We start from the raw sequence: 55,888 nt of genomic DNA, 5'->3' as shown, positions 1-55,888 counted from the left end.
GCACGCCCTGGTCGCCCAACTCGTCGAGGCCAAGTTCGCGCAACTCTTCGCGATCTTCGATGCGATAGAGATCGACGTGCCACAGCGGCAGTTCTAGCGCTTCGTAAGGCTGGACGATGGCAAAGGTCGGGCTTGGCACCTCGCCTTCGTGGCCTAGCGCCGCGAGGAGGCCACGGACGAAAGTCGTCTTGCCAGCCGACAAGGGCCCCGACAGCGTCACGACATCGCCCTTGCGCAGCACGCCAGCCATGCGGGCGCCGGCTTTGATGGTGTCCAATTCCTCGGCCAGCTTCATTGGGGAGCGCGGGGGATCGACAGAGTAACGGAGGTGCCCTCGCCCGGCGCCGAGACCAACTCGACGCTGCCACCGTGCGCCTCGATAAACTGACGAGTGAGCGGCAAGCCGAGACCGAGCGCCGCATCGCCGCGCCCGCCCGCTCCCGACCGGTGAAACCGGACGAACACTTGGCTCTGCTCGTCCAGTTCGATCCCAGGGCCTTCATCCATAACGGTGATGGTCGCCATTTGGTCGTCACCCGCCGCCGTTAGCGAAACATGCCCGCCCTCGTCGGAATAGGCGACGGCGTTGCGAAGGAGATGCTCGACCGATTCACGCAAGCGCCGGGCGTCGCCGATGACACTGCCGGTCGTGTCGCTAATCGACAAATCGAGCGTCTGTTGTTTGGCGTCCGCGCGGTCGCGCAAGGCCTCGGCGGCGGCGCGGCACATGCCGGCGATGTCGACTCGCTCGCGCTCCAGCACGACACCCTTGGTGTCGCCTTGAGTCAAGTCGAGCACGTCGTTGATCAGCTTCGACAGTCGATCGACCGATTCCAAAATCGCGCCGACATAGTCGCTGGCCGCGGCGGGCAGTTTCCCAGCATAGCCAGCGGCGAGCATCTGCGCGAAGCCGCCGATCGAAGTCAGCGGCGTTCTCAGCTCGTAACTCATGCTGGCGACAAAGTCGGTCTTGACTCGGTCAGCCTCCTCCAGTGCGGTCGCCCGCTCGCGCAAGGCAGCCTCGATGCGACTGGAGTCGGTAACGTCGATCATCGTGAACAGTGCATTGCCATCTGGCAGCGGGACCGCGGCGAACTCGAAGTGGCGCCCGTCGGTGAGCGACACGCGCCCGGTGCCCGATTGCCGCCCGCTGGTGGTTGATCGGACCATCTCGCGGACTTGTGCGGCAGCAGTCGGATTGACCAGGCGCTTGGCCATCGCCGGGACGAGCTCGTCGACCCGGGGATGCTCAGCCAGCCAAACCTCGTCCAAATCCCACACTTCCGAGAAGCGACGGTTCCACAGATAGAGGCGCCCATCCGAGGCGAATACGCTAATGACTTCGAACAGATTGTCGAAGGTCGCTGCGCGCACGCGAAGCAACGTGTCGCGAGCCGAGGCGAGCCGGACCTGTTCGGTGCGATCCTCGAAAATGAGGCGCAAGCCACCGTCGGGCATCGGCTGGCCAAGGATGCGTAAATGATCGCCATTGGACAGGATCCAATCCTCCTCGATCGCTTCGTCGGGCGAGGTGAACCAGTCGCGCCGCTCATCCTTCCAGCTGGGGAAGTCGCGCACTTCGGGCAGCCGCCCCTGTTCGCGCATGCGGTCCAGGATGCGGTCGAATTCAGGCCGCTCGGCGAGCCACTCGGGCTCGAGTTGGGCCATGATCGCGAACGGCCGGTTGAAGAAGTCGAGGTGACGATCAGCATCGAACTGGACCGCGCCGGCGGTCATTCGGTCGGACAGTTCGCGCTGTGATTCCTGATGGCGTGCTAGCTCGACCCTGGCATTTTCCAGGTCCTGGATGTCAATCGCGAAGCCGGCCACCGCCCCGGTCGGCAATGGCACGTCGACCAAGCGCAGCATGCGCCGCTCCTGACCGATCGTTGCCGGCTGCACGCGCGAATAGGCCCGGCCGCTTTCGAGCGCCATTTCGGCCCCCGACCGGGCGCTTTGTTCGCCCGCACCGTCGATCAATTCGCTGCCCCGCTCGATCACTTCGGCCGCGTCACGGCCCTCGACCGCCGCGACGAACGCGGCGTTGACCAGGCCCAGGCTGAGGTCGGGGCCGCGGTACCACATCGGGAAGGGCGCGCTTTCGATCAGCTGTGACAATGCGTCGAGCGCGCCCTCCATCTGAGACAGGCGCTGCGACAGCTGAGCCCGTTCGGCCTCGGTTTCGCTAATGTCGAGCAGCCAGAGAAGGACCGTGCCTGGCGGCGCCGGTGGCGCAGCGAGCGCAGCGCGGGCTTCGATCATCCGCTCGCGCCCGGCGAGGCGTAACTGCCGGCGGAATGGGCGACCGCCGAGTCGGAGATCGACAAGCGCGGCAGCCAAGGCGTCGAGATCGTCGCGGGCGATTCCCTGGCCCTCGGCGGCCAGGTCGTCGAGCTGCCGTGACGGCGCCAGTAAGCCGAGATCTCGATGCAATTGCTCATCGATCTCAATCCGCCCATCGGCATAGGCAAACATGGGCCGCGTCGGCGCGGCATCGAGCAGTGCGCGCATGGTTTGCGCCGCGCCGAGAACGGCGTCAGCTCGGCGCAGCCGGCGGGCGGCCAGGATGGCCAGAGCGGCCGCGATCGCCAGCCATAGCGCGGCCATCACGATGATCGCCGCGGCCGCCCTCGCTCCGACTAACATCGCTACCTGACCCTGGTCTTCATGTCGGATCCATAAGGCGGGCAAGGCCGTCACGCAAAGGGCGAGCAGCCGCTGTGTCAAAGAAGTGACAGTTGGCGCAAAACACGAACGAAAAGGGGGTCAGATGGTTGAAACAATGGCGTAAATCGTCGAGCGTGACCACAGATTAACTCCACAGGGATGGTCATCACATGAACAAGTTCAAGTTGCTAGGCACGACCGTGCTGCACTCTGCGGCCTTTACCGGCGCCATCATGATCGCGTTGCCGGCTATGGCACAGCAAACGGCGGGCTCGCAGGACCCCCCAGCAACCTTGACCAGCGAGCAGGAAGTCGAATCGGGAGAAAATGCGGATTGCACTGCCAATCCCTCGGCTGCCGGCTGCCAGGCAATCGTTGTTACCGGCTCGCGCATTCGCCGCCCGAATTTGGATTCGGCCCTTCCGGTGACATCCATCAGCGGTGAAGAATTCTTCGAAACAGGCAACGTCTCGATCGGCGACACGCTCAACGACCTTCCGGCGCTTCGCTCGACCTTCAGCCAGTCGAACTCGACCCGCTTCCTTGGCACTGCTGGCCTCAACCTGCTCGATCTTCGCGGTCTGGGCACTGTTCGCACCCTGGTGTTGCAGAACGGCCGTCGCCACGTTGGCGGCGACGTGTTGAACAGCGGCGTCACGCCCGACGTCAACACCATCCCGACTGACCTGATCGAGCGGGTCGATGTTGTAACGGGCGGTAATTCGGCCGTTTACGGATCGGACGCCATCGCAGGCGTCGTCAACTTCATCCTTAAGGACGACTATGAAGGCGCCCAGCTGCGCGCCCAGGGCGGCGCCAGCAAATATGGCGATGCCGGATCCTATTTCATCAGCGGCCTGTGGGGCACCAACTTCGCAGACGGTCGCGGCAACGTCGCAGTCAACGCCGAATATGCCAGGCAGGAACAATATTTCGGTGCGGGCCGGCCGTTCCTCGCCCGCAACAATGGCTTCTTGGTCGTTGATACCGATCCGATCGACAAAAAGGATACGCCTGAGCTTGAGAATGCGGATGGGACCCCGGACCGGTTGTTCTTCCGCGATATTCGTTCAGCAAGCCTGACCAACACGGGCGTCGTTCGATTTGGCGGCACCACGGCCGCCAATAGCTGCGGCGCGGATCCCCTGGGCGGGCGCTATCCGTGTGTGTTCATCTTCCAGCCGAATGGCACACTGATTCCCGCAACCGGCGAGAGAACGGGCCTTACTCCCGGGAGTTTCGTTGGAGGAAACAGCGAGAATTTTCGTGGCGGCAGGCAGTTCCAGCTGGCGCCGCAGCTTGATCGCTACAACATAAACCTGCTCGCCCACTATGACGTTTCGGACGCGATCACGCCCTTCGTCGAGGCGAAATATTCGCGCACCGACAGCGTCGGCAGCGGCAGTTCCGGTCCCGCGTTCATTCAGGGGGGCACTCTGGGTGATCCGTTCCAGTTCAATGGTGGCCGCAACCGAGAGCAGATCCGTCTCGATAACCCGTTTCTGAGTCCGCAGGCTCGTACGCTAATCTGTGAGCAGCGGGCGCTAAGCAAACAGGGTTGCACCAATGCCACTCAGATCTCCATCCGCGAGAATTTGCTGGGCTTGGGTTCGCGCACTGAGGCAGCGAAGCGCGAGACTTTCCGCATCGTCGGCGGTGTCCGCGGCAACTTCTGGGACGACTGGAATTATGAGGTTTCGGCCAACTACGGACGGCTCAAGGAAGAGACGAAGATCCTCGGCAATCTCGATGTTCAACGGTTCCTGCTCGCCAACGACGCGGTCGACCAGGGAGTCGCCAGAGGTGGCGCCGCGAACGGCAACATCGTGTGCCGCTCGCAAGTCGATCCGAATGCGGCGTTCGGTTATAGCCCGTGGGTGTACGGCACCGATCCCAACGCCAATGCGCGCCTCGCTGCCGACATCGCAGCCTGCACGCCCGTCAATGTATTAGGCGGCAACTTCACCCAGGCCCAGCGTGATTATGTGCTGCGCAACACGATCGCGAGGGGCAAGACGTCCCAGCTCGACTTCCAGGGATTTGTCGGTGGCAACACCGGCAAATTCCTGAACCTGCCGGGCGGCCCGATCAGCTTCGTGGTTGGCGCCGAATATCGTGCTGAAAACGTTTTTTATGACCAGGATGATGATGTCTCGCTTGGCTACACTTTCTACAACGCAATTCCGACCTTTAAAGCGAAGAAGAGTAAGGTGAAGGAAGCGTTCGGCGAAATCCGAATTCCAATTCTGAAGGACACTCCGTTCTTCAACGAGCTGGAAATCAGCGGCGCCGCGCGCGTCTCGAACTACAACATTGGCAACACGGGAACGGTGTGGGCTTATAACGCCAGCGCCATCTGGGCTCCGGTCAAAGACGTAAGGTTCCGCGCTAACTATGGCCGGTCAGTTCGCGCTCCGAACCAGGTCGAACTATTCTCGCTGCCCGGCCAGAACTTCGCGCCGGCCTTCGGCGACCCCTGCTCCTCGATTAATATCGCAACGGGTTCGTCCAATCGTGCCACGAACTGTGCGGCCGCGGGACGACCGGGCGGGACTGACGCAACGACGAATCCAAGTCGGCCTGGGGTCCCCGCTCCCAATCCAACGGGGCCATTTGACTTCCGCTATGATTCATCGCTGGAACTGGTCAGTGGCGGCAATACGGAGCTGCAGGCGGAAAAGGCCGACAGCTACACGGTCGGGGTGGTAGTCACTCCGACGTTCGTGCCGGGCTTCTCGGTCTCGGTCGACTATTATAATATCAACGTGAAGAAGGTCATCACCTCGCCGACTCCGCAGGCGATCATCAATGCCTGCTACGATTTGTCAGATCTGAACAATCAGTTCTGCAGCCTGTTTCAGCGCGCTCCGGCGGGTGGTGCTAACAGCGGTGAACAGGCGTTCCGGATCATCGAGGGCAGCCTGTTCCAGCAGCCGCTCAACTTCGCGAACCTGGTCGCCAAAGGCATCGACTTCGAGGTGGCCTATCGCGGACAATTGGGGGATGTTGGCCGGCTGGACACGCGCCTGACCTACACTCACGTACTCGACCGCTCGAACTTCCTCGATCCGACCGACCCGAAGCGCAAAAATGTAATTGTCGGCAAGAAGGGCGGCGAGCTGGGCGATCCGCGGGACTCGTTCAACTGGAACACGTCCTTCAAGCGCGGTGTGATGACCTTCGGTTACCAGATGCGTTACCTCAGCGCGATGTACCTGAACACCTATGAGGACTTTAACAGTGTCCAGGGTCGTCCGCCGGAGAACGCCGATTATGCCGATCGACAGAAGTATCCGGCAGTGTCGTACCACGACGTACGCCTGAGCTTCGATGCCACCAAGGACTACAACTTCTACCTTGGCGTCGACAACGTGACCAACCGGCATCCACCGCTCGGCCTTACCGGCATCGGTGGCGGCAGTTCCATTTACGACAATCGCGGCCGCTTCTTCTACGCGGGTGCAGTCGCCAAATTCTAATTGGCGTTAACGTCAACACTATTGTGGGGCCGGGTAATTCCGGCCCCTTTTTTTGCAACTGCGCCCAGCAGCAGGTGGACAGCGTTGGTCCCGCGCTCCATTGATTCTGGATGACGAAAACCAAGCCCGGTACAGTCAGTTGCGCAGAAATCGAGCGCCTAGCACTTGGGTTTGAAAGCGAACAACGGCTGGAGGATGCGCGGGACGCGTTCGACGCCGGGCTGCGGCTGGACCCAAGTTCGCAGATCTTTGCCGAAGGCCGCGCCCGCGTCGCAATCCAACTAGGGGAAGAGGATGCAGCCGATCATTGCGCGCGCGCCCTCGCCTTTCATGAGGCCGATCCTGAATTGCAGATGCAAATGATTGAGACGGCAGCAGCCGCGCTCGGAATTGCGGTCATACCGCTGCTGGAAACCTACCTTGCTCGTCATCCCTACAACATCGTTGCACACGAGTTGCTGGCGGACCTTCGAGCGCAAGCGGGCGCGGGCGATAACTTCATCGACAGTTATCCGGCGGCCTTGTCCAAGGATCCTGCCAACAAGCCATTGCTGATGTCCTATTGGAACATTTTGTCCCAGTCGCGCCACTATCGTCAGGCAATCGAGTCGATGGATGCTCATCGATCCAAGTTTGGCGGTGACCGCGACTTCACTATGCTGGAAATTGCCATCGCCGCTCATTCCGGCCAAATCGATCTAGCGGGAAGCTTGCTGGAGAAACTAGACAGCCGGCCGGATGCGCAGCTCGCGCGGGGACTAAATCGGCTGCAAAGGGGCAGCCCCGACGAGGCTGCGATACTTTTGGAAAGTGTTGTCTCGGCGCAGCCTGACAACCTCGAGGCTTGGTCCCTTCTCGAACTTGCCTGGCGGATCACCGGCAATCCTCGTCACGACTGGCTCATCGGCCAGCCCCGGCTCTACGGCACGAGCGAATTGGAACTCAATGCCCCTCAACTAGCTGATATATCGGCGATGCTTCGAACCATGCATCGGTCAAGCTCGCAGCCGATCGGCCAGTCCGTTCGAGGAGGGACCCAAACATCCGGGCAGCTGTTCCTGCGCAACGAACCCGAAATAACCATGCTCACCGATGCATTAGCTGTCGCAATCCGGCAATTCGTTGGGGAGCTTCCCGAAGCTGATCCTCGTCACCCGCTTTTGAGGTACCGAAATATGGGAATGGCCTTCGGTCCGAGCTGGTCGGTGCGTTTCAGGGGCGGAGGCCATCATGCTGCTCACTTCCATCCCGGCGGCATTCTGAGCTCGGCATGCTACATCTGCCTGCCTGAGGCCATCGCTGACAACGAGGATCAACAAGGCTGGCTTGAAATTGGCCGGCCGCCGGTTGAGCTGGGCATCGATTTGCCACCGCTTGCCACCTTTCAGCCCAGGCCAGGCCGACTGGTGCTGTTCCCAAGCTTCCTATTCCATGGGACCCGACCCTTCACCGGCGGCGAGCGGTTGAGCGTGGCCTTTGATTTGGTTGCATTGCCAAAACACTGATCCGATTATCCCGAGCTAACTTTAGTTGCTGTTACCGATTAGCAACAATCTTTAGAAGAGGTTGCCCCCTGTGTGGCGCCAGATTCCAGGGGCCGGCGATGCTTAGATGTGACATTAATGTAACGGAAGAGACCAATCTGGCGCTGTCATCAAAACGCCGTTTGAAAAACGTCGCGGATTGCCGGAATGGCATCGCAATTCTTTCCTAACGCAAGGAACTTTCCGGAATGTCGAAAAATATGCTTTTGTGCGCGACTGCGCTCCGGACGTTTGCAGCTTGCGGGCTCGCATGCACCATCGCCAATCCGGCGCTTGCCCAACAGGCACCCGCGACCGAAACGGTCGAACCCGCGCCGCCGGTCGCCACGCCCGAAGTCCTGGCGAAATCGGACACGCCAGTGAAAACCGACGAAGCCATCGTCGTCACCGGCTCGCGCATCAAGCGGCCGAATCTCGAATCCACCGTTCCGATCATTTCGGTCACAGGGGAAGAGTTTTTCCAGCAGGGCCAAAACAACATCGGCGACTCGCTGAACGAGTTGCCGCAGCTGCGTTCCACCCGCCAGCAAAGCAACTCCAACCTTCAGGTAGGCACTACCGGCCTCAACCTGCTCGACCTTCGTGGTCTTGGCACTCAGCGCACCCTGGTTCTGGTCAACGGTCGCCGGCACGTCGCTTCGGATATCCTGGTCAATGCCGTATCGCCTGATATCAATACCATTCCGAACGACCTTATCGAGCGCGTCGACATCGTGACTGGTGGCAACTCGGCGGTTTACGGTTCCGATGCGATCGCCGGCGTGGTTAACTTCATCCTCAAGCGTGATTTCGACGGATTGCAGGTTCGCGGCAAAGCCGGCGTCTCGGAAGAAGGATTCGGCGGCAACCAGTATGTCTCGGCGATGTACGGGAAAAACTTCAGCGACGGCCGGGGCAATATCACGTTGCACGGCGAATTTGCGCACCAAGATCGCGTCTACGGGTCCGAGGTTCCCTTCATTCGCCGGAACGACGGGCTATTCGTCACCGACATTGACGGCGTTGCTTGTACGGGTACCTCCGCGACCGGCGCGCGTACTCCAGCCGGTTGCGATGTCAACGTCGTCAACGGCGGCGACGGCATTCCGGACCGGACTTTCTTCCGCGACATCCGCCAAGTCAACGTCAGCTACTTGGGCCTGGTCCCGATCGTCCAGCCGGCCGGTGCAGGCGCGCTGTGCGGTACTGGCATACCAAGTGGGACCGGCGCAACCTTGCCCTACAACTGCAATTTCATATTTCAGGCAGGTGGAATACCCGTTCCGGTAACAGGTGCCCGCTTTGGCCAGGGCATCATCGGCAGCATCGCTGGCGGCAATAGTACGACCGGACGCGAGGGACATCTGGTCACGCTGTTGCCGCTGCAGGAGCGGTACAACTTCAACCTGCTGGCGCACTATGAGGTCAGCGAAGCGCTTGAGCCATTTGTCGAAGCCAAGTTCGCTCGGACAATCACGGATGGCGGAAATGCTGGCCCGACCTCAGTTACGGGGAGCTTCGGCCAATTCGATTTCCGCGAACGCTTCCGCCTCGACAATCCTTTTCTCGGTGCCGGCGGTCGGACGACGCTCGCCAATGCTATCCTGACATCGGGCTTCAACACGGACGTGGCATCCCGCAACCCGCTTACGGCGGCGCAACGCGCGGATATCAATAGCGGTGTCTATCGCTTTGTTAATGCGCGGCAACTCATCGACATCGGTGAGCGCAAAGATAGATTCCGGCGGGACACCTATCGTGTCGTGGCCGGCATCCGCGGCGATTTCAATGACGATTGGAGCTACGAAGTTTCCGCAAACTACGGAAAGATGAAGGAAGATGGGACCAGCTCCGGCTACGTCGATAAGCAACGCTTCGCGCTTTCGCTCGATGCCGGACGCAACCCGGCTACGGGCCAGATCCAGTGCCGGTCGCAATTCGATCCCGCTTCCGCGATTCCCTTTCAGAACATTGCATCACCCGCAACGAATCCTGCTGCCCGGGCTGCTGAAATCGCAGCATATGCATCACGCCTCGCGAACGACATCGCGGCCTGCGTTCCCTATAATCCCTTCGGCCTCGCGGATAACAGCGCTGCCGCCAAATACTTCGTGTTTCACGCCCACAACCGCGCCGAACTCAGTCAGTTCGTTGCCTCGGCTTTCGTGGGCGGTGACTCGAGCCAGCTATTCGAGCTGCCTGGGGGCCCAGTCCGCTTCGTCGTTGGTGGCGAATACCGTACCGAGAAGGCCGAATATGTGAACGACCCTTTCATCATCGGGAACTTCACGAATGCGGTTAACGTCGGGCTGTTCAACCCTCCTAAATTTGAGGTCAAGGAAGCCTATGGTGAAATCCAGATTCCGGTCCTCAAGGACACGCCTTTCTTCGAAGAATTGACGCTGAGCGGCGCAGCACGCGTTGCGGATTACAAGGGAGCCACCGGTACCGTCTGGGCCTATAACGCCGGCGTCGACTGGTCGCCAATCCGCGGTCTCCGCTTCCGCGGCAATTATGGCCGTGCGGTTCGCGCTCCGAACTATTCGGAGACGGGGTTCCCGGTAGTTCCCAACTTCGCGCCGGGATTCCAGGATCCCTGCCGTGCCGCCAATATCGGGCAAGGCACGCAATACCGTGCGGCGAATTGCTTGGCGGACCTAGGAGCTGCACTCCTCAACAGTCCCAGTTTCGCGAATATCGCTGCCTTCTCGCTTCCAGTTTTGAGCGGAAGCAACCCGGACCTCGTGGCGGAAACCTCCGATTCCTACACGCTGGGCGCTGTTGCCCAGCCCCGCTTCATCCCTGGCCTGTCGCTAAGCGTGGATTATTATGCAATCACGGTGAATAAAGTGATTACTTCGGTCAGCGCGCAGAATATCGCCAACGGCTGCTACGACCTGCCGACCCTCGACAATCCCTTCTGCTCGCTATTCACGCGTTACCGTGGGGCAGGCGTAAGCGGGGCGGGCGAAATTCCGGGTCAGATCGCCAACAACACGCTCCTTCAGGCTCCGCTTAACTTTGCGAAAAGAGTCAGGAAGGGCATCGATTTCGAGGCCGCGTATCGCACCGGCTTAGGCAGCTTTGCCCGCCTCGACACGCATCTGCTTTACACGCACAATCTGAAGAACAGCAATTTTGAAAACCCTACGCTGCCCAAGTTCGAGAATCGCATTCTTGGCGAGCTGGGCGATCCCGAGGATGAGTTCCGGTGGGATTTGGCGTTGACCCATGGGCCGTTCACCGTTGGCTATCAGATGAGCTACATTGGACCGATGTGGACTGGTTTCTATGAGGACTTCAACAGCTTACAAGGTCGTCCGCCGCAGAATGAGGACTTCGCGGACATCAGGAAATATCCGGCAGTCTTCTATCACGACGTGCGGTTCGAGTGGGCCATGGGGCCTGGTGGAATTGGGCGAGCCATGAATTTCTTCGTTGGTGTTGATAACCTGCTCGATACCGATCCGCCGCTGGGTCTGCAGGGTAATGGCGAAAGGCTAGCGGGCGGCGGCAACGGGTCTCCGATATACAGGACCCGAGGCCGCAATTACTACGCCGGCTTCAAGGCACGTTTCTAAAAGCAATATAGCAAAATCGAATCTTTGGGCCGGGGCTAACCCCCCGGCCCTTTTTTTGTGGCGGCGTGGTCTTAGTGCTGCCAACAAAAGTGACATGACAAGCAACGCCATAGAGCGAGCGGAATCACTGTTCCGCGTCGGCCAGTATCAGGATGGTCTGGACCTGCTCGGCGTGGCCGCAAGGGCAAACGATCCCGATGCGCTCGCCTACCTCGCCAGCATGTCCCTCTCAGGAGACGTCGTGAATCGCGACCTGAAACTCTCCCGCGATCTGTTCCGACGAGCAGGCTTGGCAGGAAGCGTGGCCGGGGCGGCCGCGTATCGCGCCTTCGTTGCCAATGGCACGGGTGGTCCGCCCGACTGGACGGGCGCCGTAAAATTGCTCGAACAAGCGGCGGCGACCGATACGGCGGCGCGGCGCGAGCTGGACCTCATCGCCCGGATGCGCCTCATGGAAAGCGGCGACCCGATCCATCCATGCCCGGCTTTAACTGTATCCAAGTCGCCGGAGGTGCAGGCCTTCGAATCGCTGTTCACCGACGCCGAATGCAATTTCCTCATCGAATCCTCGATGCCGGCGTTCGAGCCTTCAACGGTGGTTGACCCGATCAGCGGCGCCCTTGTCCCGAACCCGGTCCGGACTTCCGATGCGACGGCCTATCCTTGGGTCGCTGAAAGCCCAGCAATTCATGCGCTCTGCCGGCGCCTCGCCGTCGCCAGCGGCACGAAAGTCAACCAGGGCGAGCCGATGCAAGTCCTGCGCTATCGCCCCGGCCAGGAGTATCGGGCGCATTTCGATGCGCTGACCGATACGGACAATCAGCGGATCCTCACCTTCCTTGTCTATTTGAACGACGATTACGAAGACGGGGAGACTGAATTCCTGGCGACGGGTTTGCGCGTGAAGGGACGCAAAGGCGACGCCCTGCTGTTCCGCAACGTCGACCGGCACGGGCAACCCGATCCCAATTCCGAGCACGCGGGACTTCCCGTCGCCAGAGGCGAAAAGTTTCTCGCCTCCCGGTGGATCCGCGAACGTCCATTTGGTCCCGCTAGAGATTAATAGCGATAATGATCGGGCTTGAACGGGCCTTGCTTCGGAACGCCGATATAGCCGGCCTGCTTGTCGGTCAGCGTGGTCAGCTTAACGCCCAATTTGTCGAGGTGGAGTGCGGCGACCTTCTCGTCGAGGTGCTTGGGCAGGACATAGACGTCGTTCTTATACTTGTCGCCGCCGGTCCATAGCTCGATCTGGGCGAGCGTCTGGTTGGTGAAGCTGGCCGACATCACGAAGCTGGGGTGGCCGGTGGCATTGCCGAGGTTGACCAGACGGCCCTTCGACAAGATGATCAGGCGCTTGCCGTCGGGGAAAGTAACCTCGTCGACCTGCGGCTTGATCTCGTCCCACTTCATGTTGCTGAGCGCGCCGATTTGGATCTCGCTGTCGAAGTGTCCGATGTTGCAGACGATCGCCATGTCCTTCATCTCGCGCATGTGATCGAGCGTGATGACGTCGGCGTTGCCGGTCGCGGTGACGAAAATGTCGGCGCGCTTGACCGCCTCTTCCATCGTCACCACCTCATAGCCCTCCATCGCCGCTTGCAGCGCGCAAATCGGGTCGACTTCGGTTACCAGCACACGCGCTCCGCCATTGCGTAAGCTGGCCGAACTACCTTTGCCAACATCGCCGAAGCCGGCGACGCAGGCGACCTTGCCGGCCAGCATCACGTCAGTGCCGCGGCGGATGGCATCGACCAGGCTTTCCTTGCAGCCGTAAAGGTTGTCGAATTTCGACTTGGTGACGCTGTCGTTGACGTTGATCGCCGGGAACGGGAGCTTGCCCTGCTTGGCGAGTTCATAGAGGCGGTGGACGCCGGTGGTGGTCTCTTCCGAAACGCCTTTGATGGCGGCGACCGTCCTGGTCAGATAGCCCGGACGCTCCTTGAGGAAACGCGTCAGCGTCGCGGCGAAGATTTCCTCTTCCTCATTGGTCGGGGTGAATAGGGTTTCGCCGGCCTCGACCCGGGCGCCCCAAAGCGCGAACATGGTCGCGTCCCCGCCGTCGTCGAGGATTAGGTTGCAGGTTTCGTCCTGCCCCCAGTCGAAGATGCGCGCCGCATAGTCCCAATATTCTTCGAGCGTCTCTCCCTTGACCGCGAACACCGGAACGCCCGACTTGGCGATGGCGGCGGCGGCATGGTCCTGGGTCGAGAAGATGTTGCACGACGCCCAGCGGACGTTGGCGCCAAGCGCGGTCAGCGTCTCGATCAGCACCGCGGTCTGGATAGTCATGTGTAACGAGCCGGTAATCCGCGCGCCCTTCAATGGCTGCGACGCGCCGAATTCGCTGCGCAGCGCCATCAAGCCAGGCATCTCGGTCTCGGCAATGTCGATTTCCTTGCGGCCGAAGGCAGCGAGGCTGATATCCTTGACGAGATAATCGCGGGTCATGGTGTCGGCAGTAGTGGCCACGGCAAAGCTCTCCAGAATGAAAATGAAGGGCAGCGCACGGCCGCCCGATCAGTCGCGCCGCCCCTAGCCCTGACAGTCTCCAAAAGCAATCGGCCGGCGTCCTGCGCGGAGGTCGGAGGCGTAAATTGGGGCCCGCATGTCACAATTGCCCGGCCTGTTTCGTCAAGTTTTCGAAACCCTTTTGAAAGGACGACCTGATGGAGCCCCGCAACAACCTATTTGCCTCTAACCCCGAGATGATGAAGCGGTTCGTGGAATTCTCGACCCAAGTCGGTGACAGCGGCCTCGAAAAAGGGTTGCTCGAGTTAGTCAAAATTCGGGCGTCGCAGATCAATGGGTGCGCCAACTGCCTCAACATGCACACCGCCGACGCGAGGAAGAAGGGGGAAACGGAACAACGGCTTCACCTGCTGACGGCATGGCATGAAGCGCCGGTCTTCAGCGAGCGGGAGCGCGCGGCGCTCGCATGGACCGACCATCTGACGCTGGTTGCCGATCGCCGAGCCCCTAACGCTATATACGCAGCGCTCGATGACCAGTTCAGCAAGGAGGAGCAAGTCAAGCTGACCATGATGATCGTCGTCATCAACGGATGGAACCGCCTTGCCGTGGGCTTCGAAATTTTTGACGCGAGCGTCGGATGGTAGGAGAAGCGCAACCGCCGCCTCAGTTCGAAACAATGAGACCGGATTTGATCCAGGTTGCCTATCGGATGCTCGGCTCGATCGCCGATGCGGAGGATGTGGTGCAAGATGCCTGGCTGCGTTGGTCGAGTACGGATCGAAGCGAAGTCGAGGCGCCCCAGGCGTTCCTTCGCCGAGTGGTCATTAGGCTTTGCCTCGACCAGCTGAAGTCGGCGCGCTCGCGGCGAGAGACTTACGTCGGTCCATGGCTGCCCGAGCCGACGGTTGAAGACGAAGAGGTCGAGGATGTCACCTTGCCGCTGATGCTCGCGCTGGAGCGGCTCTCTCCGCTAGAGCGCGCGGCATTCCTGCTTCATGATGTTTTCGGGGAAAGCTTCGACGATGTTGCAGCTTCCCTTGGCCGGGATGCGGCTGCGTGCCGCCAGCTCGCCAGCCGTGCCCGCCAAAATGTTCGCGCCGACCGGCCACGTTATCATGTCGATCGGAAACGCGGACTGGAAATCGCATCGGCTTTCTTCGCTGCCTCTCGAAAGGGCGACATCCAGCGTCTGGAAGCGATGCTGGCCCACGATGTCGGCCTTTATGCCGATGGCGGCGGAAAGCGATCAGCGGCGACGCAAGTGATCCGGGGAATCACGGCGGTGACAAAGCTGCACGCCGGTCTGGCAAAGCTGTTTCGACTTCATCCGTCGACCAGCGTCCGTTTTGCCTTCATCAACGGCCTCCCGGGTTTCGTTACCCGCGAAGCGGACGGAATGCTCCAGACGACGGCCCTACTGCTTGTCGACGATCGAATTGAGGCAATTTATGTGATGCGCAATCCGGACAAGTTGCGGCACCTTGAATACACAGTGCACTGATTAAAGCCGCACCGGTGGCGCTGTCGAACAGCGGGCGCCTTCGGCGGGGAAGCGTGTTCGAAGCAATTGGGGTGCCCCGCCTCTCTTGAGCCCCGCCGCCGCTGCTCGTAACATCCGTGCAAACCCACCCTTCCCGCGGCGACAGTGCACGCCTCCAGGAGTATTTCGATGTCGTTTACACGGGTCACGGTGAAGCCGGATACGCTTGACGACGAAAATCGCAAATTCGATCAGCGCCCTCTTGACCAGCCCTTGTTCCTGAACAGTGTCCCGAAGAGCGGCAGCCATTTGTTGCGCAACATCCTCCGAATGTTTGTGCCGGTCGAAAGCCAATACAAAGCGGAATTTATCCAACATCAAATTTTGCAGCATCACCTTGCCGCCTTCGACCAGAACCGAAAACTGCTGAGTTGGGGGCACCTGCTCTTCACCGACACTACCGTCAGGGCGCTAGCGGGAGTCCGCCAGGTCCTGCTGGTCCGCGACCCTTACGACTGGGTGATCGCCCGCGCGCGCTTCTTCATGAGCGATGAATTCAAAGGCCCGCTGGAATTTCCCCAGGATGGGTCGGTCGGCGCCGAAGCACTTCTGAACATGATGATCCTGGGCATCCACGGGAAGGAGCCGCCGCTCGCCGCGACGTTCACCTATAACGCCCTTGCCTGGCTTGGAACGGGAGTGCGGCTGATCCGCTATGAAGACCTTGTCGCCGCGTTGGGTGATTTGGACGGCAAGGCGGCCGAGTTATTCTTCACCAAATTATTCGAAGCCTGCGGGATCGAACGACCTCAAGACTGGCAGGCGCGGGTTCGGATCGGCTCCGATCGCAATCAAAGCGGCACCGCGAGGGAAAATCTCACGGGGGTCAAGCTGGACCTACCGGCGGAGCTGCCCGAGATGCAAAGGCGATTGCTAGATTTTGCCGCGCCCGGGCTGCGCGGCATGCTCGGTTACGAATAAACCGCCCGTTAGATCAAGCGGCGCCGGCAGCGCTGTCAAGCAGGCGCGGGTCGATACCTTCGGCGCGGAACGATGCTTCCCAGCGCTGCACGACCGGTGTTTCAAACAGGATCGTTGGAGAGCCCGATGCCGTGAGCCAGCCAGGTCTGGTCATTTCGTCGTCGAGTTGGCCCTCGCCCCATCCGGCATAACCCAATGCGACAAGATAGCGGCTCGGTCCGCGGCCTTCGGCAATGGCGTTCAGCACGTCGAGCGTGCCGGTCAACGCGCCAAGCCCGGTTACCGCGATCGTATCCTGCCCGCCCCAATCGTCGCTGTGAAGGACAAAGCCCCTGCCCGGCTCGACTGGCCCGCCATGCAGCACGGGTACGTCGGGCGCGTCGCCCGGATCGATATCGAGCTCGTGAAGCAGGCCGCGCAACCCGACGCCTGCGCGCAGGTGGCCGATGCCGATGCCAACCGCACCATGTTCGTCATGGACGCAGACCGCGATCACCGCGCGCTCAAAGCGCGGATCGCCGATGCCCGGCATAGCAAGCAGCAACTTGCCCGACTGAAAGCGAGGCTGTTCCATCGCTCGATGAATGCTTGGCGACGAGAAATGGCACAAGCCTTGAGACTGCGCTGCGCTGCACCTATGTCCCGGCCTGTCCATCAAACAGGAGATTCCTCATGCCTATCCAGGTCGGCGACCGCATCCCGGACGTTCATATGTCGCTAGCCACACCGGAGGGGCCGGTGCCGGTCAAAAGCGGCGATTATTTCGCGGGCAAGCGCGTTGCGCTTTTCGCGGTCCCGGGCGCTTACACTCCCACTTGCTCGGCACGGCACCTGCCGAGCTATGTCGAAAAGGCCAAGGAACTAAAGGGCAAGGGCATCGACGAGGTTGTCGGCACCAGCGTCAACGATGCCTTCGTGATGGGCGCATGGAACAAGGAACAGGGCAGCGAGGACATCACCATGCTGGCTGACGGCAACGGCGATTTCGCCAAGGCGGTCGGGCTGGAAATGGACGGCAGCAAGTTCGGCATGGGTCAGCGCAGCCAGCGCTATTCGATGATCGTCAACGACGGAGTCGTCGAGCAGCTGAATGTCGAGGCGCCCGGCGAATATCAGGCATCGAGCGCCGAAGCCCTACTCGGCCAGCTGTAACAAAAAGCACGCCGTCCGGCGGGTCGATTTGGCTCGCCGGGCGTTTGATATCTCGCACCATCCTGTGAGGAGTATCGCCATGGCCACTACCAAGAAACCTTCGACAACCAACCGTCGCAGCCGTTCGGCGCCGAAAGACCAGACGCTGCTCGCGCGTAGCGGACGGACGGTCAGGGATCGCCCCTACGCCAGCGCGGCAATCGCGACCGGCGCGGTCACCGCCGTCGCCGCGGCGGCCGCCGGCGCCTATTTTTTCTCGCGCAACAAAGGCTCGTTCAAGGACGCCGCCGCCAACCTGGCCGAGCGGGTCAAGGATGGACTGGCCGACGCGAAGTCGAAAGTGAAATCTACCGCCGAGCGCGCCTCGCGTAAGATCGACGGCATTGATGAAAAGTCGCAGACCGAGATCGCCGAGGAGGCTCTGACCCTCAAGGAAACCGGCGTCAAGACGACCAAACCCGCCGATCCCCTGATCGAAGATCAGCTCAAGGCCGGCGCGGTCTCTTATTAGATTGTACGAGCCCCTCTCCCGCGCGGGAGAGGGGCTTTTTCACCATCCGCACTGCTTGCCTGCGTTCTGCTGCTTGAGCCAAGCGTGGAGCGGCGCGAAATATTCGATCATTGGCTTACCCGAAATGTCTCGGTTGCCAGTAAACGCCTCGAGCGCGTCGGGCCACGGCTTGGACGCACCCATCGCCAACATCGCGTTCAAGCGTGCGCCGACCTGCTTGTTGCCGTAGAAGCTGCAGCGGTGAAGCGGGCCCTTCCATCCGGAGATGTCGCACGCCGCCTTGTAGAACTGAAACTGCAGCAGGCGCGCGAGGAAGTAGCGAGCATAGGGTGTGTTTCCCGGGATGTGGAACTTGGCCCCCGGATCGAAATCGCTTTCGCTGCGCGCCACCGGCGGCGTAATTCCCTGATACTGACGTTTGAGGTCAACCCAGGCCTGGTTGTAGTTGGCCGGGGTGATCGATCCGTCGAAAACGCCCCAGCGCCATTTGTCGACCAGCAGGCCGAACGGCAGGAAGGCGACCTTGTCCATCGCCTGACGTAACAGCAAACCAGTGTCCTTATCAGCCGAAGGCACCTTCGATTTGTCGAGCAGGCCGATCTGCGTCAGATATTCGGGCGTGATCGACAGCGCGATGAAGTCGCCGATCGCCTCGTGAAAGCCGTCGTTGGCGCCGTTCAGGTAGAGGTAGGGCTGCTGGTTGTAGGCGCGCTGGTAATAGTTGTGGCCGAGCTCGTGGTGAATGGTGACGAAGTCGTCGCCATTGACCTTGGTGCACATCTTGATGCGCAGATCATCCTTCTGGTCGACGTCCCAGGCCGAAGCGTGACAGATCACCTCTCGGTCGCGTGGGCGAGTGATCTGGCTCCGTTCCCAGAAGCTTGCCGGTAAAGGCGCGAGACCAAGCGACTTGTAAAAACCCTCGCCGGTGCGGACCATCTTCTCGGGCGTATATTTCGCCTTCACCAGCAGATCAGTGGTGTCGTAGCCGACATCGCCGGCGCCCTTGGGCGCGACGATGTCGTAGATGTTGCCCCATTCCTGCGCCCACATATTACCGAGTAGATCGGCGCGGATCGGACCTGACGCTGGCTGAACGGCATTGCCGTATTTCTGGTTGAGCTTGGTCCGGGTGTAGCAGTGGAGGTCGTCGTAGAGCGGCTTCACTTCAGACCACAGTCGGTCGTACATCGCCGAAAATTGCTGGGGCGTCATGTCATACTGGCTGCGCCACATCGAGCCGCTATCGCCATAGCCGAGATCCTTGGCGCCGGCGTTGGCGATCTCGACCATGCGGGTATAATCGGGGCGCATCGGGCGGCCAACATTCTCATGCCAGGTCTTCCACATTTCGGCCAGCTCGGCTGGGTTGCGGTTGGTGCCCATCATTGCCTCGACGTCGTCGCCGGTCAGCACCTTGCCGTGCAGCGACGCACGGCCCTTGCCGTAGTTCGACTGGAGTCGGGTGGCGATGGTGTTGAGTTCGGCCGCCGCGCCCGGCGTGCTCGGCGCCGCCAGCACCAAAGCACCGCGCAGGATGTTCAATTTGCGAGCCGTGTCAAAGTCGAGACCCTCGACCCGGGCATAACGGGCCGCATCGGACGCATATTTGACACCCTTTTCGGTGCCGATCGTGCCGAAATAGGCGGCGAGCGCGTCGGTATCGTCTGTCAGGTAGGTCGCGTTGACCCACTGGGCGCGGCCCGAAATGGTGCCAAAGTCATACAGATCCTTCTCGACCTCGGCGATGAAGGCGCGAGCGCCGTCGGGAGTCAGCGGGTAGGCCGCTGCGGCCGCGGCTGCTGCGGGAGCTTCGGCCGGAATTTCGGCGGCCATCTGGGCCGGCGGGGTAGCGGCACAGCCCGCCAGCGCAAGCGCGGCTAGCGACACGGAAGCGGCAAGGTATTTCAAGGCGTCAAACTCCTCGTCCTGGGTCAATTCATTGTTTTCGCGTGACGAAATCAGTGAAACGTCGCGCGGCTAAGGTCAAGGCGCGGCGAGCCATTCGGCAAGCCGTTCGGCGAATTCCGGCTTGGTGACGCTGCTCATGTGCGTGCCGGGCACGGAAACGTAGGTGGCGTCGGGAAGCGCGTCGGCCAACTTCGGCGCTGAGCCATTGTCGCGATCCTCGATCCCGCACAGCACCAGCGTCGGCATGGTGAAGGCGGCGAGCCATTCGGGCCGCGCGTCGGTGAACGTCGGTAGCAAGAGCGCTGCTGCGGCGCGGTCAACTTTCATGGTCCTCATGAACTGGATTGCCAGCCAGTGTTTGTCGCCGCGGCTTGTCGTGTCGAAATTGGCGATCGCATCGAGAAAGAAGTCCTTGCGGCGGAGCCAGCCGCTGAGGCCTTCGAGCCCCATCCCGGCCAGCACGGCGCGGCGCGGACGAAGCCCCTCGCCCACTCCCTGCACCGTGGTCCGAGCGCCAAGCGAGAAGCCGCCGAGATCATAATCGTCGAGCCCGAGATGGGCAGCCAGCTCCTTGAGGTCGCGGCCGAGGATGCCGTCGGGGTAGGCGGCCGGGTCATGGGGCTTACCGCTGAGGCCGTGCGCGCGAAGGTCCGGCATGATGACGCGAAAGCCGCGCGCCGCGACCGCGGCGGCGCCGCCGAACTTGATCCAGTTGGTAACCGCGTCGGAGAAGAGGCCGTGGACCAGCACCACCGGTCGGCCCTCGCCCAGCTCGCGCCAGACAAGCTCCACGCCGTCGGACGCGTTCCAGCGGTGGATCGGCAGCTCCGTCACGACGTCGAATGGTCCCAATGTTCGCACTGACGATGGCCGAATTCAGACGGAAAATGCCCCGCAAACTGAAAATACATGATCGCGGAATGCGGCATGGGCGACCTGTTGGCAAAGCAAGTCCTACATTGCAATGCTGGTCCCGATCAGCCGGGCAGCGACCCCGTGGCCGCAATCCATTTGTCGACCAGCTTCGGCTGCTCGTCGGTCCGTGTGCGGCGCAGGCCACTGGTGTCTATCCAGGCTTCATGGAGGCTCTCGGCGCCGAAGTGGCTGGTCGGCCTGAAGTGCGACGGATCGTCGAAGCTGGCGACGGTAAGATCGAGGTTCGTCCCCTCGAGGAACTGGAACCCGAACGATGTTCCGCACGCCGAGCAATAGGGTCGCCGGGCGATCGGCGAACTGTCGTACCAATCCGGCCCCGACAGCCAGCGCACCTTCGCCTGCGGTATATTCTTGAACGCGATCGACACGCTGCCGGTCGCGCGCTGGCACATCCGGCAATGGCAGAGATAGGCCTCGTCGCTGTCGACCTTCGCTTCGAAGCGCACCGCACCGCAGGCGCAACCGCCGCTCATGGGTTCCGCTTCGCTCATGGCATCGGCGTCTCGGGCGGCGGTCCGGACATATGTTCGTGGACGATCTTCCAGCTGCCGTCGGCCTGCTTCTGATAGACGTCGGTGTAGCGAGTACGCAGCATCTGGCGGGTTGGACCCACCGCGGCGGTGAACGACATCACGCCCGACGCGACGATCGTGTCGGCGTCGAGCACCTGCACATGGCGCGAGCCAACCGTTTGATCGGAGGGCTTCATCGTCACATAGCCCGCGGTCCACTTTGTCTGCATCGCGCGGTCATTGCTCGGGTCGAGCACCGAAGGATCGAAAACCACCGCTCCGTCGGCATAATGGCCCATGATCGCCTCGACGTTGCCGCCGGTGAAGCTGACCTCGGTGTCGGCGACAATTTTTTCCGCTTCGGCCTGGGCAGGCGGCGCCGGCGGTGCACCCGGCTTCGCACAGCCGGCCAGGGCGAGAACCGTTCCGCCTAGAATCAGCATGGTACGCATCATACTTCTCCCCATTGGTTGGGCTGAGAAGCTACACGCCAGGCGAACTTCCGCAAGTCGCGACGATGGTGTCGGCGCTACTCAAGCCCTGTCAATTTCCTGAATTCATCTTGCGGCGCGCCTTCATCGAACGCCGGAACGCCTTCGGGAAGCACCACCCACGGTTGCTTGGCGCTGGTCCAGATGTGCGCAACCGGGACAATTGCATGGCTGTCGTCGAGCGTGCCGGCGCGCAGCAAGGCGTAGCCGGGCAAACGCTCGTTGACATTGAACACCCGCGAGAAGCATTTTGCGCAAGCGCTGTGGGTGGAGGTCGCGCCGCTGGGTGTCTGATAGGTGAAGGTCGCCAAAGCGCCGCTGACCGTCAGCTCGCTTTCCCTAACCGGGGCTTGCTCGGTGAAGGCGCTGCTGGACCAGCTTTGGCACGCCCGGCAGTGGCAACAATAGACGCGGGGCAACTCCCCGCCCGCGAGGAGGTAACGCACAGCGCCACAGCGACATCCGCCCGAGATTGCCATCACGCGGCCTTCTGCAAATGACGGCGGCCGAGCAATTCGGCGATCTGGACCGCGTTCAGCGCCGCGCCCTTGCGGAGGTTATCGCTGACTACCCAGATCGACAGGCCGTTGTCGACCGTCGGATCCTCGCGCACCCGGCTGACAAAGGTGGCATATTCGCCGACGCACTCGACCGGGGTGACGTAGCCGCCGTCCTCGCGCTTATCGATCAGCATGACACCCGGCGCCTCGCGCAAGATCTCGCGCGCCTGGTCGGCCGAAATCTCATCCTCAAACTCGATGTTGATTGCCTCGCTATGGCCGACGAACACCGGCACGCGGACACAGGTCGCGCTGATCTTGATCGACGAATCGAGGATCTTCTTGGTCTCGACCACCAGCTTCCATTCCTCGCTGGTCGAGCCGTCGTCGTGGAAGTCGCCGCACTGCGGAATGACGTTGAATGCGATCTGCTTGGTGAATTTGCGCGGCTCGTTGCTATCGCCGACGAAGATGTTGCGGCTCTGCTCGAACAGCTCGTCCATCCCCGCCTTCCCCGAGCCCGACACCGACTGATAAGTGGCGACGACGACGCGCTTGATCCGCGCGGCGTCGTGCAACGGCTTCAACGCGACGACCATCTGCGCGGTTGAGCAATTGGGGTTGGCGACAATGTTTTTGGCGCGATAGCCGTCGATCGCCTCGGGATTCACTTCGGGGACGATCAGGGGGACATCGGGGTCCATGCGATAGAAGGAGCTATTGTCGATCACGGTGCAACCCGCCCCGGCGGCAATCGGTGCGTAGACCTTCGACACATCCGACCCGGCCGCGAACAGCGCAATGTCCCAACCGTCAAAGTCGAAATGCTCGATGTTCTGGACCTTCAACTCCTTGCCGCTGTCGCCGAAGTCGATCAGGTTGCCGGTCGAGCGCGAACTGGCCACCGCCGCCACTTCGTCGAGCGGAAATTGCCTCTCGGCGAGGATATTCAAAATCTCTCGTCCGACATTGCCGGTCGCGCCGACGACGGCCACCCGATAGCCCATGGTCATGTCCAACTTCCGCTGATGTAGTGTGGCTTGCACGTAGGCAGCAACATGGCAAAGTCAACGCCAGCGGAGCCGATCGGGGGAACATGATGGGGCAACAACAGAATATGGGACGGCTGCTGCTGGCGATTGGCCTGCTGATGCTGGCGTTCGCCGTCAAGGGCTGGCTGGTCGCGCCGCCGTCCGCTCCGGTCACCGTGAAGGCCGGGCAATTCGATACAGGGCGCGCGGTGGCGAGGCTGGAGCGCATTCTCGGCGACCAGCGCCCGCACCCGGTCGACACCTCCGCCAATGACGCGGTGCGCAACCGCCTGATCGGCGAGCTTCGCGCCATCGGGCTCCGCCCTGAAATACGCGAAGCGACCGACTGCCGCGCCAATCCTCGCGCCCGCGTCGTCAGCTGCAGCCATGTCCGCAACGTCGTCGCCTCGATCGGCCCCGCTGCCGGGCCACGACTGCTGCTCAATGCCCACTACGACAGCACGCCGGCTGGCCCAGGCGCCGCCGACGACGGAATAGGCGTCGCGACGCTGCTTGAAGTGGCTGGCCAGCTGCGTGCCAAGCCCCCTGTCCGGCCCGTGACCTTCCTGTTCAACGAGGGCGAAGAATATGGGCTCAACGGTGCCAGCGCCTTTGCCCGGCACGACCCGCTGGCGCCGTCGGTCGACTCGCTGATCAACATCGAATCGCGCGGGGTCAGCGGCGCCGCAACGATGTTCGAGACGAACGCGCCCAACGGTCCCGCGATCGCCGCCTACGCTCGCGCCACGCGCCGCCCCAACGCCAATTCGATTTCAACCGACATGGCGGCGCTGATCCCCAATACGACCGACGTGCAGGTGTTCAAGGAGAAGGGCTGGATGACGCTCAGCTACGCGATCATCGGCAACGAGACGCGCTATCACTCGCCCGGCGACACCGTCGCCACGCTTGATCGGGGGAGCGCGGCGCAGATGGGCAGCGAAGTGCTGGCAGCGACGCGAGCGATGGTTGAAGCGCCGCGTGCCGAGGGCGGTTCGCGAATGGTGTTCACCGATATCGCGGGACTTTTCTTGATCGCGCTTCCGCTGCTGTTCGCGGCCGCCTTGTTGGCCGCGCTGCTGCTGGTGACACTGTTCGTCGCAAGGCAGAGGAACGCGCTCGGTCGCCCTCTGCTTACCTGCGCCGCCGCATGGACCGGTGCGGTCGCGGCAGCGGCGCTTGCCGCCACTCTGTTTAACCTGATTCGCCCCGGTGCCTTCTGGCGAGCCGAGCCCCTGCCCGCCTACCTCGCGATTTACGCCGTCATCATTGTCGTCGAGACAATGATCCTCGCCCGGCTTGCCCTAACCGCCGATCTCGATCGCCGTCGGGCTGCCGCCTGGACCCTCACTCTCCTGCTCGGCGTATTGGCGAGCGTCATCTTGCCCGGAGCGACCATCTACTTTCTCGCCGCACCGGGGCTGGCCTTGGCGGCATTGCTCATCATGCCGCGCTCGGGCCGGGCGGGTGCCACGCTCATTGCCGCCGCAGCGCTAGTTCAGTTGCTGATGTTCGCGCAGTTGCTGGCGGAAATCGAAATGCTGCTGGTCGATGGGCCGCTATGGGCGGTCGCACCGCTCGCGGCGCTGGCGACGCTGCCGGTGCTGGTGGAAGTCGCCGGGCCCATCGATCGCCGGTTCGGCACGCTAATGGTCGGGGCAGCGGCGCTGGTGTGCGTTGGAGCGCTGAGCATACCCAGAACCACCCCAATTCGGCCGGGCGGACTGACGCTCGATTACCTACGAGACGATGTCGAAAAACGCGCCGACTGGTCGGTATCGAACGGCATGACGCCCCTGCCCGCTGGCTGGAGCCGGTTCGGCCCGTGGCGCAAGGCCGAGCTGCGCAATTCGACTAGCAAGCGCTGGCTGGCGAAGGCTCCTTTGCTGCCCTTGCCGACTCCGCGAGCCCAGGTGAGCTCGATCGTACCCGACGGAAACGGGCGGCGCATCACGCTCATCCTCCACCGCGGCGGATTCGACACGATGGGGTTGCGCTTCGCCAAGGGGGTGGCGGTAACCGCGATGGGCCTCGGCGGCGATGCGCAGGTCATTCCGACGGCAGCGGGCAAGGGCTTTAGCCTGCTGCGTTGCGCCGGGCGCGGCTGCGACGGCCTGTCGGTGGAGCTGCGCTTCGCCGACCGCAGGCCGGTCAAGGGAGAATTGATCGGCACCGCCTTCGCGCTTCCGCCGGAGAGCGCGCCCTTGGTCGCCGCACGCCCGGCGAGTCATATCCCGCACTATGCTCCGAACAGCAGCGTGCGCATCATTCCCTTCACGCTGTGAACCGGAATCGAAAAGGGCGGCCCGCCATCGCGAACCGCCCCTTCGTTCGACGATTGACGAGCGCCTAGGTGTCCGTCTTGCTGCTCTTGGGCGGACGCGGGTCGCGGCGCTCGGCGATGCGCGCCGATTTGCCGCGGCGGCCGCGGAGGTAATAGAGCTTGGCGCGGCGCACGGCGCCACGGCGAACGACCTCGATCGAGTCGATTATCGGAGAATAAAGTGGGAAGACGCGCTCGACGCCTTCGCCGAACGAAATCTTGCGGACAGTGAAGTTCGAATTCACGCCCTTGTTGGCCCGCGCGATGCACACGCCTTCGTACATCTGCACGCGGGCGCGTTCGCCTTCGACCACCTTGACGCCGACCTTGAGCGTGTCGCCGGGGCGGAATTCGGGAATTGGGCGGAGCTCGACGAGCGAGGCAATCTGCTCGGCTTCGAGCGTCTGGATCAGGTTCATTGTCTTATCGACCCTATGTATCGCGCTGCGCGCCAGAGGGCGGTGCCTCCCGAGCGCCCCCATGGCGCTCGATCAGGTCCGGCCGCCGTAGCCGTGTATCGTCGATCGCGCGCTGCTTTCGCCACGCCGCGATCTTCGCATGATCCCCCGATCGCAGCACTTCGGGGATCGTGCGTCCTTCCCATTCGACGGGCCGGGTATAATGCGGATATTCCAGGAGCCCTTCGTCGAAGCTCTCCTCCTCCCCGCTAGAGGCCGCGCCCATTACGCCGGGGAGCAGCCGAATGCAAGCGTCGAGCAGCACCATCGCGCCCAATTCGCCGCCCGAGAGGACATAGTCGCCAACGCTGACCGGCTCGATAGCGCGGCCCTCGAAGATGCGCTCGTCGAACCCCTCGAACCGCCCGCACAGGATGGTCGCCCCCTCACCCGCCGCGAGGTCGCGGACGCGCGCTTGGGTGAGCGGCGCCCCGCGCGGGGTCATGGCCAGCATCGGGCGGCCGTCAGCCACCGCATCGAGCGCGGCGGCGAGCACGTCAGCGCGCAAGACCATCCCCGCCCCGCCCCCGGCCGGCGTGTCGTCCACCGTGCGATGCTTGCCCACCGCATGATCACGGATGTTGCGCGCCTCGAGGGTCCAAACGTCGTCCTCAAGCGCCCTCCCGGCAAGACTCGTGCCAAGCGGCCCGGGAAACATCTCCGGATAGAGAGTAAGGATGGTGGCGCGGAAGGTCATGATCTGCGCAGATATTTGATCGCCAAGTGCCCAGCCATGAGCCCGAAAATCAATGCGACACAGATGGCCCATGCACCAATCATCATCAGTCCGGCGAAGGCCATCGCACCGGCATCGCAAACATCCTCCGGCGGGCAGTCATCAGAAAGGAAGAAGATCGTTCCCACGATTACCAGGACGAGCAAGAGGAATGGCAAAACAAAACCGCTGATTACCGCAATTCGACGCGCAGGCATTGCTGGTCGCCACCAATCGAGAAAGGCGGCGGTCATGCCTGCAATAAGAGCGGAGGCCGCCCCAAAGAGTAGGTTCTCGGTAAGGAGGTCGCCCCAAATCATCACTCGGAGTTAGCATTCTCACAAAGCCGTTGGAACTCGCATCGTGACCATGCGCTTCGACTTCCGATGGAAGACAAGACTCTCGACTGTTTGGTGATCGGCGGCGGCCCGGCGGGGCTGACGGCGGCGATTTATCTTTCGCGCTATCATCTCGACATTCTGGTCGTCGACGGGGGCAAGAGCCGCGCCGCATGGATTCCGACCAGTCACAACCACGCCGGCTTTCCCGAGGGGATCAACGGCAAGGAACTGCTCGACCGGATGAAGGACCAAGCGCAGCGCTACGGGACGCGGATCGAGGATGGGCAAGTAGCGAAGATCGAGCGCGACGCGGGTAGCGGCCTGTTCACCGCCGACTTTGGGTCGGGCCCGGTCGTCGCGCGCGCCGTCCTGCTGGCGACCGGGGTGACCAACCGCCGTCCGCCGATGGACATGGAGGTGCATGACGCGGCGATGGCCAAGGGACTGATCCGCTATTGCCCGATCTGCGACGGCTATGAAGTGACCGACAAGCGAATCGCCGTGATCGGCGCCGGGGAGCGCGGCAGGGCCGAAGCGATTTTCCTGCGGAGCTACACCGCCGAGCTAACCCTGATCGCGCCGGATGGGCCGCATGAGTTCGACGCGGACGAGCGGAAATTACTCGCGACGGACGGGATCGCGCTAATCGACGGACCGGTGGAGGCGATCGAGCCAGGCGAAGGCGACATCACGGTAATCACGGCGGGCACACGTCATAACTTCGACAGCATCTACCCTGCGCTCGGCAGCGACACCCATATCCACTTGGCCGAGATGCTTGGCGCGGATTTGAGCGGCGAGGCCTGTATTCGCGTCGACAGCCACCAGCGCACCAGCGTCCCCGGTCTTTACGCGGCGGGCGACGTGGTGCTCGGCCTCGACCAGATCAGCCATGCGATGGGCGAAGGCGGGGTCGCCTCGACCACCATCCGCAACGATCTCGCAAAGAACGAGCCGCTTCTGCGTTAGGCCAGGAAGCCTGGATCGAGGACAATCCGGTCGTGTTCGAGCCGGGCAATCGGGTCGCGGAACGGGATCAGCGAACGTTTTTGGCCTTCGCGCTCCAATTCGATTAGATCGCCGGCGCCAAAATTCTCTATCGCGGCAACCGTGCCGAGCCGGGTCCCTGCTTCATCGACGCACGGCAGCCCGATCAGGTCGGCGTGATAATATTCGCCCTCTTCGAGAGGCGGCAGCTCGGCTCGGTCTACCTCAACTAGCTTGCCGCGCAGCGCCTCGGCCTCAGAGCGGTCGGCGATGCCGTCAAAGCGGGCGATGACCGCCTTGCCGTTGGCGCGAACGTCGCGAAGGGTCATCGGCTGCCCGTCGACGAATACGCATTTGTGGCGGGCGAGACTGCCGGCGCTTTGCGCGAATAGCTTGAGCCGCACCTCGCCCTGGATGCCATGCGCCCCGGCGACCGCGGCCAGCGCGACACGCCGTTCGGAGGCCCTCCCCCTCGATGGGGGAGGGTTGGGTGGGGGTGAGGGTGGAGATGGATGCGGCATATTTGAAGACATCACCCCGCCCCAACCCCTCCCCATCGAGGGGAGGGGCTTCTGATCATCCTTACTTGGCCTTCGCGGCTTCATCGCCCTCAGCGGGAGCGGCTTCACCCTCGGCTGGAGAAGCTTCGCCCTCGGCAGGGGCCTGGGCGCTTTCCCCGGTCACGCCGCCGGCTTCGTCGCCGGCGTCGCTGTTCGGGGTCGCTTCATTGGTTTCGGCCGGAGCCGCGACTTCCTCGGCGGCCGGAGTTTCCTCGGCGGTGGCTTCAGCGGCCGGAGCCTCTTCTGCGACAGCTTCATCGGCGACCGCTTCCTCGACTGGAGCCTCTTCGGCGGCGGCTTCTTCAGCAGGCGCTTCGGCCTCGGTGGTCACTTCCTCAGCGGGAGCGTCTTCAACCGGCGCGGCTTCTTCAACTACCGGGGCCGGGGCGGCGGCAGCGGCGGCTTCCTCGGCGGCGGCGGCCTTGCCTGCGCGCTCTTCGACGCGTTCCTTAGCCTTTTCGCCCGGCTCGGCTTTATTCGGGTTGTTGCGCGCGGCGCGCTCGCGGATGCCGGCGGCATCGAGGAAGCGGGCGACGCGGTCCGACGGCTGGGCGCCGACGCTCAGCCAATGCGAAATGCGCTCGGCGTCGAGCTTGACCCGGTCGGGGCTGTCCTTGGCGAGCAGCGGGTTATAGATGCCGACCTTCTCGATGAAGCGGCCGTCGCGCGCATTGCGGCTGTCGGCGACGACGAGGCGATAATAGGGGCGCTTCTTGGAGCCACCACGGGCCAGACGAATTGCAACTGCCATTTGATATTCCTTTCAGTGAGTTCGGTTATTTCTTTGAGAATTTGTTGAAACCGGGGGGAAGGTTGAACGGTGCCGCGCCGCCGGGAAGTCCGGGGATCTGCGGCAGCTGGTTGCCGGGCATCTGGCCGGGGGACAGGTCCTGCAGCGCCTTTTCCATGCCGCCCCCGCCGAACATTGAGGCGAGCTTGCCAAAGCCGCCCAATTTCTTGAGGCGCTTCATCGCATTGGCCATTTCCTGGTGCATCTTGAGCAGCTTGTTGACCTCTTGAACGGTGGTTCCGCTGCCCTTGGCGAGACGGATCTTGCGCTTGGCATTGATGATCTCGGGTCGCGCGCGTTCCTTTGCTGTCATTGACGACATCATTGCTTCCAGCCGCACCAGCGCCTTGTCATCGACATTGGCGGCGCCCTTCATGCCCTTCATGCCGGGCAGCATGTTGGCCAGGGCGCCAAGCCCGCCCATGCGCTGCATCTGGCTGATCTGGAGGCGCAAATCGTCGAGATCGAACTTGCCCTTGGCCATTTTCGCAGCGAGCTTCTCGGCGTCCTCGATCTTGACCGTTTCGGCCGCGCGCTCGACCAGACCGACGACGTCGCCCATGCCGAGAATGCGGCCGGCGACACGGCTTGGGTGGAAAGCCTCGAGCGCGTCGAGTCCCTCGCCGGTGCCGGCGAATTTGATCGGCTTGCCGGTCACCGCACGCATGCTGAGCGCCGCGCCGCCGCGCGCATCGCCGTCCAGTCGGGTCAGGATCACGCCCGACAATTCGACCTCTCCGGCAAAGCCCTTGGCGACGTTGACTGCGTCCTGGCCGGTCAGGCTGTCGACCACCAGCAGCGTCTCGACCGGACGCGAGGCGGCGGCGACAGCCTTCATCTCGGACATCAGCGCTTCGTCGACGTGGAGCCGTCCCGCTGTGTCGAGCATCAGCACGTCATAGCCCTGAAGCTTTGCCGCCTGGAGCGCGCGCTCGGCGATCTGAACCGGCGTCTGGCCGGCGACGACCGGCAGCGTATCGACCCCGGCCTGACGACCGAGCACCGCCAGCTGTTCCTGCGCGGCCGGGCGAGCAACATCGAGCGAGGCCATCAGCACGCGCTTGCGCTCGCGCTCGTGGAGCCGCTTGGCTAGCTTGGCGGTGGTCGTCGTCTTGCCCGAGCCCTGCAGCCCGACCATCATCACCACGGCCGGCGGATTGACGTCGAGGTGGAGTCCAGCCGCCTCGCTGCCGAGCATCTCGACCAGCGCATCGTTGACGATCTTGACGACCATCTGGCCCGGCGTGACCGAACGAATGACTTCGGCCCCCACCGCGCGCTCGGTGATCTGGTCAACGAAATCGCGCGCCACCGGCAGCGCGACGTCGGCCTCAAGCAGCGCGCCCCGCACCTCGCGCATCGCCGAGCGCACGTCTTCCTCCGACAAGGCGCCGCGGCCGCGGAGCTTGTCGAACACGCCGGCAAGGCGATCGCTCAGGCTGTCGAACATTCACTCACTCCACAGTCGGGAGGCAAAAACGCATGACACGCCGGCGGGCGAAACCTCGCCGGCCAACGCGCACCCGTGGATGCTTCATCGATGTCATATCCGTTAAGACAGCTGCGCGCCTACGCCCCGACGACTGTTCGGTCAAGTTTAGCGGCGGGAGCCAGAAATGGTTCGCGCAGAGGCGCAGAGGACTGGGTCCAGCCCTGACCTCTCTGCGTCTCCGCGTCTCTGCGCAAATCCCTAAAAAGCAGCGCCTTCGGCGAGAGCGGCCTCTTCGGCTTCGGTTGAACGGCGGCCCAGCGCGGCATTTCGTCCCGGAAAGCGGCCGAACTTGGCAATCTGATCGCGATGGAGAAGGGCAAATTTGAGGTTGGCCTCCCCAAAGCGTTGGAACTCGGCCACGCATTTTTCCTGATCGTCGAGCCATTCGCTGTGCATCAGCGGCATCATCAGAAACTGGCGCCATGGTGGCGGTGCGGCATCGACCCAGCCGCGTTCCAGCGCATCTTTGCTCAATTCGAGGGCCAATGGATCGCCTTCAAAGGCGCGCGCCGTTCCGCGAAACATGTTGCGCGAGAATTGGTCGAGAAGGAGGATCGCCGCCAGCAGCGTCGCTGGCGTTTCGCGCCACCCGGCCGCCTCCTCCGCCAGCACCCGCTTTCGCACGGCTCCAAACCGTTCGGCGATATGCCGGTCCAGGTCCGGTGATTTCCGCCAATGCTGGCCCTCGGTCAGTTCTTCGAACCAGAAATGAAGGACAGCGGGCGCGGCCTCGGCGGGGGACAGGTGGACAGTCATGGCCCGCCTCCCTAAGTCCCCCGGCGTGACGCGGCAATTCCACAAAATGCACGGCCTCGGGAACGATTTCGTCATTCTCGACGGGCGCGTTGAGCCGATTGCGATGACCGAAGCGCTGGCCAAGGCGCTGAGCGACCGACAGACCGGGATTGGCTGCGACCAGCTGATCCTGCTCGGGCCGAGCGATCGGGCGGCGATGAGGATGGACATCTGGAACGCTGACGGATCGCCGGCGGAAGCCTGCGGTAACGCATCGCGCTGCGTTATCACGCTGACCGGCGCGGCCAGCATCGAGACCGCTGGCGGTATTTTGCAGGGGTCGGCCGAAGGTGAGGAGATTGAGGTCGCGATCGGCGAGCCGCGGTTTGAGTGGAACGCGATCCCCCTCGCCTATCCGATGGACACCGCCGCGCTGCCGATGGCGTGGGAGGAGCTGTCGCGGCCGATGGCGCTCAATGTAGGCAATTCTCACCTGGTTTTCTTCGTCGATGCGGTCGACGAGGAGCGGGTGCGGGCGATTGGGCCGGCGATCGAGCAAGACCCGGCTTTTCCCGACCGGATCAACGTCAACGTCGCTAGCACCGGCGCGGACGGCATCACGCTTCGCACCTGGGAGCGCGGTGCGGGGCTGACGCTGGCCTGCGGGACCGGGGCCTGTGCAACCGGTGTCGCCGCAATCGTCCAGAGGAAAGCGACCTCGCCGGTCAAGGTCCTAATGAAGGGCGGCGGGTTGACCATCGCCTGGGCGCCGGGCGAGCCGATCCGCATGCGCGGGCCGGCGACCCATGTATTTACCGGCGAGATCGACCTTGAGGCGCTGGGCTGATGGGGGTGGACACGATCACGCTCGGCTGCCGGCTCAACTTCGCCGAAAGCGAGGCAATGCGCGGGCTGGCCGAAGACGGGACAATCATCGTCAACTCATGCGCCGTCACCAATGAAGCGGTTCGCCAGACGCGGCAGGCGATCCGCCGCGCGCATCGCGAGCGGCCCGATGTGCGGATCGTTGTGACCGGATGCGCGGCGCAGCTCGATCCGGCAAGTTTCGCGGCGATGCCCGAGGTGGCGCGCGTCGTGGGGAACGCTGAAAAATACGATCGACGGGCCTTCGCTATAGGCGGACAGAGCAAAATTCATGTCTCTGACGTCATGGCGGCGCCGGTCCCGCCGGTCGCCGCCGGCTTCCTCTCGCGCGTGCGCAGCTTCGTGGCCGTTCAGACCGGGTGCGATCATCGCTGCACCTTCTGCTCGATCTGGCAGGCGCGCGGACCGAGCCGGTCGCTGCCCTATGAGGCGGTGCGCGATGCGATCGCCCTTGAGCTCGATGCAGGTGCGAAGGAAATTGTGCTCACGGGCGTCGACATCACCGCTTACGAAGGGTCGCTCGGCTTGCTCTGCCAGCGCCTGCTAGACGCCCTGCCCTCGCTTCAGCGGCTGCGCCTATCCTCGCTCGACAGCATCGAGGTCGACGAAGCGCTGTTCGAGCTGGTCACGGGCGAGCCGCGCTTGCTTCCCCATTTCCACTTGTCGCTTCAGGCTGGTGATGACCTGATCCTCAAGCGAATGAAGCGCCGCCATAGCCGCGCGCAGGCCGTCGCACTGGTCGAACGGCTGAAGGGACTGCGCGGCGACGTCAGCATCGGCGCCGACCTGATCGCCGGCTTTCCGACCGAGAGTGAGCAGGCCGCACTGGGCAGCCTGGCCCTGCTCGACGATTGCGACGTGGTCGCGGCGCATATCTTTCCCTTTTCGCCTCGCCCGGACACACCGGCCGCCCGAATGCCGCAGCTTGAACGCGAGATCGTCAAGGCCCGAGCCGCCCGGCTGCGCGAGGCGGCGGCGGCGCGACGCATGCGCTGGCTCGGCAACCAAGTCGGCACTCGCCAGATGGTGTTGGTCGAAAACAAAGAGAAAGGTCATAGCGACCTGTTCGCTCCGGTTTACATCGTCGGTTCGCGGCGCGGCGATGTCGGCAGCGCACGCATCACCGGCCGCGATGGCGATCAATTGGTCGGGACATTCGAATGAGTTGGCTCGACCGCCTGACCGGCGGATTTAAGAAGACCGCCGACCGACTGGGCGAGAATCTGGCCGGACTTGCGCCCAAGGCCGCGCTCGACACGGCGACGCTCGACGACATCGAGGAAGCATTGATCGCCTCCGACCTCGGCCCGGGCGCGTCGAAACGGATCCGCGAGGCAATCGCCGCGCGCCGGTTCGAGCAGCTCGACGAGCGCGGATTACGCTCCATCCTTGCCGACGAGATCGAGAAAATCCTCGCTCCTGTCGCCAAGCCCCTGGATGTATGGGGTTTTCCCCGCCCGCACGTCATCCTGGTGATCGGGGTCAACGGGTCGGGCAAGACCACGACCATCGGCAAATTGGGCCATTTGCTGCAAGAGCAGGATTATGGCGTGCTACTGGCGGCGGGCGACACGTTTCGCGCCGCGGCGATCGAGCAGCTCCAGATCTGGGGCGACCGGATTGGCGCGGGCGTCATCGCCGGAAAGGAAGGCGGCGATAGCGCCGGCATCGTATTCGACGGGGTCAAGCAAGCCACCGCCACAGGCATCGACGCGTTGATCGTCGACACCGCCGGTCGGCTGCAGAACAAGCAGCATCTGATGGATGAATTGACCAAGGTCCGCCGCGTGCTAGGGCGTTTGAACCCCGAGGCACCGCACGACGTTCTGCTCGTCCTCGACGCCACCACTGGGCAGAACGCCCTCAACCAGATCGAAGTATTCAAGGAGAGCGCCGGGGTGACCGGACTGATCATGACCAAATTGGACGGCACCGCGCGCGGTGGAATATTAGTCGCGGCGGCCGAGAAATTCGGGCTGCCAATCCACGCGATCGGCGTCGGCGAAGGAGTCGACGACTTGCGGCCGTTCGATCCGCGCGCGGTGGCCCGGGCCATCGCCGGCCTTCCGGCATGAGCGCGGTGCCACAGAAGGCAGAGCCGGCGGGCATGGCGCGGCTGGCGGTCGATGTCGGTCCGCTGCTGGTATTTTTCCTCGTCAATTTCCTCGCGCCCGTGCCCGGACCGCTCAAGATATTCGTCGCCACCGGTGCATTCATGGCAGCGATGATGGCGGCGCTCGTTTTTTCTGCGATCCGCTGCCGCAGCATCTCGCCGTTGCTGCTGTTCTCGGGCGTAATGGTGGTTGTCCTGGGCGGCCTCACGATCTGGCTGCACAATGAAACCTTCATCAAAATCAAGCCGACGATTTACTATGCCATCGTCTCGGGCTTGCTGGCGTTCGGCCTCGCGACCGGGCGACCGCTGCTCAAAACGGTGCTCGGCAGCGCCTACCCCGGCCTCGACGAGCAGGGGTGGCGCAAGCTGACCCGCAACTGGTCCATCTTCTTCGCGGTCATGGCGCTGGTTAACGAGGCGGTGTGGCGCAACACCACCACCGATTTCTGGATCGGCTTCAAGCTATGGGGGGCAATCCCCGCAACTCTGCTGTTCGCGCTCGCCAACGTGCCGATGCTTCTGCGCTATGGGCTGACCGCCGAGGAAAATCCAAAACCTGCCGAACCGGGGCCGATCGAATGAACGATGCCATCCTTTCCATCCGCGGTCTCAAAAAGGCTTACGCCAGCGGCACCGAAGCGTTGAAGTCGGTGGATCTCGATATCGAACGCGGCGAGATTTTCGCGTTGCTCGGGCCCAACGGCGCCGGCAAGACGACGCTGATCAACATCGTTTGCGGGATCGTCACGCCCTCCGGCGGGACCGTGCTAGTCGACGGCAAGGATCATCTGACCGACTACCGCCATGCCCGCGCCCGCATTGGCTTGGTGCCGCAGGAGCTGACGACCGATGCGTTCGAAAGCGTTTTGTCCACCGTCAGCTTCAGTCGCGGCCTGTTCGGAAAAGCTCGCGATCCGGCCAAGGTCGAGGATCTTTTGAAACGACTGTCGTTATGGGACAAGCGCAAGGCCAAGATGATGGAGTTGTCGGGCGGCATGAAGCGCCGGGTGATGATCGCCAAAGCGCTCAGCCACGAGCCCGACATCCTCTTTCTCGACGAACCGAGTGCCGGCGTCGACGTCGAGCTGCGCCGCGACATGTGGAAAATGGTTCGCAAACTGCGCTCGGACGGAACGACAATCATTCTGACGACCCATTATATCGAGGAAGCCGAAGAGATGGCCGACCGGGTCGGGGTGATCAGCAAGGGCGAGCTGATCGCCGCCGAGGACAAGAAGGTGTTGATGCGAAAGCTCGGCTGCAAGACGCTGAAACTGACGCTAGCCGAAGCGATGACGACAATCCCACCCGAGCTGGGCGAGTGGAACCTCGCGCTTGAGGATGACGGTCATGTGCTGTGCTACGCGTTCGATGCCAATGCCGAAAGGACGGGGGTGCCGTCGCTGCTCAGGCGGGTGAGCGACCTCGGCATCAGCTTCAAGGATTTGTCGACCGAGCAATCGAGCCTCGAAGATATTTTCGTCGGATTGGTTCATGGGGAGCGCAATTGATGCGGAATGGCGGCTTCAATGGCCACGGCGTGCTCGCCATTTATCGGTTCGAAATGGCGCGTGCTCTGCGCACTCTATGGCAGAGTCTCGTCACCCCGGTAATAACTACCGCACTCTATTTCGTCGTGTTCGGCGCTGCGATCGGTGGCCGCATGACCGACATGCAGGGCATCAGCTTCGGTGCCTTCATCGTCCCCGGACTGACTTTGTTGTCGGTATTCATGCAGTCGATCTTCAACGCCAGTTTTGGCATTTATTTTCCAAAGTTTACCGGCACTATCTACGAACTTCTCTCAGCTCCGATTTCAAGCCTTGAAGTGGTGTTAGCCTATGTCGGCTCGGCGGCGACCAAATCGATGGTGCTAGCGCTGGTGACGCTTGCCACCGCGACCTTATTCGTTGACGTGCGGATCGAACATCCGGCGCTGATGATCCTGTTCCTGCTGCTGATCACCACCGCCTTTTGCCTGATGGGCTTCGTGATCGGTATCTGGGCCAAGAATTTCGAGCAGCTACAGATCATCCCGATGCTGATTGTGACCCCGCTCACCTTCCTGGGCGGGGCCTTTTATTCGGTCAGCGCGCTGGCCGAGCCATGGCGAACCGTCACCCTGTTCAACCCGGTGGTCTATCTGGTCAGCGGCTTCCGCTGGACTTTTTTCGGCACTGCCGACGTCCCGGTCCTGGCCAGCGTGACGGTGATGCTGGCGATCATCGCCGCCTGCCTCACCGCCATCATCTGGGTGTTTAAGACCGGTTACCGGCTCAAGCAATGATATCCGCCTTGGCGTTTTGCGACTGGTCGGCGCGCTCGATGCCCTTGCCATCGAGATTTTGGCCAACAAAGTCCCAGTTGATGAGGTTCTCAAGGACACTCTTGACGAACTTGGGCCGCTCGTTGCGATAATCGATGTAATAAGCATGTTCCCACACGTCGATCGTCAGTAGCGGCGTCAGGCCGTGAACCGCCGGCGTGTCGGCATCGTGGAGCGACGTTACCTCTAGCTTATTCCCATTCAGCACCAGCCAACCCCAACCGCTGCCGAAATGTTCGGCGCTTGCCTTGGCCAGCTGGTCTAGCAACGCCTGCTCCCCGCCGAAATCGTCGTTGATCAGCTCGCGCAGTTTGCCCGACGGACGGGTCGAGCCTTCGGGGGCGAGGCATTGCCAGAAGAAGCTGTGGTTCCAGATCTGCGCGGCGTTGTTGAACAATTTCTTGTCCCTCTTCTCCTTTCCGTCCTTGATCACTTCGATCAGCGAGGCTTGCTCAAGCCCTTTCTCGGCAAGCATGGAGTTGACCTTGTCGACATAGGCCTTGTGGTGCTTACCATGGTGAAAATCGAGCGTTTCCGCGGACATGTGCGGAGCCAAAGCCTCCTTAGCGAAGGGCAGGTCGGGAAGAGTGAAGGGCATGGCGTGCTCCTGGAGGCAGACGATTGACAACTCTTCATCAACGAGTGGGCCGACAACCGGCTCCGCCACCCACCGCAAACGCTTGCCCGATCACCGTATGCGGGCGTAACGAGGCGACCATAAGGGCGGATGCGACCGCCCATGAGGGGGAATGATGGGCAAGATATTCGAAAACCTGCACCTGGTGCTGCTGATCGGCGTCGCCGCCGCGATCGGGCTGATGATGGGCTTCCATGCCGAGACGCTGAGTGCCGAGGCTGTGCTGCGCTGGCTGCACGTGTTTTTCGGCATCACCTGGATTGGTCTGCTCTATTATTTCAACTTCGTGCAGATCCCGACCATGCCGGCGATTCCGGCCGAGCTCAAACCAGGCGTGTCGAAATATATCGCGCCGAAAGCGCTGTTCTTTTTCCGCTGGGGCGCGGCCTTCACCGTGCTGACCGGCGCGCTGCTCGCCTACGTCAACGGCTACATCGTCGAAGCGCTCACGCTCCAGCCGCAGGTCCGTCTGATCGGGATCGGCATGTGGCTGGCGCTGATCATGGCGGTCAACGTGTGGGCCATCATCTGGCCAAACCAGCAGAAAGTACTTGGCCTGGTGGAAGCCGACGACGCTGCCAAGGCGAAGGCAGGCCGGGTGGCCATGCTCGCCAGCCGCACCAACACGCTGCTGTCGATCCCGATGCTCTACGCTATGACCACCTATCAGACGCTCGGCAGCTAAACCGAAATCCTTCGATCGGTCCGCCGGCTAACGCTGGCGGACCTGAAAGCGCCTGAGCTCGACAACGGGCTCGTTCCATGAGGGGTCAAGCGCCCGAGCGTGCTGAAGGTCATGATAGGCGGCGGGGATGTTGCCGCTGTCCTCGTACGCTACCGCACGCACAAAATAGGCCAAGGCGGGTCGTCGAGTCTTGAGTTCGATGGCCTTGGCGACCAACGGCAGCGCGGCGGCGCTGTTGCCGTAGCGGACATTGAGAATTGCTTTGTTGAGCCAGGCATCCGGCTCCATTGGATTGAGGGCGAGCGCCGCATCGAAATCGGCCGTCGCTGGCGGCAGGTCGCCGCGGCGGAGCTTGACGATGCCGCGATTGACAAAAGTCGCTACGCGATCTTCCCGGGTTAGCACTTCTTCGGTTAATGCCTTGTCGCAGACGTCAAGCGCCTGGCGAGTGCGATATTGGGCATCCGCAGCTTCGAAGCAGGATTTGGCATAGCCGCCACCAATGGTCTGAACCGCAGCGTGCGCCGGCGAAACAAGGACTCCTGAAACCAACAGGGCAGCTATTGCGAGATTGCGCATAAAGATCTCCCGACTCGTTCGATCGACGACATCCACCGCCATCTTACCACGAAGTGAACAACCTTGCACTAGGTCGGAGCGGTGACGGCCAACTGATGACGCTTCATCGCGTGGCGAAGCTGGTCGTAGGTGAGGCCAAGCGCGATGGCGGTCGAGCGCTGGTTGAAGCGATGCCGCGCCAGAGCGTTTTCAAGCAGCGCTTTTTCATAATCGGCCACCGCGCCGCGGAGGTCGGTCGTGGCAACCAACGGGAACGGAAGGGCTGGCTCGACCGTCGGCGAGGGCACCTCGCCCGTTCGCGCCGCGACTTCCACGGCGCCGGCCGAGTCATGATTCAAGACCCACGGCGAGGCGAACGGATCGAACTGGAGTGCCTGGATCGGTCGTTCGGGGTTTTCGTGGCGATAGACCGCACGTTCGACAACATTGCGCAATTCGCGCACATTGCCAGGCCAGGAATAGCGCTCGAGCTCGGCCAGCGCCTGGGGTGAGAAACCGGGCCAGTTGGTCCACTCGAGCTCGACCCCCATACGCCGCCCGAAATGTTCGACCAGCAGCGCAATGTCGCCCTTGCGGGCGCGCATCGGCGGCAAGGTGATGACTTCGAACGACAGCCGATCGAGCAGGTCGGCGCGGAACCGTCCCTGATCGACCAGACCCGGGAGATGCTCGTTGGTCGCGGCGACGATGCGGACGTCGACCTCGATCGGCCGGGAGGCGCCGATGCGGGTGATCTCGCCATATTCGACCGCGCGCAGGAGCCGGTCCTGCGCCGGCGAGGAAAGCGTCGCCAGTTCGTCGAGAAACAGCGTACCGCCATCCGCCTCCTCGAATCGGCCATGGCGGGTCTTGGCGGCGCCGGTGAAACTGCCCGCCTCATGGCCGAACAGCTCGGCCTCGATCAGGTTTTCAGGCAAGGCGGCGCAATTCATCGTCACCAGCGGCCCCGCCCAGCGCCCCGACAAGTGGTGCAGCCGTTCGGCGATCAGTTCCTTACCGGTGCCGCGCTCGCCGATGACCAGCACCGGCCGGTTCAAGGGCGCGGCGCGGCTCGCCCGCTCGACCGCGTCGAGAAACGCCAGGCTTTGACCGACGAACTGATTGGTCCTTTCCATCCCCAACATGTGGTGGCAAATCCCACCAACTGGCAAGATATATCGGAGTGGCGTTGATCGAAAATCGGCAATATTTTTGAATTTGCGGGACTAACCGGGTTTTGGCACGAACTCTGCAAAGGTTATCGCAACAGGACTATCAAGCTGGAGTGCTCGATGGGTATTTTTTCCCGAACACGGGATATTTTCGCGGCCAATATGACCGAGCTGCTCGACCGCGCCGAAGATCCGGCGCGGATGATCCGCATGATCATCCTCGAAATGGAGGAAACGCTGGTCGAGGTTCGCGCCTCGGCCGCGCGGTCGATCGCCGACAGCAAGGAAATGCGCCGCGCGCTGGCACGGCTCGACGAATTGCAGGCAAGCTGGACCGAAAAGGCCGAACTCGCCCTGTCGAAGGATCGCGAGGACTTGGCCAAGGCCGCCCTGATCGAGCGGCAGAAGGCGACCGACATGGCCGAGGGCCTGCGCGCCGAACTCGGCGGAATCGAGGACACGCTCAAGAGCTATGAAGCCGATATCGCCAAGTTGCAGGCCAAGCTGCGCGAGGCGCGTGCCCGTCAGAACGCAATCGCGACGCGGATCGAAAGCGCGGTGACCCGCGCCCGGACCAGCGAACTGCTTCACGGCAGCCGCACCGATGACGCCTTCTCGCGGTTCGAAGTCCTGGAGCGGCGCGCCGACTTCGCCGAGGGCCGCGCCGATGCGCTCGGCATGACCGGCCCGAAAACCCTGGAAGAAGAAATCGCCGACCTTCGCTCTACCGAGAAGGTGGATGCGGAGCTCGAGGCCATGAAGGCCGCAATGAAGCCAAAGGGGGCGTAAGTGGAAGAGGTGCTGATACCGACGATCGCCATCGTCACGCTGTTCATCGGCCTGCCCTGGCTGGTGTTTCATTACATTACCCGTTGGAAGACCGCCGCACGCCTGACGGGAAGCGACGAAAAACTGCTCGACGAGCTTTATGACGCAGCGCGACGGCTCGACGACCGCTTGTGCTCGATCGAACGGATCATGACCGCCGAAAATCCCGATTGGCGCCAGCAGTGCCTGCCGGACGCGACGAGCCGCCAGCGGCTGCTCAGCGACACGGAGTAACGATCGTGTCCCAGCCTCCCAGCCGCACAAAATTCTACCTGGACAAGCGCCACAAGAAGTTCCTCGGCGTCTGCTCGGGCATCGCCAACTATACCGGGCTCGATGTCTCGCTGGTCCGCATCGGCTTTGTCGCCGCGGTCGTGATCGGTGGCGGTGCCTTGCTGCCGGTCTATTTCATCGCCGCGTGGATAGCGGATGACGAGCCCCGCGAGATCGCCAGCGACAGCAAGGACGAGCGCCGGTTCTGGCAGGGCGTTCGCGCGTCGCCAGGCCAAAGCGCGCGCGACATCCGCGGCCGGATGCGCGACATCGATCGGCGCCTGGCCGACATCGAACATTATGTGACGACCGAAAATCGCAGCCTGGCCCATGAAATCGACAGCCTGCGCTAAACCTAGGGGCTATCCGTGACCGCCAACGAGGACATTCGCTGATGGACGATATTGCCAGCTGGATTTGGGTGCTGATCCCCCTCGCCGCGATCAGCATCGCGCCGTTCAAAATGTGGCTGCGGATCAAGGAACGGCAGATCGATGCTCAAACGACGCTTGCGGCCGAGAAAAGCGCTCAATATGCGTCGCACGTCGAGCGGCTCGAACAGCGCGTGCGCGTGCTGGAGCAGCTCGCCACCGACCGCGGCGTCGAAACCGCCGCGCAGATCGAAGCGCTGCGCACGACCGCCAAGCTTACCGATGGAGACAAGGTCCAGTGAATCCTTTTGAAATGGTCGCGGTCATCGTCGTCGCGGTAATGGTGGCAAGCGTGCTGCGAGCGAGATATGGTTATCGCCGCCGGCGAGGCCAGGACGGGGGCGAGGTCGCGCCGGCCGAGCGCGCGGAAACGCTTCGTCTCAAGGAAGAGGTCAAGCAATTAAAGGAGCGCCTCCACGTCCTGGAACGCATCGCGGTCGACAAGGAAAACAGCGTCGCCCGCCAGATCGAGGAATTGCGCGACCGCTAGATGACTTGCGTGGGGCGGCGCGCTAGGCGCTGGGAACAATGACCGCCCTTCCCTCTCTCGCCGATCTCGCCGACGACTATGAATATCTCGACAGCGAGGATCGCTATCGTCTGCTGATCGAGCTCGGCCGCAAGCTCGAGCCGATGCCCGAGGCGCTCAAGACCGAGGCGACCAAGGTGCGTGGCTGCTCGGCGTCGGTGTGGGTTTATCCGACCCAGCTGCCCGACGGTCGGCTGCATTTCCTGGCCGACAGCAATGCCGCCATCACCAAGGGCGTGGTCGCACTGATCCTCGCCACCGTCCAGGACAGGCCCGCGGCCGAGGTCGCCCAAGCCGACATCGCCGAGCTGCTGTCCCCGTTCGACCTGAAGCGGGAGCTGTCGTCGAACCGCACCCAGGGTATCCCGAACATGATCGCGCTGGTGCGCGAGACCGCCGCGCGACTGGCCAACGGATGACCGATGTTCCGCCCGAACTCGATCCAGCTGTCCTCCGGGGGAAATTCGACCCCGAACTGTTTTTCGAGCTGGCCCGCAAGGTCGGCCATGGGCGAGCGCTGGGGATTCAATTCCGCGCCGCGGGCGCCCATTGGATCGAGCTGGCTCTGCCGTGGCGCGAACAATTGGTCGGCGTTCCCGATAGCGGCATCCTCGCGTCGGGCGCGATCGTCAGCTTGGTCGATACGGCGGGCGGCGCATCGATCTGGATGGCGCTCGGCCATTTCCAACCGATCGCCACGATCGATCTGCGCCTCGACTATCTACGTCCGGCGGTGGAGGGCGAAACGGTGATCGCCCGATGTGAGTGCTATCGGCTGACCCGTTCGATTGGCTTCGTGCGGGGTATGGCCCATGGCGGCGATGAGGCACGGCCGATTGCCCAGGCGACCGGCACTTTCATGCTCAACCCTTAGACCTTTGCGGCGAGGTTGCGCTCGTCCGCGCGGCGCAGAACGTCATAAGCGGCCTGGACCTGCTGAAAGCGCTTGGCCGCTTCCTTGTCACCCTGGTTGACGTCGGGGTGAAATTCCTTGGCCAGTCGGCGATAGGCCGCCTTGGCCGCGGTAAAATCAGAGTCGACATCCAACTCAAGCGCATCAAGCGCGCGCATCTCGTCGCGACTGCGGCTGCCGTCGCCGGGGCCGGCCCATTGGTAATGCGCGCTCTTGCGATAGGCCGAAGCATCGCTTTCCTCGTCGGCCGCGCGCTTCGCCGCTTCTTCGGGGGTGAGCCCGGCGAAATAATTCCACCCCTTGTTATATTCCCCGGCGTGCGCCTCGCAGAACATCCAGCGATCGGGCTTGTTGGGCGCCTTGGGCGCGGGGCGGTCGCCCGGCTGGTCGCAGCCTTCGCGGTCGCACAGTCGCACGCGCACCGCCTCGCGGCCCTTCGCTCCGTAAGGGCGCCAGCGGGGAAAGCCCCAGTCATCGGATCGTTTTTGCTTAGCCATTGCTGCTTTCTAACTCATCCTGCCGTCATTGCGAGGCGCGAAGCGCCGTGGCAATCCATCGTTTCCCGTCTGGATTGCTTCGCTTCGCTCGCAATGACAAAAATTTGCCAGGGGACCTGTAAGCCGGGTTCTGTCCAGCGCCCTAAAGCACCTGGGCGACCATTCCTCTAGGACGAAGGTTGCCCTTCGCCTCAAGCAACCAACCCGGGCGGCGGGCCGGAACAGGCCCATATACCACCCCTATTCGGTCTTGCACCCGGTGGGGTTTGCCGTGCCGCCGCTGTTGCCAGCGACGCGGTGCGCTCTTGCCGCACCGTTTCGCCCTTACCCGCCCGAGAGCAGGCGGTATGCTTTCTGTGGCACTTTCCCTGAAGCCTTGGCCCGAAGGCCGCGACCCCGCCGGGCGTTACCCGGCACCGTCGTTCCGTGGAGCCCGGACTTTCCTCGCCCTGCTTGCGCAAGCCGCGGTCGCCCGGTCCCCTGGCAGGGGCGATATAGACCAGGAACAAGCAACACAAAAGGGCGTCGTTATTGCGGCCTTGGCAGCAAGAGGGCGAGCAATTTTGCCCGGCATTCGCCGTCGACAATGCCGTCGATCATGTCGGGGCGGAAGCGGCGCTGAAAGGCGAGAGTCGCCTTGAACGTATCGGTAACGTCATAGCCGAAGCGTTCGAGCGCGAGGAAGAAGCCGGCGTCGGTCCAGAACGGATCCATCAAATCCCGCGCGGGGCTGGGCAAGGCCAGGCGGCGCTTGGCCAGCTCCCACCACGGAAACAGCTCGCCGGGGTCTTCCTTGCGCGCCGGGGCCACATCGCTGTGACCGACGATATTGCCGCGGCCGATGCCGTGGCGCGCTTTGATGTCGGCGATCAGCGGGATGACCGACGCCATCTGCTCGTCGGGGAACGCGCGATAGCCGAACTCGTGGCCGGGATTGACGACCTCGATCCCGACGCTGGCCGAATTGACGTCCGTAATTCCGCGCCAATAGCTTTTCCCGGCATGCCAGGCGCGCCGCTCCTCATCGACCAGTTGGATGATCTCACCGTCTTCCTTGACGCAATAATGCGCCGATACTTTTGCCTCGGGCGAGGTCAGCCGGTCGAGAGCGCCCTCGGCATCGGGCATGCCGGTATAATGGAGGACGATCATCGAAACCGGCAGCGCGCGCTCATCGAAATTGGGCGAAGGGCGGGGCGTCACGTCCATCGCGGCATGGCGCACGCAACATGGGTTCGGGTCAAGCCCTTACCGCGGCCCGCCGTTCGATGATCGGATCGGCCAGGCGATAAAGGCCACGCGCCGCGGTGTCGGATTCGAATCGCCGCGTCTGACCAATGACGGTTTCGCCGGCGCCGAGCATCAGCCAGCCGTCGCTCGCCATGCCGCCGGCGATCCGGTCGAACACCAGCGCGCGGCGCTCGGTGTTCAGGTAGAGGAGGACGTTGCGGCACAGGACAATGTCGTATTGGCCGGGGTGCGGCGCGGGCTCGAGCAGGTTGTGGACCTGAAAGCGAAGCTGGCGACGGAGCGGCTCGACCGCGCGCCAGCCGCCCTCACATTCCTCGAACCATCTGATCATCTGAGTGATGCCGAGCCCGCGCTGGACCTCGAACTGTGTGTAGACGCCGTCGCGGGCGCGGCGGACCGCGCTTTCGCTGACGTCGGAGCCGACGATGTCGATCGTCCAACCTGCCCAGCGCGCCGCATCCTCGGCGAACAGCATGGCCAGCGAATAAGCCTCTTGCCCGGTCGAGCATCCCGCCGACCAGATGCGCAGGCGCTTGGTCGACTGGCGCAGCTGCGCCAATTTGGGGAGCGCGGCCCGGGCAAGAAGGTCGAACGGCGAGCGGTCGCGAAAGAAATAGGTCTCGTTGTTGAGCAACGCTTCGACAACCTGGGTAGCAAGGCTCGGCTCGGCGCCCATGACGAGGACGGTGATCAGCTCGTCGAGCGACGGGATGCCCCGCTCGCGCAGCAACGCGCCAAGCGCCGTCTCGATGCGCCAGCGGCGGCTCATCGTCAGCTGCTGTCCGGTTCGGGCTTCGAGCAGGCCGGCGAGAATCCGGCTGCTGTGGTCGCTTACTTGCACAGGCCCTCCAGCGCGCGGCCGGCCACGCGGCGGGCAATCTTGTCGGGCGGCAGGATGGCGCAGGCGAGCGCCGCTTCGGCCACCGCTCGCGGCATGCCCCATACGGCCGAGCTACGCTCGTCCTGGGCGATGATCGCGCCACCCGCCTCGACCAGCCGGCGCGCACCCTCCAGCCCATCGCGGCCCATGCCGGTCAGGATCACGCCGAGCGCCCCGGCGCCGAGCACCGCCCCGGCCGAGGCGAGCATCGGATCGACCGATGGCAGACAGCCGCTCGCCGAACGGGTTTTGAGCAGCCGGGCGACAAGGTGACCGCCGATCTCGTCGACAAGCAAATGTGCCTCTCCAGGCGCGACGACGATGCGGTCGGGAAGCAGCGCCATGCCGTCCTCGGCGACCAGCGCCTCGCGCCGCGCGGCGGTCGATAATTGGCGGGCGAAGACGGTCATGAAGGGCGGAGGCAGATGCTGGGTGACCAGGATCGGCACGCCGATGCGATCGGGCAAGGCCGCGAAGAACACGCCAAGCGCATGGATGCCGCCGGTCGAGGCGCCAATCGCGAGCAGCTTTAGCGGGACGTCAACCGGAGGCCGAAGCACGCCGGCCGTGGGCGCCGGCTGCGGCGCCGGCACTGCGCCGCCGCGATCCGCGTAGCCAAGCGCGCGCAATTTGGCGAGCAACACTTCGGAAAACCGCCCGTTGAAGCGGCCGGTGCCGGGCTTGGGCAAAGTGTCGGCGGCCCCGAGCGCGAGCGCGGCGACGGTCTCCTCGGCGCCTTCCTCGGCAAGACTGGAGACGATCAGGACCTTGGCCCCTTTGGCCGCACGGAGAATCCGGGGGATCGATTTGAGACCGCCGACGCCGGGCATTTCAAGGTCGAGCAGAACGATGTCGACCATGACCTGGCGGAGCGCCTCGATGGCGTCCTCGGCGGTGCCGGCGACGGCGGCGATCTCGAACCCGCGGTCGCTGTCGATCATCCGGCTGAGCACCGCCCGGGCGACCATCGAATCGTCGACGATCATCAGCTTGATCGGTCGCGCCGCGGGCTTGGCCCCGGCGCTGTGACCGGGCCGCGACGAGGCGAGAGCGCCAGTCATAGGAGCGGCCTCAGGCGACGCCGACGAGTTGCAGCTTGATATGCAGCGTTTCGCGGTCGAACGGCTTCATGACATATTCGTCGGCCCCGGCCTCGAGCGCCGCGCGGATATGCGCCATGTCGTTCTCGGTGGTGCAGAAGACGACCTTGGGCTGGTCGTCGTGGCCGCGCTGGCGCAGCAATTTCAAAAACTCCATCCCGCTCATCACCGGCATGTTCCAGTCGAGCAGCACGACGTCGGGCATCTTGGCTTCGCAGCGATCGAGCGCCTCGCGCCCGTCCCCGGCTTCCTCGACCTGGAATTCCAGCGTCTCGAGGATATGCCGCGCGACTTTGCGGATCACTTTGCTGTCATCGACGATTAGGCAGGTTTTCATGCGAGTTTTCCATCTGGTTCGCGAGGATCAATAAGCAAGAAGGGTAACGAACCCCTTAAGCCGCGCGCAGTTCGACGCCGGGACCGGCGACCAGCCCAGCGATGTCGACCAGCAGCAGCGGGCCCTGTTCGGTTTCGACGATGCCCTTCGACACCCGTTCCCACCCGGCCCCCATCGACGCGCGCAACTGGGTCGGTTCGGACAGGGTCTCGACGACGTCTTCGACGGCATCGACGGTCAATGCGTAATGGTGCCCGTCGAGTTCGACCACCGCCGCCTCGTGGATTTCACCCTCGATCCGTTCGGTCGTTCCAAACTCGAGCGAACGCTTGCAGTCGATCACCGTCAGCACTCGGCTACGCAATGCCGACAGGCCGGCGACATGGTGCGGGGCGCGCGGCACCGGGATCAGCGCTTCGAGCTCGACCACGCTTTCGACCGCCGCCGCCGGAAAGGCGACCCGGCTTCCGGCGATCGACACGACCAACAGCAACTCGTTCATCATGCCCTCCCCGCGCCCGCGCTCTTGAGCGCCAGCAGCAGGCCGGCGCGGTCGTAGCGATAAATGGATTCATCTCCGTCGGCGCTGTCGGGGTTGCTCGACAGGCGCAGCACGCGCCCGCCCTGGCCTGCCTCAACGGATTTACCGTCCGACACGATCGTCAGGTCGGCGGCCAGCTCGTCGCTTTCGCCAATGACCAGATAGCCCGCCGCCTCGACGATCGGGCGCAGCATGTTCTGCATCCACGCGTCGCCCTCAGGGAGCCGGCAGACCAGCTTCGCCTGGGCCGGGGCGACTGCTCCGAGATATTCGGCGAACAGCCAGTGGGTGTCGATAAGCTCCGCCGGCTCGCCGCCGATCAGGGTCACGCCGCTGATCACACCCGGACATTCGGCCGGAATGATCGCGCGATCGATGGTCATCAGGTCGATCACCTCGCGGAAGGCATAGCCGATCTCGTAATGACCGTCGTTGAGGCGGAACACACGGACCTTGCCCTCGAATTTTTCGACCCGATCGACCCCGGCAAGCGGCAGGATCGCCTCCCCCAGCTGAACCCTCAGCCGCCCCGCGCCTTCGCCGATCGCGCTGGCCCCGACCTCCTCGATCCGATCGACGACGCCAAGGCGCAATGCGCGCCGCGCGCCGTCCAGGCCGCGGAAGAGCAGCACCGGAACCTCGTTGTTCTTAACCGTTGCCGACCCTTCGGCGACGCGTGCGCCGCGCTCTATGCTTTCAAGATGAATACCGCCGACCTGGGCCAGACCCGCCGGGTCGAACAGCAGGATCGGGCTGCCGTCGTCGGCCAGCGTCGTGCCGGCGTAAAGACCGGTCGCCATCACCGCGGGCGCGGCCGGTTTGACCACCAGCTCCTCATGGTCGTGAATGCGATCGACCGCGAGCGCATAAATATCGCCGCCCGCCGGACGGAGAACCACCAGCGTGCGCTGCTCGTCAGCCAGTTCGCTTGGCAGGCCAAGGATGTCGGCCAGCGCAATTTCGGGGACGCGGCGGCCGCGAATGGTGGCGATCCCGGCTCCGCCAATTTTCTCAAGCGTGACGCTGTTGCCGTTGGCGCGAACGATCTCCTCGATCGCCGAGCGAGGAATCGCGAAATGCTGGTCGCCGATCGAAACGGTCAGGGCGGGAATGATGGTCAGCGTCAGCGGGACGCGCAACGTCATGCGGGTGCCCTTGCCCGGCGCCGAATCAACCTCGACGACGCCGCCGATTCGCTCGACGTTCGAGCGGACGACGTCCATCCCGACCCCGCGGCCCGAGATCGACGTGACCTCGTTCGCGGTCGACAGGCCGGCCTCGAAGATCAGCGCGAGCTGTTCGGTCTTGCCGAGTTTGGCCGCTTCGTCCTTGTCGAGGCCGTTATCGATCGCCTTTTGCAGCAATTTCTTGCCATCGATGCCCCTTCCGTCGTCGACGATGTCGATCAAAATCTGGTTGCCCGACTGGCGCGCCGAGACCGACACGAGGCCGATTTCGCGCTTGCCGGCCGCGCGCCGCTCGGCGGGGACTTCGATGCCGTGATCGACCGCATTGCGAATGATATGTGTCAACGGATCGCGGATCATCTCGATCATTTCGCGATCGAGTTCGACATCGCCGCCGTCGATATCAACCAGCACTTGCTTGCCAAGCTCGCCCGAAAGGTCGCGAACCATGCGCGGCAGGGCGACGAACAGGTTTTCGATCCGCTGCATGCGGGTCCGGGTGATGGCGTCGCGCATCTCGGCGATGATGCCGGACAAACGCTCGAACGCCCCGTCAACCGCCACGTCCCCCGGCGCTTCGCGCAGCCGGCGCGACAGTTCGTTGCGCGCCAGCACCATGTCCGACACGCCCGACATCACCCGGTCGAGCAGCTCGACTGACAAACGGATGGTGCGCGGCGCCGCGGGAGCCCCCTTGGCTGTTCCTTCGGCCGTGTTGGCAGGCGCGGCGGCGATCGGTCCTTCGGCGCCCGGTTCGAGCGCCTGGATCAGGGGCGCGTCGTCGCTGCCGGGCATCTCTTCGCCGGCATCGATCGCCGCGATCATCTCGCCGATCCGGTCGATCACCGCGAGTACCGCGCTGACCAGTGCATAATCGGGCGAGCGCCGGCCCGAGCGGCAGTCGGCCAGCGCATCCTCGGCGGCATGGCTCAGCGCCTCGAGCCGCGGAAATTCGAAAAAGCCGCAATTGCCTTTGACGGTGTGGACGAAGCGAAAAATATTGTCGAGCCGGGCGCGGTCGCCGGGGCTGGCTTCCCAGGCGACGATTTCACCGCCCAGTGCTTCGAGCATTTCCCGGCACTCGGCCACGAAGTCGGCAATCAGGTCGTCCATCGGCGGCGAGGCCCCATGCAATAAGTTGCTTGGTCCCTCTATGCCGCCAAGGTGTTAATGCCGCGTTAGTCCTGTCCATGCGCCTTCGGCAGCGTCACGCCGATCAGCAGCACTTCATCGGCCGGATCGCTGAGCTGAATTGTGCCGCCAGCCTCGGCCGCCAAGCTGTGCGCCAGCCAAGCTCCGGCGGCGCGCGGCTCGACCTCGCCGTCAGCATGGCCCTTGGCGATCGTCTCGCGCAGCTTGGGATCGAGCAGGATGCGAGGGCCTTCGGCGCGGATCACCATCTCGAGCGCGCCGCCGCGCTGTTCGACCCCAACGTCGAGCCGCCCGCCGCGGACCAGCGCATCGCCGGCGATCATGCCGAGATTGAGCAGTAGCTTGATCGCGCCCTTCGACAGCCTGTCATCGGCGACGATCCAGCCAAGCTCGATCCTTTTGTCGGCCCCGTACAAGCCTTCGAGCGCGCCCTTCGCCTCGCGCGTGTCGATCTCCTCGCCGAATCCGCCACCCGCGCCGAACGCGAGCCGAAAGAATTTGAGCTTGTTGGCGCTGGCCTTGGCGCTTTCCGCGAGTAGCTCGAGGCAACGCTCGCGCATGTCCGGATCCTGCTCGTCGGCAAGCAGCTCGATGCCGTTGTTGAGCGCGCCGACGGGCGACAGTAGATCGTGGCACAGTCGCGAGCACATCAGGCTCGCCAAATCGATCGCGTTCATGCCGCGATTGATGCGCGAGAGTATAACCTGAAGCAAGAGTGCGTATTGAAACCCGAAAGCGCGCTTCCCAAATGACCCAGTCATGGCCGGGGGGCATCAAATTGTGGGGCATCAAATTGTGGACATTGTGCTGGACGCCGGCCATGCCGGTTGGCGCCTCGACCGCGCGCTGGCGGCGAGCATTCCGACCCTGTCGCGCGAGCGGCTGAAGGTGCTGACCAAGGCGGGCGCGCTGACCCGCGAGGGCGAAGCGGTCCGGGACCCGGCGATCAAGGTCAAGGGCGACGAGCGGTTCACGCTGGTCATCCCCGACCCGACCCCGACGCATAATGAGCCGCAGGAAATCCCGCTCGTCATCGCATTCGAGGACGAGCATCTGCTGGTGGTCGACAAGCCCGCCGGCCTAGTCGTCCATCCCGCCGCCGGCAATCGCGACGGGACCCTGGTCAACGCGTTGCTCCACCATTGCGGCGGCTCGTTGAGCGGGATCGGCGGGGTGGCGCGACCAGGTATCGTCCATCGGATCGACAAGGACACATCGGGACTGCTGGTGGTCGCAAAGCATGACCTTGCCCATGAGGGGCTGGCGAAACAATTCGCGGCGCACACGGTCGACCGGCGCTATCTGGCGATCGTGTCGGACGTCCCGCACCTCGCTGCCGGAACGGTCGACGCCCCGCTCGCCCGCTCGTCGCACGACCGCAAGAAGATCGCGATCGTCGGCGAAAATCGAGGCAAGCGGGCTGTAACCCATTGGCGCCTGCTGACGAAATTAAGGGAGGCGGCGCTGGTCGAGTGCCGGCTGGAAACCGGGCGAACCCACCAGGTGCGCGTCCACATGGCATCGATCGGCCACCCGCTGGTCGGCGATCCGGTCTACGGCCGCTCCCGAATGGCGCATCGCGAGTTGCTGAACGTTTTGGGTTTTCATCGCCAGGCGCTGCACGCCGCGCACCTCGGCTTCGTCCACCCAGTAACCAAGGGTCGTTTGTCGTTCGACAGCGCCCTTCCGTCGGACATGCAGCAACTATTAAGCGCGCTTGGTGTATAAGGTCTAGGCGGGTATGGGCGCTTGTTCAGCGGCTCTGCCCCGTGGGAGTGAACGAGAATATGGCGAAGGCAATTGGGGCGAATGCAAAGCGGATTGTATCGATTCCCGCCTCTGGCGGCGAAGCCGGGCTCAACCGCTATTTGACCGAAATCAAGAAATTCCCGATCCTCGCCCCCGAGGAGGAATTCATGCTGGCCACCCGCTGGCGCGAGCAAGGCGACACCGACGCTGCTGCCCGCCTCGTCAATTCGCACCTGCGCCTCGTCGCCAAGATCGCGATGGGCTACCGCGGCTACGGTCTGCCGGTCAGCGAGCTCATCTCCGAAGGGAACATCGGCCTGATGCAGGGCGTGAAGAAGTTCGAGCCCGAAAGGGGCTTCCGCCTCGCCACCTATGCCATGTGGTGGATCCGCGCCTCGATCCAGGAATTCATCCTGCGCTCGTGGAGCTTGGTCAAAATGGGCACGACCGCAGCCCAGAAGAAGCTGTTCTTCAACCTTCGCCGGATGAAGAACCAGATCGAGGCGTTCGAGGAAGGCGATCTAAAGCCCGCCGACGTCACCAAGATCGCCACCGATCTTGGCGTCACCGAGGCCGAGGTCATTTCGATGAACCGCCGCATGGGCATGGGCGGCGACACCAGTCTCAATGCTCCGCTCAAGGGCGACGAGGGCGGCGAAGGCCAATGGCAGGATTTTCTGGTCGACAATGGGCCGTTGCAGGACGAGTTGATCGCCGATGACGAGGAACGGCGGGTTCGCCACGACCTTTTGGTAGAAGCGATGGGCAACCTCAACGACCGCGAAAAACATATCCTGACCGAACGCCGCCTGATCGATGAGCCCAAGACGCTCGAGGATTTGAGCCAAGTTTACGGTGTCAGCCGCGAGCGCATCCGTCAGATCGAGGTGCGCGCCTTCGAGAAGCTGCAGGCGGCGCTGATCCGGCTGGCCGGCGAGCAGCGATTGCTGCCGGCGGCGTAAGGATGCCTCCCCTCCCCCATGCGGGAGGCGATTGAGGGGTGGGACCACGGCCCATCGTAGCAACCCCACCCCCGGCCCCTCCCGCACGCGGGAGGGGAGTTATCCCCCCTTGCAATTGCTCGTCCCGAGTCCGACGCTCTTAGTCTGAAGAGCGCCTTGCCGCTCGACGCGCGACTCGGCGCCCCCGTCAACCCGGAGGAAGGAGAGTCGCATGCCCAGAGAATCCACGGGAGAATCCAAAGGCACGAGGGTCATCGCGCTGGTCGGACCGGCCGGCGCGGGCAAGACCAGCCTTGCCGAAGCTCTGCTGTTCGCCAGCGGCACGATCGACCGGCAGGGCTCGGTCGCCAGCGGAACCAGCATCGGCGATGCCAGCGCCGAAGCGCGCGCGCGCGGCGGATCGACCGAGACCAATCTTCTACACTTTTCTCATTTGGGCGATAAATTCGCGATCATCGACGCGCCCGGCTCGATTGGCTTTTGTGCCGACGCCGCGCGGGCGATCGCCGTCGCCGATCTCGCCATCGTCGTGGTCGATCCCGACCCCGCGCGGGCCGCGCTAGCCGCGCCGGCGCTGCGCGCGCTCGACGAGCTCGGCATCCCCCATCTGCTGTTCGTCAACCGCATCGACCAGGCGCATGGCCGCATCCGCGATTTGCTGACCGCGTTGCAGCCGATGAGCGTGTCCCCGCTGATCGCCCGCCAGATCCCGATCCGTGATGGGGAGAAAGTTACCGGCTTCGTCGACGTCGCGCTCGAACGGGCGTTCCAATATGTGCCCGGCAAGCCATCCGAGCGGATCGAGCTGCCGTCGGAGCTGGCCGATCGCGAGGCCCAGGCTCGCACGCAATTGCTCGAGCAGCTCGCCGATCACGATGACACGCTACTCGAACAGCTGCTGATGGATGTGGTGCCCGAGCCGGGCACCATCTTCGCCGATCTGAAGCGCGAGACAAGCGACAACCTCGGCGTGTCGGTGCTGTTCGGATCGGCTCACAACGGCTGGGGCGTGCGGCGCCTGCTCAAGGCGCTGCGCCACGAAGCGCCGGGACCGGAATCGAGCGGAGCCCGGCTCGGCGTCGAGACCCCTGCCCTTTACACCTTCAAGGTTTTTCACGGCGGCACCGTCGGACGTCTGGCACTGGCCCGTGCGATCGGCGGTACCATCCGCGAAGGGAGCGACTATAAGAGTTCGTCGGGCGACGACGGCCGGCTTGGGGCGCTATTCTCGGTTCAGGGCGACAAAACCGCCAAGGTCAGCGAAGCGGCCGATGGCGACCTCGTCGCGGTGGCCAAGGTCGATGGAGTCAAGACCGGCGACTGGCTCGGCACCGGCAAGCTGCCGCCGGCGATCGACATCGACTTGCCGTCGCGCAATTGCGCGCTGGCGATCGAGCCGGCCGATCGCAAGGACGATGTGCGGCTGTCGGGAGCGCTCAATCGCATCCTCGAGGAAGATCAGAGCTTGACCCTGGAGCAGGACGAGGCGAGCCATGAGATGCGGTTGAAGGGGGTCAACGACGAACATCTGAAGACCACCTTGGCCAAATTGAAGCGCCGCTATGGGGTCGAAGTGACCCATCGCGCGCCGTCGATCGGCTATCGCGAATCGATCCGCCGCCACGTCACCAAGCGCGGGCGGCACAAGAAGCAATCGGGCGGGCATGGCCAGTTCGGCGATGTCATCATTGAGCTTCGTCCCTTGGCCCCGGGCGAGGGCTTCCGCTTTGAGGAGAATATCTCCGGGGGGACGGTACCCAAGCAATGGATCCCGGCGGTCGAGCATGGGGTACGCGATGCGATGGCCAAAGGCCCGCTCGGCTTCCCGGTGGTCGATGTCGCGGTGACGCTGACCGACGGCAGCTATCACAGCGTCGATTCGAGCGAACTCGCCTTCCGCCTCGCCGGGCGAATCGCGATGCAGGAAGCGCTGGCCGAAGCGGCGTCGCACTTGCTCGAGCCGGTTCAGAAGCTCGTGTTGGTCACACCCGCGCCCTCGACGAGCCGCGTCTCTTCGGCGGTGGCGAGCCGACGCGGACAGATGCTCGGGCTTGGCCCGCGCGACGGCTGGACCGGCTGGGACCGGATCGAGGCGCTGGTTCCGGAGAGCGAACTCGACGGGTTGGAAGCCGAACTTCGATCGCTTAGCCACGGCCTGGCGACCTATGAAGCCGAGTTCGACCATCTTGCCGAACTCAACGGCACGCTGGCCGAAAAGGTGGTTCAAGCGCGGGTCGCGGAGGCCGCCTAAAGGAGGTTGGCGACCGTTAGGATTGGGTGCCAATCGCCGAGCCCGTGAAGCGCCGCGAAGCCTGTCGGGATCGGCTCGCCGTCGTGGATGCCGTGGCTGACATAGACCGCGTCGATGCCGTAGCGCGCCGCGCCTAAAATGTCGGTGTGCAGCGCATCGCCGATCGCCAGCACCGCGTTGCGCGGCGGATTGCCGCCCAGCAACAGCGCATGGTCATAGATCGGCGCATGCGGCTTGCCATACCAGACCACCTTCCCACCGAGCTGTTCGTAAAGATCGGCCAGCGCCCCGGCACATGCTTCGCGCACGCCCGACCGGATGACGACCCGGTCGGGGTTGAGGCAATGGAATGTCACGCCGGCCGAGGCGAGCGCTTCGAGCCGCGCAAAATAGTCGCTCGGCTGGTCGCTCCGCTTGCTCGTCCCGGTGCAAACGATCTCGGTGAAGCCGGAGTCAATGACGATCACCCCGCGTGAAACCAGATCGGCCCGATCGTCGCTGGTGCCAAGAAAACCGACCGGCCGTGGCGGCGAGGTCAGCGCCGCGATACCGGCCTCGCCGCTACTGGTAATCGCGTCGTAAGCCGCTCGCGGAAGCCCGAGCCGGTCGAGGCCGCTCGCCACGGTATCGGCCGAGCGCGGGGCGTTGGTGATCAGCACCACGGATCGCCCTTCCCTTTTGAAGCGCAGCAACCGGTCCACCGCTCCGGGCAATAATGCGCCGCCGTCGTGCACCACGCCCCAGATGTCGCACAGGATGAGGCGGTAGCGCGGGTCGAGATCGTCGAGGCTTGGCATCGCGCGGCGATGGCGCGCCGCGCGCTACGGCGCAACCCCGTCTTGACGCGATAGGCGGCAACCGCTTGGGTGGCACCCTATTTTGCCGGAGGGCGCCTTGGCTACGAAATTGACCCGTTACATATTGTTCGCGCTAGTGCTCGGGATCATCGCTGGATGGGCGACCAATGCCGCGATCGACGATGGATCGCCCGAGAGCG

57 protein-coding genes, 1 other RNA gene and 1 pseudogene (2 of these 59 cut by a window edge) are annotated in these 55,888 nt (G+C 63.3%); 29 read left to right on the top strand and 30 right to left on the bottom strand.

The window, feature by feature from the left end; translation table 11 throughout:
- Positions 1-295, bottom strand: partial view of a tRNA (adenosine(37)-N6)-threonylcarbamoyltransferase complex ATPase subunit type 1 TsaE gene (gene tsaE, locus H0W65_RS00565; RefSeq protein WP_294002727.1) — the 5' portion only. 143 nt of this gene lie to the left of the window's left edge; 295 of the gene's 438 nt are visible here — the first part of the coding sequence; the start codon lies at positions 293-295; the stop codon falls past the left edge of the window.
- Positions 292-2,691, bottom strand: a complete 2,400-nt coding sequence (locus H0W65_RS00560) for a PAS-domain containing protein (RefSeq protein ID WP_294002725.1) — start codon at positions 2,689-2,691, stop codon at positions 292-294. The genes tsaE and H0W65_RS00560 overlap by 4 nt, the downstream gene beginning before the upstream one ends.
- A gap of 146 nt (positions 2,692-2,837) precedes the next feature.
- Here H0W65_RS00560 and H0W65_RS00555 point away from each other — a divergent pair, with 146 nt between their 5' ends.
- From H0W65_RS00555 to H0W65_RS00540, 4 genes are all read left to right on the top strand, one after another.
- On the top strand, positions 2,838-6,146 hold the full coding sequence (locus H0W65_RS00555) for a TonB-dependent receptor (protein ID WP_294002723.1): 3,309 nt from the start codon (positions 2,838-2,840) through the stop codon (positions 6,144-6,146).
- Positions 6,147-6,256: 110 nt separating this feature from the next.
- Entirely contained in the window at positions 6,257-7,651 is a 1,395-nt protein-coding gene (locus tag H0W65_RS00550; protein ID WP_294002721.1) for a putative 2OG-Fe(II) oxygenase, read from the top strand.
- Between the two features lie 227 nt (positions 7,652-7,878).
- Positions 7,879-11,250, top strand: a complete 3,372-nt coding sequence (locus H0W65_RS00545) for a TonB-dependent receptor (RefSeq protein ID WP_294002719.1) — start codon at positions 7,879-7,881, stop codon at positions 11,248-11,250.
- Between the two features lie 94 nt (positions 11,251-11,344).
- Complete coding sequence (locus tag H0W65_RS00540; protein ID WP_294002717.1) at positions 11,345-12,313, top strand: 2OG-Fe(II) oxygenase; 969 nt, start codon at positions 11,345-11,347, stop codon at positions 12,311-12,313.
- Here the strand turns inward: H0W65_RS00540 and ahcY are convergent.
- Positions 12,310-13,722 (bottom strand): adenosylhomocysteinase, encoded by a 1,413-nt coding sequence (ahcY, locus tag H0W65_RS00535; protein ID WP_294002715.1) that lies wholly within the window; start codon positions 13,720-13,722, stop codon positions 12,310-12,312. The genes H0W65_RS00540 and ahcY overlap by 4 nt on opposite strands.
- Before the next feature lie 197 nt (positions 13,723-13,919).
- Here ahcY and H0W65_RS00530 point away from each other — a divergent pair, with 197 nt between their 5' ends.
- The 3 genes from H0W65_RS00530 to H0W65_RS00520 all read left to right on the top strand — a co-directional run bounded on the left by H0W65_RS00530 (position 13,920) and on the right by H0W65_RS00520 (position 16,186).
- Positions 13,920-14,369, top strand: a complete 450-nt coding sequence (locus tag H0W65_RS00530) for a carboxymuconolactone decarboxylase family protein (RefSeq protein ID WP_294002713.1) — start codon at positions 13,920-13,922, stop codon at positions 14,367-14,369.
- Positions 14,363-15,226: a sigma-70 family RNA polymerase sigma factor gene (locus H0W65_RS00525; protein WP_294002711.1), complete on the top strand. Its 864-nt coding sequence runs from the start codon at positions 14,363-14,365 to the stop codon at positions 15,224-15,226. The genes H0W65_RS00530 and H0W65_RS00525 overlap by 7 nt, the downstream gene beginning before the upstream one ends.
- 168 nt (positions 15,227-15,394) lie before the next feature.
- Entirely contained in the window at positions 15,395-16,186 is a 792-nt protein-coding gene (locus H0W65_RS00520) for a hypothetical protein (protein ID WP_294002709.1), read from the top strand.
- Between the two features lie 13 nt (positions 16,187-16,199).
- On the opposite strand, the gene H0W65_RS00515 is transcribed toward H0W65_RS00520, so the two are convergent.
- Positions 16,200-16,760, bottom strand: a complete 561-nt coding sequence (locus H0W65_RS00515; protein ID WP_294002707.1) for a YqgE/AlgH family protein — start codon at positions 16,758-16,760, stop codon at positions 16,200-16,202.
- 98 nt (positions 16,761-16,858) lie between these two features.
- Here H0W65_RS00515 and H0W65_RS00510 point away from each other — a divergent pair, with 98 nt between their 5' ends.
- The gene (locus tag H0W65_RS00510) at positions 16,859-17,338 is read left to right on the top strand and encodes a peroxiredoxin (protein WP_294002705.1); all 480 of its coding nucleotides are present in this window, start codon (positions 16,859-16,861) and stop codon (positions 17,336-17,338) included.
- 79 nt (positions 17,339-17,417) lie between these two features.
- The gene (locus tag H0W65_RS00505; protein WP_294002704.1) at positions 17,418-17,849 is read left to right on the top strand and encodes a hypothetical protein; all 432 of its coding nucleotides are present in this window, start codon (positions 17,418-17,420) and stop codon (positions 17,847-17,849) included.
- A gap of 39 nt (positions 17,850-17,888) precedes the next feature.
- Here the strand turns inward: H0W65_RS00505 and H0W65_RS00500 are convergent, their stop codons facing one another.
- The 6 genes from H0W65_RS00500 to H0W65_RS00475 all read right to left on the bottom strand — a co-directional run bounded on the left by H0W65_RS00500 (position 17,889) and on the right by H0W65_RS00475 (position 23,206).
- Positions 17,889-19,685: a M2 family metallopeptidase gene (locus H0W65_RS00500; protein WP_294002787.1), complete on the bottom strand. Its 1,797-nt coding sequence runs from the start codon at positions 19,683-19,685 to the stop codon at positions 17,889-17,891.
- 150 nt (positions 19,686-19,835) lie between these two features.
- Positions 19,836-20,621 (bottom strand): alpha/beta hydrolase, encoded by a 786-nt coding sequence (locus H0W65_RS00495; RefSeq protein ID WP_294002702.1) that lies wholly within the window; start codon positions 20,619-20,621, stop codon positions 19,836-19,838.
- Between the two features lie 116 nt (positions 20,622-20,737).
- On the bottom strand, positions 20,738-21,169 hold the full coding sequence (locus H0W65_RS00490) for a GFA family protein (protein ID WP_294002701.1): 432 nt from the start codon (positions 21,167-21,169) through the stop codon (positions 20,738-20,740).
- 14 nt (positions 21,170-21,183) lie between these two features.
- Positions 21,184-21,663 (bottom strand): DUF4440 domain-containing protein, encoded by a 480-nt coding sequence (locus H0W65_RS00485; protein WP_294002699.1) that lies wholly within the window; start codon positions 21,661-21,663, stop codon positions 21,184-21,186.
- 74 nt (positions 21,664-21,737) lie between these two features.
- Entirely contained in the window at positions 21,738-22,145 is a 408-nt protein-coding gene (locus H0W65_RS00480) for a GFA family protein (RefSeq protein WP_294002697.1), read from the bottom strand.
- 32 nt (positions 22,146-22,177) lie between these two features.
- Positions 22,178-23,206, bottom strand: coding sequence for an aspartate-semialdehyde dehydrogenase (locus H0W65_RS00475; RefSeq protein ID WP_294002785.1), 1,029 nt, complete (start codon positions 23,204-23,206; stop codon positions 22,178-22,180).
- An 89-nt stretch (positions 23,207-23,295) separates the two neighbouring features.
- On the opposite strand from H0W65_RS00475, the gene H0W65_RS00470 reads away from it, so the two are divergent.
- Complete coding sequence (locus H0W65_RS00470; protein ID WP_294002696.1) at positions 23,296-25,515, top strand: M20/M25/M40 family metallo-hydrolase; 2,220 nt, start codon at positions 23,296-23,298, stop codon at positions 25,513-25,515.
- Positions 25,516-25,579: 64 nt separating this feature from the next.
- Here H0W65_RS00470 and rplS read toward each other — a convergent pair whose 3' ends face one another.
- The 3 genes from rplS to H0W65_RS00455 are packed head-to-tail and all read right to left on the bottom strand — an operon-like array spanning position 25,580 to position 27,046.
- Complete coding sequence (gene rplS, locus H0W65_RS00465) at positions 25,580-25,972, bottom strand: 50S ribosomal protein L19 (RefSeq protein ID WP_294002695.1); 393 nt, start codon at positions 25,970-25,972, stop codon at positions 25,580-25,582.
- Between the two features lie 13 nt (positions 25,973-25,985).
- On the bottom strand, positions 25,986-26,708 hold the full coding sequence (gene trmD, locus H0W65_RS00460) for a tRNA (guanosine(37)-N1)-methyltransferase TrmD (RefSeq protein WP_294002692.1): 723 nt from the start codon (positions 26,706-26,708) through the stop codon (positions 25,986-25,988).
- Complete coding sequence (locus H0W65_RS00455) at positions 26,705-27,046, bottom strand: hypothetical protein (protein WP_294002689.1); 342 nt, start codon at positions 27,044-27,046, stop codon at positions 26,705-26,707. Before H0W65_RS00455 ends, trmD begins: the two co-directional genes overlap by 4 nt.
- A 66-nt stretch (positions 27,047-27,112) precedes the next feature.
- On the opposite strand from H0W65_RS00455, the gene H0W65_RS00450 reads away from it, so the two are divergent.
- The gene (locus H0W65_RS00450; protein WP_294002686.1) at positions 27,113-28,036 is read left to right on the top strand and encodes an NAD(P)/FAD-dependent oxidoreductase; all 924 of its coding nucleotides are present in this window, start codon (positions 27,113-27,115) and stop codon (positions 28,034-28,036) included.
- On the opposite strand, the gene rimM is transcribed toward H0W65_RS00450, so the two are convergent.
- From rimM to H0W65_RS00430, 4 genes and pseudogenes are all read right to left on the bottom strand, one after another.
- The gene (gene rimM / locus H0W65_RS00445; RefSeq protein WP_294002683.1) at positions 28,033-28,575 is read right to left on the bottom strand and encodes a ribosome maturation factor RimM; all 543 of its coding nucleotides are present in this window, start codon (positions 28,573-28,575) and stop codon (positions 28,033-28,035) included. The genes H0W65_RS00450 and rimM overlap by 4 nt on opposite strands.
- 319 nt (positions 28,576-28,894) lie before the next feature.
- Positions 28,895-29,365, bottom strand: a pseudogene (rpsP, locus tag H0W65_RS00440) (30S ribosomal protein S16); the annotation flags it as partial.
- A gap of 25 nt (positions 29,366-29,390) precedes the next feature.
- Positions 29,391-30,854, bottom strand: a complete 1,464-nt coding sequence (gene ffh, locus H0W65_RS00435; protein WP_294002680.1) for a signal recognition particle protein — start codon at positions 30,852-30,854, stop codon at positions 29,391-29,393.
- A 240-nt stretch (positions 30,855-31,094) separates the two neighbouring features.
- A complete protein-coding gene (locus H0W65_RS00430; RefSeq protein ID WP_294002678.1) occupies positions 31,095-31,652 on the bottom strand; it encodes a DUF924 family protein in 558 nt (185 codons plus the stop codon).
- A gap of 25 nt (positions 31,653-31,677) precedes the next feature.
- Between H0W65_RS00430 and dapF the strand changes: the two genes are divergently transcribed.
- From dapF to H0W65_RS00400, 6 genes are read left to right on the top strand one after another with little or no spacing between them, the layout of a single operon-like run.
- Positions 31,678-32,478, top strand: a complete 801-nt coding sequence (gene dapF / locus H0W65_RS00425) for a diaminopimelate epimerase (protein ID WP_294002783.1) — start codon at positions 31,678-31,680, stop codon at positions 32,476-32,478.
- Positions 32,475-33,680, top strand: a complete 1,206-nt coding sequence (locus H0W65_RS00420) for a MiaB/RimO family radical SAM methylthiotransferase (protein ID WP_294002781.1) — start codon at positions 32,475-32,477, stop codon at positions 33,678-33,680. The genes dapF and H0W65_RS00420 overlap by 4 nt, the downstream gene beginning before the upstream one ends.
- Complete coding sequence (gene ftsY / locus H0W65_RS00415) at positions 33,677-34,591, top strand: signal recognition particle-docking protein FtsY (RefSeq protein ID WP_294002675.1); 915 nt, start codon at positions 33,677-33,679, stop codon at positions 34,589-34,591. The genes H0W65_RS00420 and ftsY overlap by 4 nt, the downstream gene beginning before the upstream one ends.
- Positions 34,588-35,214 (top strand): septation protein A, encoded by a 627-nt coding sequence (locus H0W65_RS00410; protein ID WP_294002672.1) that lies wholly within the window; start codon positions 34,588-34,590, stop codon positions 35,212-35,214. The genes ftsY and H0W65_RS00410 overlap by 4 nt, the downstream gene beginning before the upstream one ends.
- Entirely contained in the window at positions 35,211-36,143 is a 933-nt protein-coding gene (locus tag H0W65_RS00405; RefSeq protein ID WP_294002669.1) for an ABC transporter ATP-binding protein, read from the top strand. The genes H0W65_RS00410 and H0W65_RS00405 overlap by 4 nt, the downstream gene beginning before the upstream one ends.
- Positions 36,143-36,919 (top strand): ABC transporter permease, encoded by a 777-nt coding sequence (locus H0W65_RS00400; protein WP_294002667.1) that lies wholly within the window; start codon positions 36,143-36,145, stop codon positions 36,917-36,919. The genes H0W65_RS00405 and H0W65_RS00400 overlap by 1 nt, the downstream gene beginning before the upstream one ends.
- On the opposite strand, the gene H0W65_RS00395 is transcribed toward H0W65_RS00400, so the two are convergent.
- A complete protein-coding gene (locus H0W65_RS00395; protein ID WP_294002664.1) occupies positions 36,909-37,556 on the bottom strand; it encodes a superoxide dismutase in 648 nt (215 codons plus the stop codon). The two genes, H0W65_RS00400 and H0W65_RS00395, sit on opposite strands and share 11 nt — an antisense overlap.
- A gap of 154 nt (positions 37,557-37,710) precedes the next feature.
- On the opposite strand from H0W65_RS00395, the gene H0W65_RS00390 reads away from it, so the two are divergent.
- A complete protein-coding gene (locus H0W65_RS00390; RefSeq protein WP_294002779.1) occupies positions 37,711-38,280 on the top strand; it encodes a urate hydroxylase PuuD in 570 nt (189 codons plus the stop codon).
- Between the two features lie 27 nt (positions 38,281-38,307).
- Here the strand turns inward: H0W65_RS00390 and H0W65_RS00385 are convergent, their stop codons facing one another.
- Together H0W65_RS00385 and pspF are read right to left on the bottom strand one after the other, a co-directional pair.
- Positions 38,308-38,859, bottom strand: a complete 552-nt coding sequence (locus H0W65_RS00385) for a hypothetical protein (protein ID WP_294002662.1) — start codon at positions 38,857-38,859, stop codon at positions 38,308-38,310.
- 68 nt (positions 38,860-38,927) lie between these two features.
- Complete coding sequence (gene pspF / locus H0W65_RS00380; RefSeq protein ID WP_294002659.1) at positions 38,928-39,974, bottom strand: phage shock protein operon transcriptional activator; 1,047 nt, start codon at positions 39,972-39,974, stop codon at positions 38,928-38,930.
- A gap of 156 nt (positions 39,975-40,130) precedes the next feature.
- On the opposite strand from pspF, the gene pspA reads away from it, so the two are divergent.
- The 7 genes from pspA to H0W65_RS00345 are packed head-to-tail and all read left to right on the top strand — an operon-like array spanning position 40,131 to position 42,945.
- On the top strand, positions 40,131-40,799 hold the full coding sequence (gene pspA, locus H0W65_RS00375) for a phage shock protein PspA (protein WP_294002656.1): 669 nt from the start codon (positions 40,131-40,133) through the stop codon (positions 40,797-40,799).
- Positions 40,800-41,072, top strand: a complete 273-nt coding sequence (pspB, locus tag H0W65_RS00370; protein ID WP_294002653.1) for an envelope stress response membrane protein PspB — start codon at positions 40,800-40,802, stop codon at positions 41,070-41,072.
- A gap of 5 nt (positions 41,073-41,077) precedes the next feature.
- Positions 41,078-41,464, top strand: coding sequence for an envelope stress response membrane protein PspC (pspC, locus tag H0W65_RS00365; RefSeq protein WP_294002650.1), 387 nt, complete (start codon positions 41,078-41,080; stop codon positions 41,462-41,464).
- A 41-nt stretch (positions 41,465-41,505) separates the two neighbouring features.
- On the top strand, positions 41,506-41,784 hold the full coding sequence (locus H0W65_RS00360) for a hypothetical protein (protein ID WP_294002647.1): 279 nt from the start codon (positions 41,506-41,508) through the stop codon (positions 41,782-41,784).
- On the top strand, positions 41,781-42,032 hold the full coding sequence (locus tag H0W65_RS00355) for a hypothetical protein (protein ID WP_294002645.1): 252 nt from the start codon (positions 41,781-41,783) through the stop codon (positions 42,030-42,032). Before H0W65_RS00360 ends, H0W65_RS00355 begins: the two co-directional genes overlap by 4 nt.
- A 38-nt stretch (positions 42,033-42,070) precedes the next feature.
- The gene (locus tag H0W65_RS00350; RefSeq protein WP_294002643.1) at positions 42,071-42,490 is read left to right on the top strand and encodes a SufE family protein; all 420 of its coding nucleotides are present in this window, start codon (positions 42,071-42,073) and stop codon (positions 42,488-42,490) included.
- Positions 42,487-42,945 (top strand): PaaI family thioesterase, encoded by a 459-nt coding sequence (locus tag H0W65_RS00345; protein WP_294002642.1) that lies wholly within the window; start codon positions 42,487-42,489, stop codon positions 42,943-42,945. Before H0W65_RS00350 ends, H0W65_RS00345 begins: the two co-directional genes overlap by 4 nt.
- Here H0W65_RS00345 and H0W65_RS00340 read toward each other — a convergent pair.
- The 9 genes from H0W65_RS00340 to H0W65_RS00300 form a co-directional block, all read right to left on the bottom strand.
- Positions 42,942-43,481 carry a J domain-containing protein gene (locus tag H0W65_RS00340; RefSeq protein WP_294002640.1) on the bottom strand — a complete coding sequence of 180 codons (540 nt, stop codon included), beginning with the start codon at positions 43,479-43,481 and terminating at the stop codon, positions 42,942-42,944. The genes H0W65_RS00345 and H0W65_RS00340 overlap by 4 nt on opposite strands.
- A 103-nt stretch (positions 43,482-43,584) precedes the next feature.
- An RNA gene (rnpB, locus tag H0W65_RS00335) (RNase P RNA component class A) lies at positions 43,585-43,965 on the bottom strand.
- 44 nt (positions 43,966-44,009) lie between these two features.
- Positions 44,010-44,690, bottom strand: coding sequence for an N-acetylmuramoyl-L-alanine amidase (locus H0W65_RS00330; protein WP_294002639.1), 681 nt, complete (start codon positions 44,688-44,690; stop codon positions 44,010-44,012).
- Positions 44,691-44,721: 31 nt separating this feature from the next.
- A complete protein-coding gene (locus H0W65_RS00325) occupies positions 44,722-45,573 on the bottom strand; it encodes a protein-glutamate O-methyltransferase CheR (RefSeq protein ID WP_294002637.1) in 852 nt (283 codons plus the stop codon).
- Positions 45,564-46,673 (bottom strand): chemotaxis-specific protein-glutamate methyltransferase CheB, encoded by a 1,110-nt coding sequence (cheB, locus tag H0W65_RS00320; protein ID WP_294002635.1) that lies wholly within the window; start codon positions 46,671-46,673, stop codon positions 45,564-45,566. Before cheB ends, H0W65_RS00325 begins: the two co-directional genes overlap by 10 nt.
- A 10-nt stretch (positions 46,674-46,683) precedes the next feature.
- Complete coding sequence (locus H0W65_RS00315; protein ID WP_294002633.1) at positions 46,684-47,049, bottom strand: response regulator; 366 nt, start codon at positions 47,047-47,049, stop codon at positions 46,684-46,686.
- Positions 47,050-47,104: 55 nt separating this feature from the next.
- On the bottom strand, positions 47,105-47,554 hold the full coding sequence (locus H0W65_RS00310; protein WP_294002630.1) for a chemotaxis protein CheW: 450 nt from the start codon (positions 47,552-47,554) through the stop codon (positions 47,105-47,107).
- Positions 47,551-49,890: a chemotaxis protein CheA gene (locus H0W65_RS00305; protein ID WP_294002627.1), complete on the bottom strand. Its 2,340-nt coding sequence runs from the start codon at positions 49,888-49,890 to the stop codon at positions 47,551-47,553. Before H0W65_RS00305 ends, H0W65_RS00310 begins: the two co-directional genes overlap by 4 nt.
- 65 nt (positions 49,891-49,955) lie before the next feature.
- Positions 49,956-50,606 carry a histidine phosphotransferase family protein gene (locus H0W65_RS00300; protein ID WP_294002624.1) on the bottom strand — a complete coding sequence of 217 codons (651 nt, stop codon included), beginning with the start codon at positions 50,604-50,606 and terminating at the stop codon, positions 49,956-49,958.
- A 118-nt stretch (positions 50,607-50,724) separates the two neighbouring features.
- On the opposite strand from H0W65_RS00300, the gene H0W65_RS00295 reads away from it, so the two are divergent.
- From H0W65_RS00295 to H0W65_RS00285, 3 genes are all read left to right on the top strand, one after another.
- Positions 50,725-51,657, top strand: coding sequence for an RluA family pseudouridine synthase (locus H0W65_RS00295; protein WP_294002622.1), 933 nt, complete (start codon positions 50,725-50,727; stop codon positions 51,655-51,657).
- Between the two features lie 59 nt (positions 51,658-51,716).
- Positions 51,717-52,640: an RNA polymerase sigma factor RpoH gene (gene rpoH, locus H0W65_RS00290; protein ID WP_294002619.1), complete on the top strand. Its 924-nt coding sequence runs from the start codon at positions 51,717-51,719 to the stop codon at positions 52,638-52,640.
- Between the two features lie 211 nt (positions 52,641-52,851).
- Entirely contained in the window at positions 52,852-54,891 is a 2,040-nt protein-coding gene (locus tag H0W65_RS00285) for an elongation factor G (protein WP_294002617.1), read from the top strand.
- Here the strand turns inward: H0W65_RS00285 and H0W65_RS00280 are convergent.
- On the bottom strand, positions 54,888-55,688 hold the full coding sequence (locus tag H0W65_RS00280; protein ID WP_294002616.1) for a TIGR01459 family HAD-type hydrolase: 801 nt from the start codon (positions 55,686-55,688) through the stop codon (positions 54,888-54,890). The genes H0W65_RS00285 and H0W65_RS00280 overlap by 4 nt on opposite strands.
- 97 nt (positions 55,689-55,785) lie before the next feature.
- Here H0W65_RS00280 and H0W65_RS00275 point away from each other — a divergent pair, with 97 nt between their 5' ends.
- A protein-coding gene (locus H0W65_RS00275) for a dicarboxylate/amino acid:cation symporter (protein WP_294002613.1) crosses the window boundary here: on the top strand, positions 55,786-55,888 show its start. Its footprint extends 1,205 nt past the window's final position; the window shows 103 of its 1,308 coding nt (coding positions 1-103); its start codon is at positions 55,786-55,788; its stop codon lies off the right edge, out of view.

The organism is Sphingomonas sp. (genome assembly GCF_013816785.1).
GTDB lineage: Bacteria > Pseudomonadota > Alphaproteobacteria > Sphingomonadales > Sphingomonadaceae > Sphingomicrobium.
This window is presented reverse-complemented; position numbering and strand designations above follow the sequence as displayed.

Bases quoted from the DNA above. Each gene is read 5' to 3' on its own strand.
- H0W65_RS00555 (WP_294002723.1), top strand. From the start codon at position 2,838: ATGAACAAGTTCAAGTTGCTAGGCACGACCGTGCTGCACTCTGCGGCC.
- H0W65_RS00550 (WP_294002721.1), top strand. From the start codon at position 6,257: ATGACGAAAACCAAGCCCGGTACAGTCAGTTGCGCAGAAATCGAGCGC.
- H0W65_RS00545 (WP_294002719.1), top strand. From the start codon at position 7,879: ATGTCGAAAAATATGCTTTTGTGCGCGACTGCGCTCCGGACGTTTGCA.
- H0W65_RS00540 (WP_294002717.1), top strand. From the start codon at position 11,345: ATGACAAGCAACGCCATAGAGCGAGCGGAATCACTGTTCCGCGTCGGC.
- H0W65_RS00530 (WP_294002713.1), top strand. From the start codon at position 13,920: ATGGAGCCCCGCAACAACCTATTTGCCTCTAACCCCGAGATGATGAAG.
- H0W65_RS00525 (WP_294002711.1), top strand. From the start codon at position 14,363: ATGGTAGGAGAAGCGCAACCGCCGCCTCAGTTCGAAACAATGAGACCG.
- H0W65_RS00520 (WP_294002709.1), top strand. From the start codon at position 15,395: ATGTCGTTTACACGGGTCACGGTGAAGCCGGATACGCTTGACGACGAA.
- H0W65_RS00515 (WP_294002707.1), bottom strand. From the start codon at position 16,760: ATGGAACAGCCTCGCTTTCAGTCGGGCAAGTTGCTGCTTGCTATGCCG.
- H0W65_RS00510 (WP_294002705.1), top strand. From the start codon at position 16,859: ATGCCTATCCAGGTCGGCGACCGCATCCCGGACGTTCATATGTCGCTA.
- H0W65_RS00505 (WP_294002704.1), top strand. From the start codon at position 17,418: ATGGCCACTACCAAGAAACCTTCGACAACCAACCGTCGCAGCCGTTCG.
- H0W65_RS00500 (WP_294002787.1), bottom strand. From the start codon at position 19,685: ATGGCCGCCGAAATTCCGGCCGAAGCTCCCGCAGCAGCCGCGGCCGCA.
- H0W65_RS00490 (WP_294002701.1), bottom strand. From the start codon at position 21,169: ATGAGCGGCGGTTGCGCCTGCGGTGCGGTGCGCTTCGAAGCGAAGGTC.
- H0W65_RS00485 (WP_294002699.1), bottom strand. From the start codon at position 21,663: ATGATGCGTACCATGCTGATTCTAGGCGGAACGGTTCTCGCCCTGGCC.
- H0W65_RS00475 (WP_294002785.1), bottom strand. From the start codon at position 23,206: ATGGGCTATCGGGTGGCCGTCGTCGGCGCGACCGGCAATGTCGGACGA.
- H0W65_RS00470 (WP_294002696.1), top strand. From the start codon at position 23,296: ATGATGGGGCAACAACAGAATATGGGACGGCTGCTGCTGGCGATTGGC.
- rplS (WP_294002695.1), bottom strand. From the start codon at position 25,972: ATGAACCTGATCCAGACGCTCGAAGCCGAGCAGATTGCCTCGCTCGTC.
- trmD (WP_294002692.1), bottom strand. From the start codon at position 26,708: ATGACCTTCCGCGCCACCATCCTTACTCTCTATCCGGAGATGTTTCCC.
- H0W65_RS00455 (WP_294002689.1), bottom strand. From the start codon at position 27,046: ATGATTTGGGGCGACCTCCTTACCGAGAACCTACTCTTTGGGGCGGCC.
- H0W65_RS00450 (WP_294002686.1), top strand. From the start codon at position 27,113: ATGGAAGACAAGACTCTCGACTGTTTGGTGATCGGCGGCGGCCCGGCG.
- rimM (WP_294002683.1), bottom strand. From the start codon at position 28,575: ATGCCGCATCCATCTCCACCCTCACCCCCACCCAACCCTCCCCCATCG.
- ffh (WP_294002680.1), bottom strand. From the start codon at position 30,854: ATGTTCGACAGCCTGAGCGATCGCCTTGCCGGCGTGTTCGACAAGCTC.
- H0W65_RS00430 (WP_294002678.1), bottom strand. From the start codon at position 31,652: ATGACTGTCCACCTGTCCCCCGCCGAGGCCGCGCCCGCTGTCCTTCAT.
- ftsY (WP_294002675.1), top strand. From the start codon at position 33,677: ATGAGTTGGCTCGACCGCCTGACCGGCGGATTTAAGAAGACCGCCGAC.
- H0W65_RS00410 (WP_294002672.1), top strand. From the start codon at position 34,588: ATGAGCGCGGTGCCACAGAAGGCAGAGCCGGCGGGCATGGCGCGGCTG.
- H0W65_RS00405 (WP_294002669.1), top strand. From the start codon at position 35,211: ATGAACGATGCCATCCTTTCCATCCGCGGTCTCAAAAAGGCTTACGCC.
- H0W65_RS00400 (WP_294002667.1), top strand. From the start codon at position 36,143: ATGCGGAATGGCGGCTTCAATGGCCACGGCGTGCTCGCCATTTATCGG.
- H0W65_RS00395 (WP_294002664.1), bottom strand. From the start codon at position 37,556: ATGCCCTTCACTCTTCCCGACCTGCCCTTCGCTAAGGAGGCTTTGGCT.
- H0W65_RS00390 (WP_294002779.1), top strand. From the start codon at position 37,711: ATGGGCAAGATATTCGAAAACCTGCACCTGGTGCTGCTGATCGGCGTC.
- H0W65_RS00385 (WP_294002662.1), bottom strand. From the start codon at position 38,859: ATGCGCAATCTCGCAATAGCTGCCCTGTTGGTTTCAGGAGTCCTTGTT.
- pspF (WP_294002659.1), bottom strand. From the start codon at position 39,974: ATGGAAAGGACCAATCAGTTCGTCGGTCAAAGCCTGGCGTTTCTCGAC.
- pspA (WP_294002656.1), top strand. From the start codon at position 40,131: ATGGGTATTTTTTCCCGAACACGGGATATTTTCGCGGCCAATATGACC.
- H0W65_RS00360 (WP_294002647.1), top strand. From the start codon at position 41,506: ATGGACGATATTGCCAGCTGGATTTGGGTGCTGATCCCCCTCGCCGCG.
- H0W65_RS00350 (WP_294002643.1), top strand. From the start codon at position 42,071: ATGACCGCCCTTCCCTCTCTCGCCGATCTCGCCGACGACTATGAATAT.
- H0W65_RS00345 (WP_294002642.1), top strand. From the start codon at position 42,487: ATGACCGATGTTCCGCCCGAACTCGATCCAGCTGTCCTCCGGGGGAAA.
- H0W65_RS00340 (WP_294002640.1), bottom strand. From the start codon at position 43,481: ATGGCTAAGCAAAAACGATCCGATGACTGGGGCTTTCCCCGCTGGCGC.
- H0W65_RS00330 (WP_294002639.1), bottom strand. From the start codon at position 44,690: ATGGACGTGACGCCCCGCCCTTCGCCCAATTTCGATGAGCGCGCGCTG.
- cheB (WP_294002635.1), bottom strand. From the start codon at position 46,673: ATGACTGGCGCTCTCGCCTCGTCGCGGCCCGGTCACAGCGCCGGGGCC.
- H0W65_RS00315 (WP_294002633.1), bottom strand. From the start codon at position 47,049: ATGAAAACCTGCCTAATCGTCGATGACAGCAAAGTGATCCGCAAAGTC.
- H0W65_RS00310 (WP_294002630.1), bottom strand. From the start codon at position 47,554: ATGATGAACGAGTTGCTGTTGGTCGTGTCGATCGCCGGAAGCCGGGTC.
- H0W65_RS00305 (WP_294002627.1), bottom strand. From the start codon at position 49,890: ATGGACGACCTGATTGCCGACTTCGTGGCCGAGTGCCGGGAAATGCTC.
- H0W65_RS00300 (WP_294002624.1), bottom strand. From the start codon at position 50,606: ATGAACGCGATCGATTTGGCGAGCCTGATGTGCTCGCGACTGTGCCAC.
- rpoH (WP_294002619.1), top strand. From the start codon at position 51,717: ATGGCGAAGGCAATTGGGGCGAATGCAAAGCGGATTGTATCGATTCCC.
- H0W65_RS00285 (WP_294002617.1), top strand. From the start codon at position 52,852: ATGCCCAGAGAATCCACGGGAGAATCCAAAGGCACGAGGGTCATCGCG.
- H0W65_RS00280 (WP_294002616.1), bottom strand. From the start codon at position 55,688: ATGCCAAGCCTCGACGATCTCGACCCGCGCTACCGCCTCATCCTGTGC.